This is a genomic window from Methanobrevibacter sp., assembly GCF_030539875.1.
Classification (GTDB): domain Archaea; phylum Methanobacteriota; class Methanobacteria; order Methanobacteriales; family Methanobacteriaceae; genus Methanocatella.
Map to the genome: position 1 here is coordinate 1 of NZ_JAUNXI010000007.1, position 57,171 is coordinate 57,171.

The following is a 57,171-nucleotide window of genomic DNA, read 5'->3' on the forward strand; positions in this document are numbered from 1 at the left end:
TAAGTCAAAAATTTTTCAGCACAAAATCAAAAAAATTAATTTTGGCGGACACCCATATAAAAAGAAAAAATTTTATAATATGCATCTTTTTGCATATTATAGTTTTAAAGATTGTTTATTTCGTCAAATTTCAAAATGTCATCACAGATAACATCAAGCAGCTCTTTATCATGGCTAACAGCCAATATTCCAATGTTGTTGGATTTGCAATGGCTGATGAGGGCTTCCCATATTTGCACCTGTGTTACGGCATCAAGCATGGTGCTTATTTCATCAGCGATGATAAATTTTGTTTTTGGATTAAGTGCTCTCAATATACTAAAACGCTGCAATTCCCCACCGGAAAGCTCGTTGGGCCATCGTTTTAACCAGGTGTCTTTAAGACCAAAAGTATCCTTTAACTCCTGTGAAGGAATCCATGATTCATTTAATACTTTTTCCATTTTCCATTTCGGATTCATTGTCTTTTCCGGATGCTGGAAGATTAACTGAACAGGATTGAAATTTTTTCCCTGAATTTTTTCACCATCAAGGGTTATTTCTCCCGAATAATTGGAAAGGTATCCTGACATTATTTTGCATAATGTACTTTTGCCGGTTCCGCTATCTCCCATCAGACCGATAATCTGATTGCTGTTTAAAGATAATGAAATGTCTTTTAATATCTGTTTTTTCTTAGAATATGAAAATGAAATATTATTTGCTTTAAGTTCCATCATTTCCCTCCTCACAGTTAAAACATCTAATCATGATTCCGTTATGTTCAACCAATTCAGGTACATTGTTTTCACATTTATCTAACCTTATTGGACAGTTTTCCCAATATGGGCATCCCGGAACTTCATCTAATGGTTGAACTCCTTCAGTTAATTTGAAACCGTTTTTAGGTAGTGAATTAATTAAAGCTTTAGTATATGGATGCAATACATTATCTGCATTTTGGAAGTTTTCCACTTTATTTATTTCAATAACATACCCTGAATAGAATATTGCAATTTTATCTGCGGTTTTTAATGCCACGTCTATTTCGTGAGTAATCAGCAATACTCCTTTTCCTTCCTGCTTTAAATTTTTGATATCTTCAATGGTCTCTTTAACACTTTTTGCATCAAGACCGGGGGTTGGCTCATCAGCAATTAATAAATCAGGATTATCAATTAATGCTGTAGATAACAATACTTTTCTGGCCATTCCTCCTGATAATTCAAAAGGATATAAGTTATCCACACTTTCGTCTAACCCATATCTGCTGAAGATTTCTCTTTGTATTATTTTTTTCTCTTCATATTCATCTTTATCTTTACACTCGCCAATTGCTTGCTTGGATACTTTCATGAGGGGATCTAAGAAATTAACGGATTGTGGAATTAGGCAAATTTCACTACCTCTTATCTTTTCTTTCAATTCCTGATTTAAAAGTTGTCCTTTGTATATAATTTCCCCACTTACATTTGAGTTATAAGGTAAAATACCTAAGATTGAATGGGCTAAAAGACTTTTACCTGAACCGCTAGAACCTAATATGGCAACAATTTCATTTTTATTAACATCTATTGACAAATCAGATATTACTTTTGAATCATGCCTATTCAATCCCCGTACATATTGCGTAAAAGATATTGATAAATTATTCACTTCTAATAATTTTTCCATTAAATCACCAACCAATCTATTTATTTGCTTCTGAAGGGTCGAGCAACCGTTTTAAATTATCTCCAATAATATCAAACAATAACACTACTATTAATAATGATATACCTGGGAAGAATGCTAGCCACCATGCGCCTATTGCAAGGTATGTCATCGATTCTGATAAAATTATACCAATTGCAGGTTCGTGTGGTGACAGACCAAATCCAAGGAATGTAATACTTGATTCGTGCATGATTGCATGAGGGAATACCAGTAATGTTCCCACAAATATCTGGGATAGTACTAAAGGGAAAATGTGTTCTTTTGCAATCCATAATTTGCTTTTTCCAAAGTTTTTAGATAAAGCAACATATTCGGAGGTATTGATTTGCAGCACTTCGGCTCTAAGCACTCTTGTTAAATTAATCCAATGTGAAAATGCCACTGCCACTATCACACCAAATGCACCTTTTCCTAATGCAATGGATATCATCATAATCAATAGTATGTGAGGCACTGATGCGAATAAATCAATTAACCAGGATACAAATTCATCACATTTGCTGTTCATACTTGCAAGAAACGCCAGTAATGTGGCAATAATGCTGGAAATTATTGAAGCACCTATTCCAATCATAATACTTAAGCTTAAACCTTTCACTGTTCTAATGAACATGTCTCTGCCCATCCAGTCAGTACCGAAAAGATGTTCAAAGGAAGGAGGCTGCATTCTTATAGCGAAATTAGTGGGCAGATTAGGATCAATCATATATCCACTAATAAAAATGATTGCTAAAACTAATCCTGTGAGTGCTATGGTTAATATTGTTTTTTGCCTTAGATTTAGGGAACCAAACAGTTCCTTATTATACCAGGGAGTTCTATTCATCATCTTCACCTCTTATTCTTGGATCGACATATTCATAAATTATATCAGCAATAAAATTTCCTACAAATACGAATACAGTACTGATGAGAACTATTCCAAGTAGTAATGGGACATCAGATCTCAATCCAGCAGCTACTGTTGCCTGACCAATGCCGGGGTATGCGAATACTTGTTCAACAAGAACGGTTCCTCCAAATAATTCATTAAATGAGAGGAATTGAATTGTAATTGCAGGGAGTAAAATATTTCTTATTCCATGATTTTTAATTATTCCCCAAAAGCTTTCACCTCTGGCTTGTGCAAATAAGAAATAATCACTTTTCTTAATACTTATAAGCTTATCCCGTGTATACATGGTTAAAGAAGCAATTCCCACAATACTTAATGTAAATGCAGGCAGTATTAATCTGTATAGCCATTGCCAAAATGTAACTGTGTCGGATAATTGTCCGATAGGAACTGAAAGCCCTATAGGGAACCAGCCTAAATATACTGAAAAGACCATTAAAAGGACGAGCCCTATCCAAAATGTTGGTGTGGACTGTAATATGTAACAATAAGTTTTAATTGCTTTATCGATTATGGTGCCTTCTTTTGCACCTGCAAGTACTCCTAATCCGAAACCTACGATTCCGGATATTACCCATGAAACTGCCATGAGCACAACTGAAGCGGTGAATTTTTGCATAATCACTTCAGTTACAGGTACCCTATAAATTAATGAGAAACCCATACTTCCGGAAGCTAATGTCTGAAGCCAGCCCATTACTCTTTCACCTAAAGACAAATTTGTTCCCCAATAATTTCCCATAATGGCAAGTTGTTCTTGACTAACAATTCTTTGGCCAAGATATGCTCTAACTGGATCAATCGGAGATAACTGTATCATTATAAAACTTATTGAGGCAATAACAATTAATAAAATTACTAATCTAATAATTTTGTATCCAAAAAATTTAGCTAATTTTTTGTTGTTAATTTTAATCATCCTCCGTGTAAATAAAAAAAAATTATTTTATCTAAAAAATAAGTAAAAAAAAATGATTTATTAAAAATAAATCATTTTATATTTTGTTAATCAAGCTTCTGCTGTTTCATTAATACGATTCCAATCATAGATGTTTCCCCATATGTCTCCTCCGTGAGGGAAAATGAGTTGTGTGCTATTGGATATGTTTAATGAATCACTTACGAAGTAGGTGTATGTCATAGTTCCAATCCAAAGATATGGATTATTTGTATTAGCTTGTTGAGATGCTTGAGACCATGTGCTGTATGAGCTATTTAAATCTAATTCGAGTGCTTTATCAACTAATGAATCTACAGCACTGTCATTAAGATATTCTGGATTGTCGTATCCCATACCTGCTAATCTGGAATCATATTGGTGTGCAATAGCATATGGGTCTGCTGAACCGAATCCCCATACAACTCCTTGGCTGTATGCGTTACGTTCGATATCATCCCAACTTCCACCTTGTGGAATAATTTCAATACCGAATTCTTTAGCTTGTTCTGCAACTGCTACTGCAATTGCCTGTCTTTCTTTTGCTGAGCTGTAATGTATGTTGAATGATGCTTTTTGACCATCTTTTTCAACTATTCCATCACCGTCAGTATCTTTCCATCCGGCAGCTGAAAGAATAGATTTTGCTTCTTCTATATTGCCGTCTTTAAATGTTGGTTCACTTGCCCATGCTAATTGATTAGCTACACCGTTGTAGGATACATTACCGAATCCGTTTAATGAGCCTTCAAATACTTGTTCTCTGTTAATACCAACGCTTAATGCTTGTCTTATAGCAGGGTCTCCAGTTACGTTATTACCGATTGAAACATTATTTGGAGATAATTTTCCTTCATCCATTTGTGTAGGTAATGAGATTCCACGCACATCGACTGAATCGAAGTATTCAAGATGGTATCCGTCTACTGTTTCATTTGCGTATGCAACCGGCACTTCTGCAATATCTACATCTCCATTTTTAACTGCCGCAAATGCTGCATCTTGATCAAGGAAAAGGTTAGTTATTTTTTCGAAGTATGGTTCTTTTCCATAGTAGTCATGATTTTTCTCTAAGATGTATTGTTGTCCTTTATCCCATTGAGCCAATTTATAAGGTCCAGATCCAATAGGGTTTTGTCCGTATGACTCTTCATTATAGCTAGCTTCTGGTACGATTCCAACATCAGTTAATTTGTTAATAAATGTTGAATCTTTTTTGTCAAGTGTAAATATTACTTTATTCCCATCAGATTTAACTTCTTTCATGGAACCTAAATCAGCACCTTCGCCTAATTCTTTTGCTTTAGTGTATGAGAATACTACATCGTCTGCGGTTAATTTGGAACCATCAGTAAAATTTACATCGTCACGTATAGTTACGGTGTATGTTTTCAAATCACTTGAAATCTCATAGTCGGTAGCCAAATCATTTACAAAATTGTTGTCTTTGTCTCTTTTAAGAAGTGTACTTTGTATGAGTGGTTCTGTTCCAGAGTCGTGGTATCCCCAACCGTGCATCGGATCAAAACCGTATTCTGGTTCTTCACCGTGAGCTGCAACACATGTTACTAATTCATTTTCAGCACGTTCTGTGTTTCCCCCATTTAAAGCAACTACAGCTATGCCCGCTATTGCAATAACAGCTACAACTGCATAGATAATATATTTTTTTTCCATTTTTTTTCCTCGAAAATTACATTTAATAAAACCTAAAGCAATATCTACTTTTTCAGTATTACTTTTTTATATAAATTCGATATATAAGTAATAATTATTTTGTAAAAGATACTACTTTCGTTATATTATGATATTTAAAGTATTTAAAAATTGCTATCGCTCTATTTAATCCATGTGATTTTTTAGTATTAACTTTAAAGAGATTAAGTTAAAATCTGAATAACTTTTAATTGCTGATAGTGTTAAGTGATTATTCAACAAGGGATATGATGCTTCAATCATAAAAAAAGAATTAATAAAATGTCTATGCCTTTGATTATTTCATTGATTATTGCCGGTTTTTACAATTTGCTCGACTCTATAGGAATGTCTGGGCTTGGTGGTGATGTTTTTTTGGGGTTTGATTTTTTACATAAATATCTGGCTTTGAAAATGGATTAGGGTCCTGACTATCTTTTGTATTATCATAATATTTGGGTGAGGATAATAAATTAAATGCAGATGATGTCTCATTTAATTATTTTTTTTTGATATTTTTGGTGTAATTTAGATTATAACATGAGTTATTAAATTTATTTAATTCATTTCAAACCCGTGACTGTTGGTTATATTCAACTTTTTTCAAGGTGTTGAAATGAATTACGTGCAGTGTTTCAAACAATTATTGGAGAATAGGTCTTACAATATTTTCTGCAATATTATTAGGTTAGGTTTTGGTGTATGGTGCATGGGGAGTATCTTGTTAGGTGGAAATAGTTTAATATTGTCCTGCTAAAAAATTAATAAGTATTAATGGTTAAACACCATTAATGTCTTTTAAATAGATTACTTCATCACAAATGGTTTCCACTAGTGGTTTATCGTGACTTACAATCAACATTCCCATTTTTCTTTTTTTAACAATATCAATAACTGAAGTTAGGATTTGTACTTGTGTTATGGCATCAAGCATGGTTGTCATTTCATCAGCTATTAAAAATTGTGTTTTTGGGTTTAACGCTCTTAGAACAGAAAACCTTTGAAGCTCTCCTCCTGAAAGTTCCTGTGGAAATCTATTAAACCAAGATTTTTGAATACCGAATTCTTTTAGCAATTCATCATCAGGCATCCAAGATTCTTCTAAAATATTATTCATTTTCCATTTTGGGTTCATTACTTTCTCAGGGTGCTGAAAAATTAATTGTACTGGGCAAAATTCCTTTTTAGGCAATTCTTTACTATCTAATGTTACTGTACCTTCAAAGTTATTTTCATATCCTGATAAAATTTTACACAATGTTGATTTTCCACTACCGCTATCTCCAACTAATGCAGTGATTTTAGTGTTATCTATGCATATGTCAACATCTTTTAAGATGTATTTGTTTGTGAAAGGGTATTTAAATGAAATATTGTTTCCTTTTAGTTCCATTTTCTAGCCATCCTCATATTTAAAACATCTGACTTTTTTATTTTCAAAATCGATTAATTCAGGGCGTTTTTCTCCACATATGTCCATGCGTATTTCACATCTATCATAATACGGGCAACCTTTGAGGATTTCTCCATGTAATGGTTGATGTCCTTTTGTTAGGTTAAATCCATTAGCTGGCAGGGCTTTGTATAATGATTTTGTATAGGGATGTAAGAGGTTTTCTCCATCTCCAGAAAAGTCTTTTTTTTCTGCGATTTCAATTACATATCCGGAATAAAATATTCCAATTCTATCTGCTATTTCTAATGCCGCATGGATGTCATGAGTAATTAAAAGCACTCCAACTCCAGCTTCTTTCATGTGTTTGAAGTGATTTAATGTTTCTTTTACAGTATTTTCATCAAGACCTGGTGTAGGTTCATCTGCTACAACTAATTTTGGATTAGAAAGTAATGCTGTTGATATAAGTACTCTTCTAGCCATTCCTCCAGAAAGTTGGAACGGATACATATCATCTACTTCAGGACCAAGATTATAATGTTCGAAGATTTTTCTCTGTTCGATTTTTTTAGCTTTCTTTTCTTCATCACTTTTAGTATTCCCAATTGCTTGACTGGAAATTTTCATTAAAGGATTTAAGAAATTCACTGATTGCGGAATGAGGGCTATGTCTTTTCCGCGAATTTCTTCTTTATCTTTTTGTGATAATTCTTTACCTTTGTATTTGATTTTCCCATTTAAGCTTGCATTTTCTGGAAGTATTCCTAAAATTGCATGTGCGAGTAAACTTTTTCCAGAGCCACTAGAACCTAATACTGCCAATATTTCTCCTTCAGATACATCTAAAGTTAAATCAGTGATAATTTGTAAATTTCGCTGATTTAAACCTTTGGTATATTGGATAAATGATATTGAAACATGTTCTACATCTAATAATTTTTCCATCAGATCACCTTTCGTGATTCATAATAATAACTTTTAAATACTTATTTGTACTTTATCAATATTAAAGTTATTTAAAATTAACTAAAAAGTATTACTATTAAAATAACTTTTTAAATAATGAGTAATACTTTTTTTCATCATTGGTGTTGAATATGAATGTTACAATTGAAAAATTAAGCAATAATCCAAATCAAATTAAAATGGTTCAAAAGTTTCTATTTCGTATGATAAAAAAAGAATTTGGTTATGGTTATGTTCCAGAATGGCATCAAGATATAATGAAACTGGATGAATATTATATTTCTCCCGAAAAAAATAACTTTTTTGTTGCATATCTGGAAACCGGTGAAATTATTGCAACAATTGGGATAAGGGCATATGATAAAGATTTTCCAGAATTTATGCATTTGTACTCAAAAGACACAACTTCCAGTATATGGAGGCTATTTGTTGATGAACGATACAGACGTTGCGGTTTAGCTTCTAAAATGTTTGCTATTGCTGAAGATTTTGCTAATGAAGTGGGTTATGATGATATTTATTTGCATACTCATAGAACTTTGAAAGGGGCTATGGAATTTTGGACAAAAATGGGATTTGTTGTTTCGTTAAATTCAGATGATGGACTTGAAACTGTCCATATGGACAAAAAAATACAAAGATTAAAAATTAATAAATTGGCAGATAGTTTTTCTTATGCAGTTGAATTATAATTTTATATATTTTTGAGTATGTGGGCATGCAAAAATGCATTTCCCGCATATTGTATCAGATTTTCCTAAATTTTCTTTCGATATTTTAAGAGCATATTCTTCACATTTTTTATAATCATAAAATTCATTTCTTTTTAATTTATAACTCCATTCTTTTCCGCTTATTGCACCTCCAAAACAAGCTTTTTTGCATTCCATACAAGTTCCACATTTTGATTTTAGTATTGGGGTTCCAATATCTAATGGGGCATTTGTTAAAACTGATGATAATCTTAATGCTGACCCGTATTTGTTTGTTGTAAGCAATGCTGATTTGCCAATCCAACCTAATCCTGCCCGTGTTGCTATTGTTTTATGCGGTAATTCAAAGGAGTTAAATTCGCCAAAATTATGCCCTAGTCTTTTTCTTGTTTGAGCATATGCTTTATATCCTCTATTCATCAAATATTCTTCACATTTCATTCCTATTGAGTCTAACATTATATTTAAACTTATTAATCCCTTTTGATATTCGGGTGTAGGTGCATTTTGCATATTTTTCATGATTTCTTTAGGATAATTAATATAAAAAACAACGCCGTTATTTAATCCTTTTTTTGGAGTAAATGGAGTTATATCTGCAAATCCTACTCCTTTTGCACCATTTTTTATCAGGTATTTTTCTAGTTCAAAAGATAAATTCATATCTGAATATTTTCTATAAGATATTATTAAAATTTTATGAAGTATTACTTTTTAAAATATCAATTTTTTTTATTTGTATCTATTTTAGATTAAATAATTGGGTATTGATTAATTTTATTATTTAAAAATTAAATTATCTTTATTATTTTTGTACTTATAATAAATATTTTTTATTTTTAAAGTTAAGTTTAAAAGTAATAAATAGTTTTTTATATTTCTTTGTTGAATATTATCAAATATTAAAATATTATTATTACTTATTAACATTATTGATAAAAAGTAATAATTTTTTTTAATATGTTTAATTTGGAGGTGAAATATTATGGATAATAAAACAAAAATGATTATGGCTGGTGTAGCTGTAGTGGCTATTGTTTTAATTGGTGCATTTGCATTTATGGGCGGTTCTAATGATGATGATCCTGCACATTTGAGAGTGGCTATGCACAGTAACATTGCTGAACCAAAAGCAGGTTTCAATCCGCTCACTGGTTGGGGATGTGGTCATCAGAATTATAATCCTTTGGTGCAAAGTTGTTTGTTTAAAACCGATGTAAATGGTTCAATTGTTCCTGATCTCGCAACTGGTTATTCAATTAGTGGCGATGGTAAAACTTGGGCCGTGGATGTAAGAGAGGATGTTAAATTTTCAGACAATTCTACTTTTGATGCAGAAGATGTAGCATTTACATTTAACACTGCTAAAAAAACAGAATCTGAGTTAGATTTAACTAATATTGAAAATGTTACAGCAATTAATAAAACTCGCGTTGAATTTAATTTAGTTGAACCAAGATCAACCTTTATTTATGATTTAAGATATGTAGGTATTGTACCATCTGACTCATATGATAATTCAACATATGGTGGAAATCCAATTGGTACCGGACCATATGTATTGGACCATTGGGATAAAGGCCAACAGGCTATATTTAAAATCAATGATAATTATTATGGTCATAAACCATACTTTACTCAAATCACACTATTATTCCCTGAAGAATCAACTTGGTTGGAATTAACTAAATCTGGTGAAGTGGATGTAGCACCTGTTGCAACTTCTGCATTAAACCAAACTGTTGATGGATACAAATTTGTTGAAAAATCAGCAGGCAGGGCACAAGGAGTATCTTTACCTTATCTTAATGATACTGGAATTGTTTATAATGGTACTATGAAAGTTGGTAACAATGTCACTGCTGATAAATCAATTAGAGAAGCATTAAATGTAGGTATTAATCGTCAAGTTATCTGTGATGATGTATTTGCAGGTCATGCTACTCCAGAATATACGGGTGTTGATACAAGAGATTTCGCTAATCCTGATGCTAAAGTAGCTGACAATGATGTTGAAAAAGCAAAACAAATCTTAAAAGATGGTGGTTGGGTTGACACTGATGGTGATGGAATTGTAGAAAAAGATGGTGTAAAAGCATCATTTAGTCTATATTATCCACCAGATTATCTTGATAGGCAATCAGTCTCAACTGTGTTTGCAGAACAAGCAAAACAATTGGGTATTGAAGTAAAACTTGTAGGTGCTGATTGGGATACAATTTATCAAAATTTATATAGTTCAGCAGCATTAATGCAACAAACTTCTCCTGATCCATATAAATCAGTTTATCAACAATACCATAGTAAAGAAATGGACGGATTTTATATGAATCCGAACTTATACAACAATTCTGCATCTGATAAATTAATGGATGATGCTATGCATGCTAATGATTTTAATCAAGCTAATTCATTGTGGTCACAATCTGCTCTTGTAAATGGTGGAGGTTGGGGACCTGCTGGAGATGCTCCATGGGTATGGATTGTAAACTATGATTATAATTATTTCATTAAAGATGGTATTGATATAGGTAACCAACCTGACGGCTTAGGAAATGATGTTTTAATTAATATTTGCGAGTGGACAAGAACTAATTCTACCGCTTAATTAAACATTTTTTCCTTTTTTTTTTAAAAATTGTTGTGGGGGCTTATTTTGAATAAAAATCAATTATTAAAATTTTTAAGTTATAAATTAATACGTTTTGTGCTGTTGATGATACTGGTTGCAATATTCAGTTTCGTATTATTAGATTTGTCTCCTATTGACCCTGTGAATGCTTATCTAAATCAAGCAGCCGTATCCGAGTCACAAAGAGCAATACTTTATGAATATTTTGGTACGGGTGTCCCTTTACATATTAAGATATTTCATTGGTTATCCGATTTGTTTCATGGTAATTTGGGGATTTCTTTAATATATCGTGCCCCAGTTATAAATATTATATTTGAAAAATCTTCTGCATCTATTGTATTGATGGCATTATCATGGTTATTCAGTGGAATTATTGGGTTCTTTTTGGGTGTTGTTGCTGGAAAAAATAAGGGGTCATGGATTGATAAAGCAGTTAAAGTTTATTGTTATACAATTCAATCTGCACCATCATTTTGGGTAGGTATGTTAGTTTTAATGGTATTTGCTGTGTATCTGGGATGGTTCCCAATAGGTTTTGGAGTTCCAATTGGTGTTAACAGCAGCGATGCTACATTTTTAGAATGGGCTTCAAGATTAGTACTTCCAACTCTAACATTAAGCCTTGTTGGTTTAGCGCCAATTGCAATGTATACTCGTAATGAGTTAATTCAGGTTTTATCATCTGATTTTGTATTATTTGCAAAATCTAGAGGTGAAAGCGGTTGGGATTTAATAAAAAATCATGGAATAAGAAATATATTATTGCCTGCCATAACTTTACAGTTTTTATCATTTAGTGAGTTATTTGGAGGGGCTGTTCTAGTCGAACAAGTATTTTCTTATCCAGGTATTGGTCAAACGGCAGTAGCAGCAGGTCTTCAAAGTGATGTTCCACTATTGCTGGGTATTGTATTATTCAGTGCAATATTTGTATTTGCAGGTAACTTACTTGCTGATCTTTCATATTATTTAATTGATCCAAGAATTAAGGAGAATGAAATCAATGATTAAGAAAACTGATGATAAAAAACAATGGTTTTTATATCCTGCAAATCTTAGAGTAAAGACTATAATTATTATTGTTCTTTCTTTATTTGTCATTTTAAGCATATTTGTCTCTAGTTACTTTATTGGTAATATCCCAACGAATTTTGTTAATGCTAATCAGATGCCTTCCATTAATCATTTATTCGGTACTGATTGGATGGGAAGGGATATGTTCCAAAGAACTGTTGCAGGTCTTGGATTAAGTTTGACTGTAGGGTTTATTGCATCAATTGTTAGTACTTTCATTTCTATTGTTCTGGGATTGTTTTCTAGCTTCAATAAATTTACAGATGAAACAGTTGCAGGAATAATTGATTTATTTGGCTCAATACCTCATATTCTTTTAATTATTCTTGTTTCAATAATGTTTGGTGGAGGTGTGTTGGGTGTTGTTATGGGTGTAGGTTTAACTCATTGGACGCCTCTTGCAAGAGTTTTAAGATCAGAAATTAAAGAAATTAAAACTAAAGAATATATTTCATTGTCTGAAAAACTAGGAAAAACAAAAATGTGGATAGCAATAAAACATATTCTGCCATTAGTCATATCGCAGATTATTGTTGGCGTAATTCTCATGTTTCCTCATGCAATCATGCACGAAGCTGCTATTACGTTTCTTGGATTTGGTTTACCTCCTCATGAACCTGCTATTGGTGTGATTTTATCTGAATCAATGAATTACTTATCATCTGGATATTGGTGGTTAGCATTTTATCCTGGTATGTCATTATTGCTAGTTGTATTATTGTTTGATTTAATCGGGGAAAATGTTGAGAAATTACTCAATCCTGAAACTGCACATAAATAAATTTGATGTCCTGTTGTTCTAATAAATGTTTATTTGTATCAACATTTTGGCATTGAGTTGTTAAAACATTTGACTAAGGATAATTGAAATGCTGCAAAAGATTTGAAGATATACCAACAGAATTTAACAGTTATGCATGTTTGATATTTGTGTATTCGGATATTTCGGAGTTTATTGTGCATAAATCATTTATGTTTAAATCATGCACATTGTCATGTCCGGTAATTCTTGCAAACTGTTTCAATTCCTCTGTTGAAACTTTTAAGTAGTTTTCAACTCTTTTTGCAGCTGCTTCTATTTTAAATCTTTCGCGATTTTCAGGATTTTGAGTAGCAACGCCTACAGGACAATATCCTGTGTGGCAAATCTTATATTGCTGGCATGCAGAGGCAATCAGTGCACCGGTTCCAACAGCTATTGCATCAGCACCCATAGCCAAAGCTTTAGCAAAATCTGATGAAATGCGCAAACCTCCTGTGATTGTTAATGCAATGTCGCTTCTGTTTTCATCCAAATATTTTCGGGCCCTGCTTAAAGCATAAATTGTAGGAACGGATGTTGAGTCACGAATAATTTTCGGACTGGCGCCGGTAGATCCGCCTCTGCCGTCAATGGTGATAAAATCCGGTTCGGCATAACAGGCATGCTCCAAATCATCTTCAATTCTTCCGGCAGCAAATTTTAATCCGATTGGCCTTCCTCCGGATTTTTTTCTTAAATGTAAAACAAGTTCTTTTAAGTCCTCTTTTGAGTTGATTTCGGGAATTGTAGCAGGGGAGTGGATATCATGGCCTGCAGGTTTATTTCTAATTTCAGCAATTTCGGAAGTTACCTTTTCGCCTTGCAGTTGACCACCTAAACCCGGTTTTGTAGATTGACCTATTTTTATTTCAATGGCATCAGAGTTTTTCAGGTTTTCATCATTTACAGAATACTTATTTGGAACATACTCAAAAATATATTTATAAGCGTTTTCCATTTCTTCAGGTAAAATTCCTCCTTCTCCACTGCACTGGGCTGTTTTAACACTGGCACTTCCCTTAGAAAGGGCAATTTTACTTTCTCTTGACAATGCTCCAAAGGACATGTGGGCGATATAAACAGGAGTTTCAATGACTAACGGTTTTTTGGCATTTTTTCCAATTATGGTTTTTGTTTTAACATCAATACTTGATTCTAAAGGTGGAGGATTTAGCTGACATCCTAAAATTAGAATATCCTCCCAGTCGGGCATTGATAATTCGGTATACATTGAAGACACTATGGATTCGCCTGAAATTGCCATCTGATGTATTGTATCCATGTGCCTAATACTTTCATCATTGCGGGCAAACTCTTCCGGATAATTCAAGTTCAATGTTTCTTTTTTAAAATCAGTGTCGGGCTTTGAATTTTCAAATTCAATAAAATTTGATATTTCTTGTTTGCATGTAGGGCATTTATCTAAATCTTTTAATAACACGCCGGTATCTTCTTCATTATGAATGTGGCCACAAATAAGACATTTATATATCATATTTTCCACCTCTTTAATTAAAATAGTGGATAAATTTTTATATAAACTTTTAGATTTGTCATGTTTGTAAAATTTTCATGGAATAATTTGATTTTTTTTTCTTAAACTTTATTTTATATGTTGTAAAATATTATATTGATGAAGAGAACAGCACTTAAAATTGGATATATTGGAACTAATTTCCACGGGTTTCAACGCCAGCCTGATTTGAGAACGGTCGAAGAGGAATTAATCTATCATTTGCGCAAACTTAATTATATTGACGATTTAAAAAAGTCCAGATTCAGAATTGCCGGAAGAACCGATGCAGGGGTTCACAGTTTAGGTAATGTAATCAGCTTTCAATCTGAAAAAGAGGTTAGAGTAAATGAAATTAACAATTCGCTACCTGATGATATACAAATCCTTGCCAGCGCTCCTGTTCGTTATGCTTTTAAACCGAGATACGCTCAAATGAGACAATACAGGTACATGCTGTTCCAGGATTTGGATGTTGATAAATTAAATGAATGTGCTGAATTGTTTAAAGGAACTCATAATTTCACTAATTTTACAAAAAGATTTCAAAAAACCACTACAAGAACTATTGAAGATATTAAAATCAATAGGGTGGACTTAAATGATTGTCATAAAAAGGAATTCCCAAATCTTCACGATACAATTTCTCCAATTTTTGTAGATATTTACGGAGAGTCATTTTTATGGAATATGGTAAGAAAAATGATGAGGGTTTTTGTTGACGTGGCTATTGGCAAGATGGATTTGGATGATGTTGAAAGATTGTTAAATCCTGATGGGGAGGAACCGAGAGCATATATTAAAGTTATGGAAGCGGAATATCTGATTTTAATGGATATTCAATATGATGGAATCAAATTCAAATATGATGATTATGCCTGCGAGAGATTTAGGCGGAATTTAGTTGATTCGCTATCTGATTTGCAAAAGAGATATGCAATCAGAGAATCAATGATAAAAAGTTTACAGGATTTGCATTAGGTTTTGGAATACCTTGCTGTGTGATATTAAAAACATGTTACCTTAACACCAAATTTTCCATTTGCCGCAAATGCAACTGGCAATGTGTGAAAAGTGTTGTTTTAACTCCATTGTCATTTTTTATATATTGTAATCTGGCAATGACTTTTATCACCATTGCTGGAAGTTTATATCAAATACAGGCATTTTCAATATTTTTATTAATTGGATTGTTGGCATTGCAGGTGGATGTGCTATTTTAAAAATCAAAAAATGTTTTAATGCTTATTTAATAAATATAATAATATTATGAAAATAGCAACTATTTTGGGAACAAGACCAGAAATTATTAAGATGGCTCCTATTATTGATGAAATCTCTCATAGAGATATTAATCAAATTATTTTACACACCGGCCAACATTATGATGAGGAAATGTCTGATAATTTCTTTAAAGACTTGGATATTTCAACTCCGGATTATAATATTCATGTTGGCTCTGGAACTCATGGAAAACAAACAGGTTTGATGATGAAAGGCATTGAGGAAGTTCTTCTTGAAGAAAAACCAGATATTGTCTTAGTTCAAGGCGATACTAATGCAGTTTTAGCAGGGGCTCTTGTTGCATCTAAACTGCACATTGCAATTGGTCATGTTGAGGCAGGACTCAGATCTTTTGACATGACAATGCCTGAAGAACTGAATCGCAGAGTTGCCGATGTTTGTTCTACACTGTATTTTGTCCCAACTGAAGAATCGGCCGTTAATCTTTTAGCTGAAGGGTTTTCAAGAAAAAATCTGTTTATCACAGGCAATACTGTTGTAGATGCTTGTTTTAGACATTTAAAAATTGCTGAAAAAAGAGGATTTGAAGACGAATCTCTTAAAAAGCTTAACATCAATAAAATGGACAATATTTTAACTTTAACAATGCACAGGGCCGAAAATGTTGACGACAGGGCAAGAGTGAGTGAAATAATTGGAGCTCTCAGAGAACTGGATGACATGAACATTATTTTTCCGATTCATCCAAGAACTAAAAACGCGCTTGAAAAGTTCGGTTTATTTGATGAATTGAATAATTTGGAGCACGTTCATATTATAAAGCCTTTAGGTTATTTGGATTTTCTGCTTTTAACTTCTCTTTCAACTTTGATTTTAACTGATTCTGGAGGTCTTCAGGAAGAAGCAATAATATTGAATATTCCTGCTTTGACTTTGAGATATAATACTGAAAGGCCGGAAACAGTAACTGCAGGAGGCAATATTCTCGTTGGCTGTGATAAAAAAGCCATAGTCGGCAATGCTTTAAAAATCATTAACGATAAAGGTTTTGCCGATAAAATGAAAAATGCAGTTAATCCTTATGGGCAGGGGGATTCTGCAAAATTAACCCTGGATGCAATAGAGAAATATTACTCAAGGGGCTTGTTAAATATTAGTGCTCCTGAAAACGTAATGCTTTCATTTTCAAGAAAAATGACAAAGATAGATGAAGGAATCTCTGTTGAAGAATTTGAAACTAAAGAGAATGCACTTGTTCACATGGTCTTTGACGGGGAAAGAATGATATTTCCGGATGACAAATTAAATTTAAACGGTATGATGGTTTATTATGATAAACGAGAATGATTCAATTTTGGTATTTGAGTATTTCACTGCTTCTGGCGAAAAGGATAAATGCATAATTTCTGAAGCTGAAGCATTGATATCTGCGCTTTTAGATGATTTGAAAGACTTTAATATTGATTTGGTGATTAACGAATCCTATAAAAATATCGCCTCTGATTACAATAATGTTAATCCGATTTTAATCAATCAGGACATTGTTTTCTGGCTTGAATCCAATGCGGAAAAATTTAATAAAGCCATTTTCATATCTGCTGAGAACAACAACAATCTTTATAATATTACTAAGATTTTAGAGGAAAACGATGTGAAAATATACAATTCCTCATCTGAAGCCTGCTTAAAGTCTTCTGATAAGTATGAAACTTATGAGGCGTTACCTAATTTCATTCCTCAACCGAGGTCATTTAGATTTAAAATAGATCTGAAAGGATATTGGAAAAGAGCAATTGAAAATTTACATAAAAAATGGCAGGCTGAAGACCCGTTGACACCTCTCAAATTAATTATAAAGCCAGTAATGGGTGTTGATTGTGAAAATATTGTTGTCATTGAAAAAATCGAGGATTTAACTCTTGATTTGGATAAAATTTTCAAACCGGGGTCCCGAATTATTGTTCAGGAATATATTGAAGGATTGGACATCAGCGTTAGTTTAATCTGCGATGGCAAAAAGGCCATTCCTATAAGTTTAAATGAACAATATGTGGAATTAAAAAATGATAAGGGAATATATATTGGTGGAAAACTGCCATTTGAAAGCGAACATAAAGAAGAAGCTTTTGATATAGCAACCAAGGCAGTTGAAGCCATTGGGGGAATGAAAGGTTTTGTTGGTGTTGATCTGTTAATCAATGCAGATGAAAAGGATGTTCACTCAGTTTATTTACTGGAAATAAATTCAAGATTTACAACCCCATATGTTGGCTTAAGTAAAATAGCTAATTTTAACATTGCTAAAACAATAGTTGATTTGGTAGATGATAATATTGATATTGATGATGTTGATATGTCATTAGACGGAGGGGTAGAGTTTAGGAAATCCGGAGATTCCTTAGAAATCAGGAGAATATAATATGAAAGTAGCAGGATTTGATATTGGTGGTGCAAACACCGATTTGGCAATCATTGACTTTGAGGGTGATGAAATTAAAAATATTGAAGTGGATTTCGCATATCTTCCAATGTGGAGCAACAATGATGATTTATCGGGGGTTTTAATAGAACTGATTGAAAAAATCTGTCCGGTATCTGAAATTGATGCGGTAGGCATTTCTATGACTGCGGAACTTGTTGACGCTTATGACACTAAAAAAGAGGGTGTTTTGGATATTGTTGGGAAATGTGGGGAAACATTTCTCTGTCCGGTAGCTTATGTGGGAATTGACGGAATGCTGTCTGAACAGGAAATTATTGAAACTCCCTTAAAAGCAGCAGCGGCCAACTGGGTTGCAACAGCACAAATTGCAACATTAATTTCCGATAACTGTATTTTTATTGACACTGGAAGTACAACAACAGACATTATACCTATTAAAGATGGAAATGAATGTGCAATCGGCAAATCTGACTTTGACAGATCCGCTACCGGTGAATTAGTCTACACCGGTACTTTAAGAACAAACCTTGCAAGTTTCCTTGATAAAGTAGAACTGAATGGAAAGGAATATCGTGTAGCCAGTGAATTATTTGCTCAAACTGCAGATGTATACAGGGTTTTGGAGTTGATCGGTGAAGAGGATTATGTCTGCGATACATTTGATGGTGAAGGCAAATCGAAAATTGATTGCGCTAAAAGAATTGCCCGTATCGTTTGTGCAGACCTGGAAATGTTAACTTTTGATGATGTCGTTGAACTGTCAAAATTCATTCATCAAAAACAGGTTGAACAAATTGCTGACGGATTAAAACAGGTTGTAGAGACTCAGGATTTGGATTTGATTGTTACGACTGGTCTTGGAAAAGATATTTTGGATAAGAAAGCAGCGGAATTTTTAGGTTTGGAAGTTAAATCAATGGGGGATTTTTTAACAGACGAAGAATGTGTTGTTGCGCCTGCTGTTGGAACTGCGGTGATGATGAATAAATATTTAAATTAAGGAGTATCTCTAAAATCAGTACCAGACATTTTTTATGCCAATCAAATAGGCGAAGGTATTGGCTATTAGATGAATAACCAAGGTCAATATAATTGCAAGCATTATAACAAACAAATCGACTTTCACAACAAATGAAACCAGAATGAATGCAACAATTAAGAAATCCAACTGGTCTAAAATCGGGGCGGACTTTCCGCGTTCGATTCCGATTCTTCTTTTTAAAAAACTGCCTATTGCATCACCTAAAAGGGCTCCAAAACCAAGTAAGAAACCTATTAGAATTCCGTCCGGAATGTTTGTTATTATTGGGGTGGTTATGTGCTGTCCGAACATGGCTGTTACTTGGGGTGCAATGAATCCTTGCACAATGCCGGTTATAATTCCGATTACTGTCCCGGCAATTAATCCTCTCCATGTTACTCCGTCTCCAATCCAACGAACACCATTTTTATCGGATTTTCCAAAATCAACAGGCAATCCTCCTCCGAACAATAATCCGGAACCATTTGAAAAATATGCTGGAAGTATAAAATAAATTGTTGTGATACATGTAATTAATAACGTCTGAATACTAATGGCCATTGAATATCTCCAAAATTTTATTATAAATATATAGAAACTACTATATATTAATTAAGTTTAAATATTACATTAATTTAAATATATAATGATATATAAGTTTGTGCTAATGACTTAAAAAGATTGTTAGTAAAGGGTGATTTTTTTGAAAATAAAAGATACTAAAAGTTTATGCCCAGATTGTGGTGAACCACTCAGTGCTGAGGTTTTCGATGAAAATGGTAAAGTTTTCATTAAAAAAACCTGCGAAGAGCACGGCGAGTTCATTAATACTTATTGGGGCGATGATGATTTATATTATCGTGCGGATAATTACATCCCATCAGTAGCTTCTGTTGAAAATCCTTGTGTTGAGGATAATGCCAGTTGTCCTGATAACTGCGGGTTATGTTCAAAACATGAAACTTCAACTGTTTTGGGATTAATAGATGTAACCAACAGGTGCAATTTAAGATGCCCTGTCTGTTTTGCTAATGCTGCAGCTGCAGGTTATCTGTGCGAACCTAGCCAAGATGAAATCAGACAAATGCTTAAAAACTTAAGGAATTTAAAACCTAGTCCGACTCCTGCAATTCAGTATGCCGGTGGAGAGCCTACTGTAAGAAAGGACATTGTAGAACTTATTGCAATGGCTAAGGGAGAAGGTTTTACACATGTTCAAATTGCTACCAATGGTATCAGATTGGCTAAAAGGGAACATTTGGCTAGAGATTTAAAAGAAGCGGGATTAAATACAGTTTATCTTGCTTTTGACGGAGTGACTCCTGAACCATATATCAATAATAGAGGTAAGGATTTGCTTCCATTTAAATTAGAAGCTATTGAAAATTGTAGAAAAGCGGGTTTGGGTATTGTCCTCGTTCCTACTTTGATTAAAGGTGTTAATGACCATCAGATTGGAGATATTATTAAGTTTGCATTTGACAATAATGATATTGTCTATGGTGTTAACTTCCAGCCTGTTTCATTTTCTGGAAGAACACCTGCCGATCAGGTTGAAGCTCAAAGAATTACAATTCCTGATTTTGTCCAAATCATAGAAGACCAGACCAACGGACAAGTTAAAACTACCGATTTTTACCCTCCGTCTGCAGTTGAGCCAGTTGCAAGATTCATATCTGCTTTGGATGGAGATGATAAACCTAAGGTTACCTTAAACTGCCACCAGCATTGCGGTGTAGGTACATATGTATTCAGGGAAAAAACCGAAGGGTCCGGTAGAGATAACTTAATTCCAATTACCCACTTTGTTGATGTTGAAGATTTATTTGAAAAATTAGATGGATATGCAGATAAACTTATTGAAGGTAAATTCGGAGCCCGCAAAAGAGTTTTAGCAAGTGCAACCAAAAGCCTTCCTAAACTGGTCCATACTGGCAGAGCTCCTGAAAATTTGGACATTGCTAAAATTTTATTAAATGTCTTTACTAAAAGGTCATATGATGCTTTAGGAGAATTTTCCAAAGATGCAATGCTCATCTCATGTATGCATTTCATGGACCCGTTCAACTTTGACACAGACAGAGTTAAAAAATGTGTTATTCATTATGCAACTCCTGACGGCAGAATCATTCCATTCTGTACTATGAATTCAATTTACCGTCAAAGTGTTGAAAAGAAATTCTCAAAACCTTTAAAAAAATAATAATTTAATCTTTAAATCACCTTAACTTAATTTTGTATTTGGATGAAATCCAAATACTCATTTTTTTTAAAATCAATTTTATTAGGGATATTCATGAATATTATAAAAGGAAAAACTTGGATTTTTGGGGAAAATATTGATACCGATGTAATTATTCCTGGAAGGTATCTAAGAACATTCAATCCTCAGGATTTGGCAGAACACGTTTTAGAAGGGGAAAGGCCGGATTTTACAAAAAATGTTCAGCAGGGAGATATCATTGTTGCTGATGAAAATTTTGGATGCGGATCTTCAAGAGAACAGGCTCCTGTAGCTATTAAAACTGCGGGTGTTAGTGCAATCGTTGCAAAATCTTTTGCAAGGATTTTTTACAGAAATGCAATTAATATTGGTCTTCCGGTCATTGTTAGCGATATTGAAGCTAAAGACGGGGATGAAATAAGTATTGATTTGTCACAGGGGATTTTAATTAACCAAACAACCGGTGATAAAAAAACTTTTGAACCATTTAAAGAATTCATGTTAGATATTTTGGAAGATGGTGGTCTGGTTAACCATTATTTAAATGAATCAGATTAAGGAGGCATAAAAATGGAATGTCCAATTTGCGGTTCTTATAATATTGAAATTTTAAATTCAAAACAAAAGTCTTCGAAGAAAAAACTCATGGAAGAATATTTATTGAAATGTGAGGATTGCAATCATGTTTTTAAGGATATTTTTTCTGCAAAAAAACCCAAATCATACAGGATGATCATTTCAGAGCAGGGCAAATCTCATAAAACCACTATTGATTTGTCTCCTAGTGATGAATTGAAAGTTGGAGATGTGCTGCTTTCAAATCTGGGTCAGGTTGAAGTAACAAGTATTGAAGTCGGAGATAAAAGAGTCAATAAATCAAAAATTGAGGATATCAATACTATCTGGGCTAATTCTACAGAAATTCCTGCACGTATCGGGTTTTCAGTAGATTTGCACGGTGAAGTTGATTCTTATAAATTGGATTTGGACAGGGATTTTGAAATAGCTCCAGGCGATGTTGTTAAAATCGACAAACACATCGTTAAGGTTCATGTTATCAAAACCCAAGATAGAAAATTAACATCCGGCTTTGCTAAAGCTGGAGTAATAAAAAGAGTCTATTCAAAACCTGTTAAATTCAACAATTTCGATTATGATTTAACTAAAGACATATTTAAAAAAACTTCCTAGTGAGAAAATACAATGAAAGTATATATTGAATCTTACGGCTGCACATTCAATAAAGCCGATGGGCAGATTATAGCAGGTATTTTGCAGGAAAATGAAATTGATATTGTGGATTCTATTGAGAAGGCAGATGTCATTATCGTAAATACATGTTATGTAAAGTTGCCTACCGAAAACAAAATCACTTACAGAATCCAGAAACTTCAAAAAGATTTTCCTGATAAAAAAATAATCATTGGAGGATGTATGGTTGAGATTGATGCTGAAAAATTAGATAAAATCGCTCCTGACTGTTCATGGATAGGTCCGCATCAATTAAATAAATCTGCAAAGATTGTTGAGGCCACTTATTGCGGAAATGTTGTTCGCGAATATGGTTTTTCAAAGGAATCTAAAGTGAATGTTCCTAAACTTGTTGACGATGGTCTGATTCATATCATTCAAATATGTGAAGGTTGTTTGGGCGTATGCACATTCTGCTGCACTCGTTTTGCCAGAGGTCCTTTAAACAGCTATCCTATTGCAGATATTAAAGAAGAAGCAAGAAAAGCTATTGAAAATGGTGCCTGTGAAATTCAGCTCACAGCTCAGGACACTGCAGCATTTGGCCGGGACAGCGGCGAGAAGCTATCTGATTTAATCAAAGAAGTGGCTAATTTAGATGGTGATTTCCGCATCCGTGTTGGAATGATGCATCCTAAAAATATTTTAAATGATGTTGACGAAATTATTGACGCGATGAAACATCCGAAGGTATATGATTTCATACATTTGCCCGTTCAAAGCGGAAGTGATAAGGTTTTGTCTGACATGAGGAGGGGCCATACTGTAAATCAGTATCTTGATGTTGTCTCTAAATTCAGAAAGGAAATTCCTGACTTGACATTGGCAGTAGACATTATTGTTGGTTATCCAACAGAAACTGATGATGATTTCAAATCAACCATTGAACTTCTTGAAAATATAAAACCGAGTCTGATTCATCTGTCAAAATATCAGCATAGAAAGGGTGCAGTTTCATCTTCACTTCCTGAAATTCCCCATGAGGTCATGAAGAAAAGATCAAAATTGCTATCAGAAATTAAATCTAAAATAACTGAAGAAGAAAACAAGGATCTGGTCGGTTCTGTTCAAAAGGTTCTTGTTGTTGAAAAAGGTTCTAAAGGAGGATTTATTGCTAAAACTGATTCTTATATTCCAGTGATTGTTGATGATGCTAAATTGGGAACTTGTGTTAAAGTAAAAATTACTGAAGCTACCTCCACTTACCTTAAAAGTCAGTTATTGGAATAATATTTTTTTATTTTTTTTATTTATCCTACTTTTTTTTATTATTGATATGTTTAACCTTAATTTTTTTATAATGCTTATATTATTTTTCTGATTTTAAAAGTATATTCTAATAAGTGATAAGTTATAATATGGGGCGAATATAGGCATTTTTACCGATACCTTTATATACTATTGTGTACTATCTTTTAATTGGAGGTGTCATTATGAGTGAATTACCAATCGCACCAGTCGGTCGTATCTTAAAAAATGCTGGCGCACAAAGAATTAGTGATGATGCAAAAATTGCATTAGCTGAAGCATTAGAAGAAAAAGGTGACGCAATTGCACAAAAAGCTGTAAATTTCGCACGCCACGCTGGTAGAAAAACTGTAAAAGCTGAAGATATCAAATTAGCAATCAAATAGATTTTCTAATTCGTTATTTTTATAGAGCTTTAAGTGATAAAAATCTATTGGCCATTTTCTTGGTCAATTTTTTTATTTTTTAATTATTTACTACTAGTTCTATTCAACTGAGAAAACTTTATATATTACTTTTAATAAATTATAATATGTTGTGTAGGACCGGTGGTCTAGGGGTATGATTCCTCTTTGACGTGGAGGAGATCACGAGTTCGAATCTCGTTCGGTCCATATGCCATGGTAGTTCAGATGGGAGAACGCTAGACTGAAGATCTAGATGTCGCTGGTTCAAGTCCGGCCCATGGCATTACCTTTTAACTATTTTTTCTGTTTTTAATTTTAACATTTGATTTTTAATGTTATTTTTTACCGTAGTGACTGAATAATATAAAAAAGATTCTAATTTCATTAAAAAAAGAGATTGGATGGTGATGTGGTTTTTTTAAAGTTATTTGGTTATTGTGATTGGTTTTGGTGTTACTTTCGTATTTTTTCTTAATTCCTTATATGCTTTAACGATTTCACAACCTTGGTCACTTCCAATTCTGTCTGCTCCTGCAGTTAAAATCTGGTTAGCGAATTTATAATTGTTGATTCCGCCGTCGACTTCAATTTTTATTTTAGGAGCATATTTTTGAATAATGTTGATGTCGTTGACATTTTCAAAAATGTGATTCGGAGAGACAAAACCGCTAGCTGTTTTTATATAATCTGCACCACTTTTTTCAGCCGCTTTAGACGCATTGGCTTTTTGATAATCTTCTAGGGCTTTGGTTTCAATAATCACCTTTAGGATTTTATCTCCAACGGCATCTTTTACTTGTCTGATTTCATCTTCAATCAGTTCATATTTTTCATCTTTCAAATGGCTTAAATTAAGAACCATTTCGAATTCCTCTGCGCCTTTGTCAAGTAGGGATTTTGCTTCAGCCACTTTGGCTTCAGTAGTTTCGAAACCTAAGGGGAATCCTATTACGCTTCCAACTTTAATGGATGTGTCTTTTAAAGTTTCTTTTGCAAGGGCAACGTAAGTCGGTGAGACAACTACTGCATTGAAGTTTGCCTCTTTTGCGTTTTCAAGAAATTCTTTCATTTCACTTTCAGTAATTATATTGTTTAAGTTAGTGTAATTTATTAAACTTGCCAGTTCCTTTGAATTTTTTATATTGTATACCATTGTATCACACTCTAATTAGTTAGTATTTATACGAACATTATATTTAAATATTTTCATATAATCTTTTTAGCCATATATGGTCCAAGCTTTTCATAACCGAATTTACGATAATAATTTCTGGTTCCGATTCCACTTATTATGGCTATATCTTCATATCCGTTATCGGCAGCTAAGTTTTCAGCTTCTTTTAAGAGTTTTTCACCAAATCCGGTGTGCTGACCGACTTTAGGATTCCTGCCTCCTATCTTAATCATATTTCCATAAACATGCAGTTCTCTTACAAGAGCGGTTTTCTCACCAATCTCTTCTCTAAAATGATTTTTTGATGGAAAACGCAATCTTAAAAATCCGGCAATGCTTTCTTCGTTAATGTCCTCAACAGATAAAAAGTTTTCAACACCTTCGCATGCAGCATAAGATTCCTTAAATAAATCGAAATCATCTAAAGAATATTCCTTGTTTGTTTTCTTGTGGCCGATTTCGCGACAGCGTATACATTTGCAATTAATGTTTTCTTCATCTAATTTATTGTATACGAGTTCCCCCAAATTGGATTTCTTAACTCCGGCTTCAATTAATGTTGACGGTATGTCTCTTTGAATCCTCATTGTTCTGACCCATTTTGGAAGAATTTTTTTGATTTTAACGATTAATTCAACTGCTTCCTCATCAGTATATGGAGCATATTTGCCTTCGGCCCATAAATCATACAATTCACTTCCCTTTGTAACGAGGCAGGGGTAAATCTTTAACATGTCCGGTTTAAAACTATCATCACTAAACAACCGTTTAAACATTTTCAGGTCCTGTTTTTCATCTGAAAACAAACCTGGCATCATGTGCATTGCAACTTTAATTGCAGAATCCCTTAAAAGCTGATTTGCTTCAATAACATCTGCTATTGTATGGCCTCTTTTTATCTTTTTATATAATTCGTCTGATAATGTTTGAACGCCAAGTTCAACTCTTGTCACTCCAAAATCAAGCATTCTGTTAATATGGTCTTTTTTACAATAGTCAGGACGTGTTTCAAAGGTCATTCCCACACATCTGACTTTTGAGTTTTCATTAGCGCTCTGAACATCGCTAATCAAAACATAGTCATTTGGAGGATAAGTTTTCAAAACTCCTGTTTCAAAAGATCGGATTTCATCGTAATCTAAGTTGTATTCATAGTTGGCAGGTTTATTTTCGATAATTAAACCGAAATCAGTCATTGCTTTTAGACATTGTGAAACAAACCATTCCTGATAACACAAATCTCTAGAAGGGAATGTCCCTCCCATGATTATCAGTTCCACCTTATCAATGGGATGTCCTATTTTTTTAAGCTGCTTTAATCTATTGAAGCATTGGATGTACGGGTGATATTCATACATTCTTCCTCTAAGTGCTGCCGGTTCCTCACCGGTATAACTTGGAGGAGCAATATCGCTTTCGGGACAGTAAAAGCATCTTCCATGAGGGCATTTGTGGGGATGACACATTACAGCGACAATTGCAACTCCAGACATTGTTCTAGTCGGTTTTTTCTTCAATATTCCGGAAACAATTTCTTTTTCCTCTGGTTTTGCAAATTCCAATATGTCTGCATTGCTCATAAATTTAGATAACTTTAAATCACGGCAGAGTTGTCTTTTTCCAACTTCAAGCTCGCGCCGGGTGGATATTTTGCCCTTAAGAATATCTTCAATTATGGTTCTGCATGCCTTTTCCATTATTTCTAACCTCATTAACTAATAGTTAATTTTATATTGTGGTTGTATTTAAATATTTAATGATTTATATATAATCATGTAGAAAAGTATCGTAGGTGATAAATATGCAAATTAAAGAATTTTTAGGATCCGTTGTTTTGGATAAAAACGCATACGAAGTTGGTAAAGTAAGCAATATGGATTTTGATGTTGCATCTGGTAAAATTGAAACCGTTACTTTGACTTTACAAAATAACATCTTCTCTAAAGATGAACTTGAAATTAATTTCGACGATATTGAGACTATCGGTGCTTATGTTATCTTAAACAAGGAGATCCCTAAAGAAGAAGAAACAGAAGAATCCAGTGAAACTGTTGAAATAGAAATTGACGATGAAGATTAAACACAAGGTGTTTTAAATGGCTTTAGATGCAAGAAATATGCAAATATCTCTTGATTCTCATGTAAGGTATGTTGATACCGGAACATTGGGCCAAGTTATTGATGAAAAGATAACTGACGGTGTTGAATGGGTTAAACTAGATAAAACTGGTTTGTGGTATCAGTCAAATCGTGTTGAGTTATTGGGAGAAAAGGATATTAAAAAAGGCTCTTGGGCTGACGGTAAGAAAGTAGATGTTGAAGACTTAAAAGACAAAGCCTTGAACTTCGAAGAACTGGAATTATCCAGCGATGCTTGTAATGGTGGAGGTTAAAATCCTCCATTTTTTAATTTTTTACAAATAAACTTATTTTTTCGGCAAGCTTAGGACCGATGCCTTCAACCTTTTGCAGTTCATTTTCTGAAACATTGCTTAAATCATTTCCAAAAATATTTACAAGATTCCTTGCTCTTTTTCTACCGAGTCTTTTAACGCCAACGACCAGAGGAATGATGTCTGTTTTAACTCCGTAATACAGTCTTGCAGACAGTAAATCATAGTCTTTTAAATTGGAATAATTTCCAAGAACTTCTGAAGTGTTTTTTGCAAATTTCACAAGCCGTGATGCTTCATAAGCTGATCTTCTTGTGGAGGCGGAATAAACATTGTACTTATTTTCTATTTCATATTCGCTTCTTTCATTAATCCATTCAATTAATGAAACAGTAGTTGCTTCAGGGTTTCCAATGTCAACGGCAAATAAACCTGATTCTGATAGTTTGTCACGTACTGGATCTTTTGATTTTCTTCCCTTAAAGCTTATTAATGGCAGGTCAGGTGTTTCGGAGAGTGCATAAATAAACTCTTCAACATTAATTTCATCAATGCCTGAAATGTATTCCTTAATTTTAACTGCAGTTTCAACAGCATAATTGGATTTGGCAATTAAATTACCAAAATCAGTGGTTTTAAATCCTTCTGGTGTGGCTCTGATAATTCCGTTCTGAAGTAAAAATTCCAATGCGCTTTCAAGTTCATATACTAAACTATACTCTGCAAATGTTCCCATTGAAGGATTATTGCTCATTTGATAACCATAAAAAGTCTTTTTAAAGAAATCTGTAAGCTCATCTAAATTTTTAGATAAGGAAGAAGCAATTTGGGCAATAATCTGTTTGTAAATTGCATCTTTATTGTCAACTAATTTTGAGTTTGTCTGTTCAACATCTCCTTCAACATAATACTCTTCTAAGTTTTGAGCTTCTTCCATTGTTTTTGCAATGATATAAGAATACCCCACGTCGTCATATTGGGGCCTTCCGGCTCTTCCTGACATCTGTTCATAATCAAAAACAGGTATCGGCTGAGGTCCGTTATTGGTCCAGCGGGTGTGATCTCTGATTACAACAGTTTTTGATGGCAAATTAACTCCATACATCAAACTTGGAGTTGCAGTAATCATTAAAATGTTTCCTTTTCTAAATTCATCTTCAATTATTTCCTTTTGTTCATTAAAAAGACCTGCGTGGTGGAATGCAACGCCAAGTTCAGCGGCTTCCGCCAGTTTCAAACATGTGCTTGTTGGAAGTGATCCTTTTTTCTTTGGAACTTCCAATAGCTTATCGGAAACTTCCTTAAATCTTTTTCTCTGTTTTTTGTTTATTTTTTTATTGATTTTCTTTGCAACATATGTTGCTAAGCTTTCAGTAAACCTTCTTGTTGAAACAAACGCCAGTGCCTGTGATTTGTCTTTAATTGCTTTTTCAACAATCTTGACTATTACGTCATTTTTATTTTTTGTATTAAACATTTCCGCATCTAATACTTCCTTGTGTAATGGAACCGGCCTGTAATCATGCTCCACGCAGGTTCCTTCAAGCCAAGATTCAATTTCTTCGATATTTTTCAAAGTGGCCGAAAGAGCGATAATTCTCATTTTCGGATTTATTATCTTTGCTCTTGTTATTGCGGCTTCAAGTGTCGGACCTCTTGTATATTCACCGATCATGTGGAATTCGTCAATAATCAAGGTATCCACATCTCTTAGAGTATTCCAGGAAAATCTTGTAAGGGCATCAAATGACTCAAAAACCATAACTGATAAATCTGCGCTGGAAGGATGTTTTCCCACATTAATTCCATTTTCTTCAAATGCTTTAAATTCTTTAATTTTTTCATTTTGAATCGAAAGAAGAGGAGCTGCATAAACCGCTTTCCCATTATTTAATATTGTTTTTAAAGCAGGCAATATTCCTAAAATGGTTTTTCCACTTGCAGTGGGTATTGAAATTATGTAATTTGAATCATCCTCCAAATATCCTGATTCAATCACTGCTTTTTGAGCAGGATTAAAGTCTTTAATATATGGATAAGCGCTATTGATTATTTTTTTAATATCAGTATCTAAATTTTCCATTTTAATCATTTATTCTTATTTTTTTTATTTATATTAAATATTTGTAGAGAGCATTTGAAACCATTTTTTAAAAGTAACAATTATATATTACTAATTATTAAAATAGTTACAAATTAATGTAAAATAGGAGAATTTATAATGACAATTAAAGTAGAAGTATTTTCAACCAATTCATGTCCACATTGCCCTGTCGCTATTGAAGTCGCTGAGAAGGCTAAAGATAAATTTGGCGATGCAATTGATGTGGAATCAGTAAAAATCGATGAAAGTATGGAAAATAGACAAAGGGCTATTGATTATCAAATCATGGCCGTACCCACTATTATAATTGATGGTGAGGTTGCCTTTGTCGGCGCACCGACCGAATCCCAACTTATCGAAAAATTAGAATCTATGTTATAGATTCTCTCTTTTTTTTATTCTTTTTAATTAAAATGACAAATGATAATTATACTGGTGTAACCACCGGCACTATAGCAACTGCATGTTCTCTTGCAGCATTAGATGCAATTTTAGGCGCTCCCGACATTGTCTGTGTTAGAGTTGAAACTCCAAAAGATGTGCTGGACATCTTAATTGACGAGTGCAAAACTATTTCTCAAAATAAGGCTTATGCAGTAGCTCATAAAAATCCGTATAACGATCCGGATGTAACTGTCAATTTGGACATTGTTGCCGCTGTTGAATTATTTGACAGAACTGGTGAAAAATCCAATGTTGTCATTACCGGAGGGGAGGGCGTTGGAATAATTACAAAGCCGGGTCTTCAGATTCCCATTGGAGATTATGCAATCAATCCTGTGCCTCAAAGTATGATTGTCAAAAACCTGTCAGATAAAGTCCCTGAAGGAAAAGTTGCTAAAATCTCAATTTCTATTCCTAAGGGAAAGGAAATAGCTAAAAAAACCATGAATCCCAAACTGGGAATTGTCGGGGGAATTTCTATTCTTGGAACTACTGGAATTGCAAGGTCAATGTCCAGTGAAGCATATAAAAATTCAATCGTTACACAAATTGACGTTGCAATCGCTTCAAACATTTCCGATTTGGTATTTGTCCCTGGTAATATCGGAGAAAAGTTAGCATTAAAGCAATTGAACATTACAGGAGAGCAGGTTATTCAAACAGGTAATTTTGTTGGTTTCATGTTTGAGGAAGCCGTCAAACGGGGAATCACTAAATTCATTTATTTCGGCCATATAGGCAAGCTAATCAAAGTTGCCGGAGGCATTTTCGATACCAAGCATGCTGTTGCTGACGGCAGACGTGAAATAATGGTTACTCATGCCGCTTTATGCGGTGTCGATAAGCAAAATCTTCAAAAATTATTTGATTCAAAAACCACTGATGATATGATGTCTATTTTAGATGAACTTGGAGTTTCTCTTGAAGTTTCAAATAGTATTGCTCTTGCTATTCATGATAGATGCATGCAACGCTTTGATTTGGATTTGACTGTTATCTTAGTGGATATGGAAGGTAATTATTTAAACAATAATTTTATTATATAATATTATATAGTAATCAATTTGGAGTTTAATTTTATGAAAATAGCTATGGTAGGCCAATTCCCTCCTCATGTAGGTGGTGTTGGAGTTCATATTCATACCTTGTCAAAAAAATTAGTTGAAGAAGGTCATGAAGTTTACGTAATCACCTATCCTCACAAAGATATTAAGGACATTGACGGAATTCATGTTATAGGAACTAAAGGAATAAATCTTCCAGGTATTCGGGGGCTGATGTTTAAGAATAATGCAAAAAAAGCTTTAGAAAATCTTTTAGAAAAAGAGGATATTGATATTATTCATGGGCATTATTTGTTTCCCGCAGGTGCAGCGGCTGTTGAAGTTGGAAAGAAACACGGAATCAAAACATATGTTACTGCACATGGTTCTGACATGTTTGAAGTATATAAAAAACAGCCGTTACTCAGATTTTTACTTAAAAAAGTTCTAAGAGATGCAGACGGTGTTTTTGTTGTAAGCAATGCCTTGAAACATGAAGTTATTGCAACAGGAGTTGCTGGAATCGCAAATAAAACTAAAATTTCCTGGAACTCTGTTGATATCGATAAATTTTCGCCAAAAGAAAATGATTCCTTTAAAAAAGAAAATAAACTGGATGATAAACCAATCGTTCTTTTTGTAGGTAATTTAATTAAAAGAAAAAATGCAGAGTCTCTATTGGAAGCAAAAAAGGTATCTGAAAGTGATTATTATTTGGTTATTGTTGGTGATGGGCCGCTATTTAAGAGATTAAACAAAAAAGTGCAAGAGGAAAACATTCATGATGTGATTTTCACAGGTTCTAGAGATGATATTGAAAATATTATTCCGAGCTGTGACGTGCTGATTTTGCCGTCATTTTCAGAAAGCTTCGGGTTGGTTTTAATCGAAGCATTAGCATGTGGAAAACCTGTCATTGGAAGTGATGTTGGGGGAATTAGTGAAATAATTAATGATGATGTGGGTCTGCTTGTTAATCCAAATAAAATTTCTTCTATATCAAAAGCAATCGATACCATTATTGATGATGATGAACTTAGATTGGCTTTATCACTTAATGCTCGAAATAGGGCAATTGATTTTTCTGAAGTTACAATTCCTTATGATGAGGTTGATTAATGAAAAAAATTGTTAGATCCCCAGGTTCCGCCACAATAATTAACGCTATTGCAACAGGTTTTGGTTCCGCATTCGGCATAGGTCTTGATATTGAATGCGTTGCTAAAACAACAAATGAATCTATAAAATGTTCAAATGATGTCGGTGCAGACACTGGATTAATGGAAATCTGCGTTAAAGATGTTTTTAACCATTATGGCATTGATGAATCCGAATTTGGAATCGATTTAAAAACAAAATCAAAGCTGCCAATGGCATCAGGTTTATCCAGCAGCAGCGCATCATCCAATGCCATTGTTAAAGCCACGTCTTCAATCATATCTGAAGAATTCAATCTGAAACCTTTAGATGATTTGGATATTATTAATATGGCAATTGATGCATCATTAAAAGCAGGAGTCACTATAACCGGTTCATTTGACGATGCTACTGCTTCTTACTTTGGGGGAGTTGTGGTAACTGATAATGTTAATAGAAAATTCATCATTAAAGAAAAGATGGGGGAATACTCCATTTTAGTTTACATGCCTGATTATTGCTCAAAATCAGGAGATTCGAATAAAAATAGGATGAAATTATTGGCACCATTAGTAGAAACAGCCTTTGAGTTTGCACGCAATAAGGATTATTTTAAAGCATTAACTTTAAACGGACTGATATATTCGGCAGCTCTGGGATTTAATTCATCAATAGCTATTGATGCAATTGAATCTGGAGCTATTGCATCAGGTTTATCCGGAACAGGTTCTTCTTTTGTAGCTGTTGCAGGTGATGATTCAATCGATAATATTAAATATGCATGGAATAAATATGAAGGTATGGTAATAGAGACAAAAACTGATAACGTAGGATGTAAGATATTATGAAAAAAAGATATTTTATATTGCTGTTACTTTTTGGCTTAATATGTAGCTTGTCAGTTGTTTCAGCATCTGAAAACATATCCCTTTCCAATACAACCGGAACTGGTGATATGGGTGTATTGCAGGATAATACTCCTGTAGTGGTAGCAAACAATAACACTTCATCTTCAGATAATTCTACAACTGATGATAATGGCGCTTCTTTTAAAAATGACACTTCGGACAATTCAACTCCAACAGTTAATGACAGTCCTAGGGTGGATAAAGTTATTACAAAACATGTCACTTCGACTTATGGAACTGTTGCCAAATATACTGTTAAAGTTCTTGATCAATTCGGAAAGCCGATGCCCGGAAAGGCTGTAGCCGTCACTCTCAATAAAAAGACTATTGAAAGATTAACAGATGAGAATGGTATGGTTACTTTCACCCTTAATTGTCAGGCTGGAAATTATATAATCAATTATCAAGTTGATAATGTAAGCGGAAACAACTCTTATAAAGTTAAAAATAAGATTTCACTTTCTATTTTAAAGTGGGGTCTTAAAGGGGATGTTTCTAAAGTTGCGCTGATTAAAAAGAACATGCCTAATAATGTTTGGGTAAAAAAAGCTGTTGCAGCAACTAAAAACGGTATTCCATTATTGACGTTTACCGGTGGAAAAGGAAAAGTTGTTTTTATGACTGCAGGTGTTCACGGCAATGAATTGTCTTCTATTGTTGCGGCAATGAAGATGATTAGTCATTTAACTGATAATCCGATTAAGGGAACTGTCTACATAATGCCATTCGTCAATGTCAAAGCAATTTCTAAAAAAGTTAGATTCACAGACAAGGATTATAATCGTATAGCTTCTAAATCGGGCACTATACCTAATAAAATTGTTAATTTGGTTGTTAAATATAAATGTGACTCATATGGTGATTTTCACACTACAAAACCTGGTGGTGTTCCTGGAAAGAATATTGTGATGGGATCTAAAGGTCCTGCATCAAAAAGTGCAACACTTACAAATTACATTGCCAAATCCTGTAAGGTGAATCAGAAAGTTTACAAATATGCCGGTGAGAAATACCCAGGGTCATTATTTGAAATGGTTAATAAGAAAAAAATTACATCAGTTATCTGCGAAGTAATGATTAAACACAATACTGTATCTGCAAAAACAATTAATACTTCGTATAATATGATGAAATATTTTTTAAAATTTAATTCAATAATATGAATAAATTTTTTCATATTTCTTTTATTTTTAATTTCTAATGGCAGTGCAGGATTTTGGACCATTAATGATAAAATCATACATATTTTTGAAAGAGTCCAAAGTCAATTAATCATATAGTTTATATACTAGGTTAATCATAACTTATATTATTATCATTATTATCAATTTGGTGATTTTTTGGATAGAAGTTATGAAATTAAATCTTTTAAAAGTAAAAAAGAAGCTGAAGAACTTCTACTAAAATCAAGAAAATCTATTGATGAAATTGATAGTCAATTATTCGATTTGATTTCTCAGAGAACTGCTCTTGCAAAAAATATAGCTCTTTCTAAAGATTATCTTGGAATGCCTATTTTTGATGAATCTAGAGAAAAAGCTGTTCATGAAAAGATTAAGCGATTGTCTGAAGAAAAAAATCTTGATGTTGATATTATTGATCAAATAGTTACCATGTTGACTATTTTAAATAAAAATGAGCAAAAAGGAATTTTAAGGAGGAATGTTGATGGGCAATATTAGAACTTCATTTGTTAAACGTTTAGCAAAAGAACTTATTGAAACTCACAAAGGTGTTTTCACTACTGATTTTGAAGAAAACAAAAAATTAGTACAAGAATACTCTACTGTAAGTACTAAACATTTAAGAAATAAAATTGCAGGATATGTAACTAGGCTTGTAAGGTTAGAACAAACCAGAGACTAAGCTTTTTTTCATATTTTCTATTACTCTTTTTTTATTTAATTATTTTTTAATTTTAAACTTTTTTTGGATTTTTTTCTAAAATATTTCTTTTAAAATAAGTTGAGGGTTTATAAAAAACAAAAAAGAAAAAAATCACACAATTTTCTGACAGTCCCGTTTATTTTATAAAGTTTATTAATATGGTTAGATAAAAATATATATGGATATTTTATAATTGATATTTTGACATAATTTCAATGAATTTTTTAAGAAATAGGTGAACTTAATGGATTTGATAGTAGTAAAATTTGGTGGAACCTCGGTAGGTGATGGTTCCAGGATTAAAAAAGCGGCACAGTCCGTTGTAAATGAGTATATGAAAGGCAATCAAGTAGTAGTTGTAGTTTCAGCTGTTAACAAGACCACTGATGAGCTCATTGGATTATCCAATGATGCTATTGGAGGAAGCATGACTGATAAGCAGAAGGCAGAAATTATGGCTATGGGAGAATTAACTAGTGCTAGATTGTTTTCAGCAACTATTGAATCTTTAGGTGTAAAGTCTGAATTTGTTGATCCTTATAATGAATTATGGCCAATCATAACTGATTCCAATTCTTTAGATGCAAAAATAGATTTGAATACCACTCACAAGAAAACTGATGGAATTAAACGTCTTGTTAATCAGGGTGTTGTACCGGTTATCTGCGGATTTTTAGGAAAAGGTCCTAGTGGGGAAATTACAACTTTGGGAAGAGGCGGAAGTGATATCACCGCATTTTTAATGGGGCATTGTTTAGATGCAAATGAAGTTGTCATTGTCACTGATGTTGATGGAGTAATGTCAACTGATCCTAATAAAATTGAGGATGCCGAATTACTGGATGACATATCTGTTGAGGAATTAAGGGACTTGGCCACTCATGGAGCACAGGTTTTACATCCTCATGCATTAAAATATAAAGATCCATTAATAAGTGCAAAAATTATTAATTTTGAAAACGGGGATTTGACCTCAAAGGGAACTCGTATTGTGGGGCCTTTTGAAGGTGAAATGCTAAAATGCGTTACCCTTTATAAGGAACCTATTTCACTTATAGCTATTGTGGGAGAAGCAATGCTTAAAAAAGTTGGTTTGATGGCTAGTTTAACTACTGCCCTCGCCAATGAAGGCATTAATATTTTCGGTATATCTGCAGGTCAAAATTCAATTACTGTATTTGTAAATAAATCCGATTCTAATAAAGCATATTACTTATTGCATCAGCTGGTAGTTGATACGGATGTTTTAAGTTCTTTATCACTTGGAAGAGATACAGCCATGATAACTTTTGTCAGTCCGGACATTATCGAAACTCCAGGCATCATATCTGATGTTACCGAACCGCTTAGAAAAAATAACATCAATATTTTAGAAATCACTTCATCACAAACAGCGATTGTTGTATTTGTTGATTGGGAAGATGGTGAAAAAGCTCATGAATTAATTAAAGAGGTTTTAGAATGAATTTTGAAGGAACATATGTTGCAATGGTCACTCCATTTACGAAAGAGGGAACTTTTGATGAAGAAGGTTTTAGATCAAATATCAATTATTTGATTGATTTGGGAGTAAATGGTTTAGTTGGTGCAGGAACTACCGGTGAATCCGCTACTATGGGTCACGATGAACATCAGAAAGTCATCGAAGTTTTAGTAGATGAAGTTGATGGCAGGGTTGATGCTATTGCAGGAACAGGAAGTAATTCCACATCCGAAGCTTTATCTCTCACTAAACATGCTTGTGATGTCGGTGCTGACGGTGCTTTGTTGATTACTCCATATTATAATAAACCGCAGCAGCACGCTTTAATAAAACATTATGGGGATATTGCGAATTCTTGCGATATTCCAATTATCGTATATAATGTTCCGTCACGTACCGGATGCAATATTGAAGTGGATACTGCTGTTGAACTTGCTAAAATTGACGGTATAGATGCTATTAAAGAAGCAAGTGGAAGTGTTGATAAAGTGTCAGATATTTACAGGGCTCTTTGTCATGAAGGTCTTGAAGACAAATTCAATATTCTCTCAGGTGAAGACTCTTTAACTTTGCCGATTATGGCAGTTGGAGGTACAGGTGTAATTAGTGCATCAGCAAATATTGATGCTAAAAGAATGGTTTTAATGGTTGACAGCATCTTAAATGATGATTATACAAGAGCATTGGAACTTCACTATGAAATGTTGGAATTGATAAGGGCTCTTTTCATTGAAAGCAATCCTGTTCCTGTAAAAACAGCAATGGGTTTAATGGGTCTTCCTTCAGGACCGTTAAGACAGCCATTATGTGATATGAAAGAAGAAAACTTAGAAATTCTTAAAAAAGCATTAAAAGATTCTAATTTAATTTAAATGGGTAATAATATGATTAAAGTAGCAGTAACTGGGGCTGCTGGAAGAATGGGCTCTGGTATTATTAAAAGAATTACTGAACAAGATGATATGGAAGTAGTTGCAGCTATTGAGAGACCAGAAACTCCTTTTGCAGGCAAAGATGCAGGTCTTCAGGCAGGTATTGACGAACTTGGTGTTGAAATAGTCGGGTCTGAAAACTTGGAAAAAGCATTAAAGGATTCTGGTGCTGAAGTATTGGTTGATTTTACTATTGCTCCGGCTGCTGTTGAAACAATTAAGGTAGCTACTTCTTGTGGAGTAAATATTGTTGTGGGAACTACCGGTTTTAGTGATGAACAGATGGCTTTGAACATTAAAAATGTCGAAGATAACAATGTGGGTGCTGTTATCTCATCAAACATGGCTATAGGGGTTAATGTGTTTTTCAATACATTAAAAAGACTTGCTCCTCTATTATATGATTATGATATTGAAATTATTGAAGCCCATCACAATCAAAAAGCTGATGCTCCTTCAGGAACAGCGATGACTGCATTTGAAGTAATTGCAAAAGAATTAGATAGGGATCCTGAAGAAGTTGGAATTTTTGGAAGAAACGGATTGGTTGGAAAAAGAACTCCTGAAGAAATTGGAGTTCATGCTATTCGTGGCGGAGATATTGTCGGAGACCACACAGTAATGTTTGTGGGCGAAGGTGAAAGATTGGAAGTTAAACATCAGGCTCATACCAGGGAAGTATTTATTGCAGGCGTAATTAGGGCTATAAGATATGTGCCTACTGCACAAAAAGGTACTGTGAGCAGTATGAATGATGTATTAGGTTTGGAATAGGTGAATTATATGGTAAATGTAGGTGTACTTGGTGCAACCGGGATGGTTGGTCAAAGATTTATTCAACTGCTTGAAAATCATCCTGATTTTGAAATTACAGCATTAGCAGCATCTTCCCGTTCTGCAGGTAAAAGATATGAGGATGCTACTACCTGGTATTTGGATAATGAAATGCCTGAATCTGTTAAAGACATTGTTGTTTGTGAAACTAATCCTGATGATATGGATAATGATGTGGATATTGTATTTTCATCTCTTCCAACAGAATTTGCAGCTAAAGTCGAAAAAGACTTTGCTCATGACTATGTTGTTGCAAGTAATGCTAGCGCACACAGAATGAAAAAAAATATTCCTTTGGTAATTCCTGAAGTAAATCCGGAGTATTTGGACATGATCGATGCTCAACAAAAGGAGAATAACTGGGACGGGTTTATTGTAACTAATCCTAATTGTTCAACTATTGCATTGACTTTAACATTAAAACCGATTGTTGATAATTTTAATGTAAATTCAATCAGGGTATCAACCATGCAGGCAGTATCCGGTGCAGGATACAACGGGGTCCCATCAATGGCTATTGTTGATAATCTTGTTCCCTATATTGGCGGTGAAGAAGAAAAAATGGAAATTGAAACACTTCACCTGTTAGGTTCTTATGACGGTGCGGAAGTTACTAATGCAAATTTCAAATTAAGCGCTTCTTGTCATAGGGTTCCGGTTGTTGATGGTCATACTGAAGCAGTATTTGTTGAATTGGATGATGAGTTTGACATTGATGATGTTAAAAGTAAAATGGCAAACTTCAAGGCATTGCCACAAAAACTTAATTTGTTTTCAGCTCCTGAAAATCCTGTCGTTGTTAAAGATGAAAATGACAGACCACAACCACGTATGGATAGAAATGCCAGCAATGGTATGGCAGTTACTGTTGGCAGATTAAGAAAAGACCAAGCATTTGACAATAGCTTTAAATATGTTCTTGTTGGACATAATACTGTTCGCGGTGCTGCCGGTGCATCTATATTAAATGCGGAATTGATTAATGATAAAATACTTTAATTTTATCATTTTATTTTTTCTTTTTTTTTTAAAATTTTTTATTTTTCCGTTCTGTTTTCTTATTTGTTTTAGTTTTATTTTTAAGTTAATTTAAGGGTTTAATTTAAATAGTATAAAATTAATAATTATCATTAAGGAATTATATTGTGCAATATATAACAGTTTTCAAATTCATAAAAAATTATTAATTTGAATTTGATATTGGGATAAAATTTAAACTAAGGGATAGAATGGAACAAGGAATTGATGATGAGAAAGATATCTTACAATCTTTAATTCGATTTTCCTTATTGGAGATTAATGAGTTAAAATATGATTTAACTAGGCTTGAAGTGGAAAGGGCTAATGACAACACTCCGCAAAGGATTAGGGAACTCGAAAAAAGCATTGTTGATAAAGAAAAGGAAGTTTCTGTTATAAAATTTAAAGCGGAAGATGAAATAAATCTTTTGAAAAAACAGCTTGACGAAAAAGATATTTTAATTAAAAATCAGGAGGACAGAATTTATGAATTAGATTATGTCAACAATTCTCTTGATGAAATTAAAGAATATTTTGCTGAACAGTTATGGGATTATAAGAAAAAAGAGTTAGCTGAAGTAAATGAAAGATTAACAGAGTCTTATAAAACTATTGCTGAGAAAGAAGCTACAATCAATTCCCTTTCAAGAGTTATTGACGAGTATAAAATTAAAGTTATTAAACTTGAAAATAATGTTGAATCTCAAACTCAAATTTTGGAACTTGAAAAGCAGCTTGAACTTAAAAGCAACGAGGTTCTAATAAAAGATAGTGAAATTAATAAAAGAGATTCAGAGTTAGATGTTCTAAAACAACAAACTATCCCTAAAGACGAGTACATGTCTCTTCAAACTCAGTTTGAATCCGAAATCAATGCAATGGATGCAGAAATTATCAGTTTAAAACAAGATTCAATTCCCAAAAAAGATTATGATGACCTTAAATTCAAGTTCGACTCTGAAATTAAAAATTTAAATAATCTGATTAACAGCCTAAAAGAAAATACTATCCCTAAAGACGAGTATATTAATCTTGAAACAAGACTTAAAAATGAAATTTCAGCCCGTAATAGCGAATTGGAGTTTTTAAAAGAAAGATCAATTCCTAAAGAAGATTATGTTGCTCTTCAATCTCAATTCGAATCAGAAATTAATGCAAGGGACAATGAACTTCGCCATTTAAAAGAACAAACAGTTCCTCGTGAAGACTATCTTACTCTTAAAAATGAGCTTGCAAGAACCGGCGATAAAATTAAAAGATTGGAAGAGATTAACGCATTCTTTAATGAGCTTCAAGAAGAACAAGATGCTTATGAAACTCAAGAAACAACTCCTCCTTTCAGGCTAGAGAAAAAGCAAGGTAGATAATTATCTATTTTTTCTTTTTTTATTTCAATTTTCTGTTTGCAAATTCCAATTAAATTTCCCTATTGTATTTGTGTTTTTTACCTATGCTGGGGGGATTATCTTTTTCTTACCTTAATTTATTTTATACCATAAAGTATTTATATAACCTTAAACTCATTTATTATGTAGAAAGGTTTTGTCAACACTATAACTTATTCTCATATGTTGATTATTAAACTGATCTAATTATTTATAAATAGAAAAAAGGTGATTATTAATGGCACAAGGACAACCAATTTTTATTTTACCTGAAGGTACTAACAGGTCTGTCGGCAGAGATGCACAAAGAAATAACATTTTAGCTGGTAAAGTATTAGCTGAAACAGTAAGAACTACTTTAGGTCCAAAAGGAATGGACAAAATGTTAGTCGACGGACTCGGAGATATTGTAGTAACCAACGACGGTGTTACAATCTTAAAAGAAATGGATATTGAACATCCTGCAGCAAAAATGCTTGTAGAAGTAGCAAAAACTCAAGAAGATGAAGTTGGAGACGGAACTACTACTGCAGTAATCATTGCTGGTGAATTATTAAAAAAATCCGAAACTTTACTTGACTCTGACATTCACCCAACTATCATAGCTATGGGATACAGAAAAGCTGCTGAAAAAGCACAAGAAATTTTAGACCAAATCGCAATTGATGATGTGGACTCTGAAATTTTAATTAAAGTGGCTATGACTGCTATGACTGGTAAAGGAACTGAAGCAGCACGTGAACCATTAGCAAAATTAATCGTTGATGCAGTAGAAGCTGTTGCTGAAGATGGTGAAGTTGACACTGATAACATCAAAATCGAGAAAAAAGATGGAGCTGTTGTTGAAGAATCCAACTTAGTTGAAGGTGTAATTGTAGATAAGGAAAGAGTACACCCTGGAATGCCAGCTAAAATCAACGATGCAAAAATCGCATTAGTTAACGCTCCTTTAGAAGTTAAAGAAACTGAAGTTGATGCTGAAATCAGAATCACTGATCCTGCTCAAATGCAAGCTTTCATTGAACAAGAAGAAAAAATGGTTAAAGATATGGTAGATAAAATCGTTGCTGCTGGTGCAAATGTATTATTCGCACAAAAAGGTATTGACGACTTAGCACAACACTACTTGTCTAAAGCAGGCGTATTAGCTGTAAGAAGAGTTAAAAAATCAGACATTGAAAAATTATCCAGAGCAACTGGTGCTAATGTTATCACCAACTTAGATGACTTAACCGCTGATGACTTAGGTGTAGCAGGCCTTGTTGAAGAAAGAAAAATCTCTGGTGAAGAAATGATCTTTGTCGAAGAATGCAGCGGAGCTAAATCTGTAACCTTATTCGTAAGAGGAAGTACCAAACATATTGTTGATGAAATTGTAAGAGCAATTGAAGATGCTATTGGTGTTGTAGCTGCTACTTTAGAAGATGATGAAGTTGTAGCTGGTGGAGGAGCTCCTGAAATCGCAATGGCTAAAAAACTTAAAGACTACGCAGAATCCATTTCTGGAAGAGAACAATTGGCTGTAAACGCATTTGCAGAAGCTTTAGAAGTTGTACCAAAAACCTTAGCTGAAAACGCAGGTTTAGACAGCATTGACTCTTTAGTAGATTTAAGAGCAGCTCAAGAATCCTCTCACTACATGGGATTAGATGTATTCTCTGGTGAAGTTGCTGATATGAAAGAAGCTGGTGTAATTGAACCAAAACGTGTCAAAAAACAAGCTATCCAATCTGCATCTGAAGCAGCTGAAATGATTTTAAGAATCGATGATGTAATTGCGTCCACTAAAGGCCCTGAAGATATGGGTATGGATCCTTCCGCAATGGGCGGAATGCCTCCAATGATGTAAGTTTAAAGAAATTTATATAATTTCTTTTCTTTTTTTATTTTTTTTATAATTATTTTGATAGATTTATTTTTAATTCATCTCTAAAATTCAGATGTGAATTAATTAATTTTCAACATCGGGATTTTTCATGATAAACCTAAAAATCCATGATGCAGGTAACTGCATAATTGATGAATGCAGCTCACTTCAAATTGATTTAAAATTTTCAACTTGTTGTTTACGATATCATGATTTAATAATCTGGCAATGGTATTAATATCCTTTAGAATTTGGATGTAATGGCATATATCAACATCATACAATACTGCACTTATTTTAAATTATCTAAAAGAGCAGAAAAAAATTAATAATTAATCCGGTTGGATTAACAATTTTATTCGCAAGGGTTGAAATCTAAAATTTCCCCGTTTTCTTTAACTATTTTGGCAATTGATTCTTCTGCAACCTGTAATTTTTCATTACAAATATTTACTAATTTCATAGCTTTGTTAAATTCATCAATTGCATTATCCAATGGTACATCACCAGTTTCTAGTTTATCAACAATTTCTTCTAATTTTTCCAGACTTTCTTCAAAACTTAAATTTTCCATTATATCACCTTTGTATTTACTGTTCCGTCATTAAATTCAACATCAAGCTTGTCTCCTTTTTTAACATCTTTTGCAGAAGAGACAACTTTATCATTGCTTTTTGCTAACGTATAACCTCTTTTCAATGTCAGAAGAGGGTTTAAAATTTCTAATTTTTCAATATTTCTTAAACATGCTTCCCTTTTTGATTTTGTTATTTCGATGGGATTTTTCATTATAATTGAGTTTTCCAAATTGGATAATTTTGTTTTATTGTCCTTGATTATGCTTTTTGATACATAGTTCAATTTGCTGACTAAATTGTCCAAACTCATGCTCTTGATTTCATAAATCGATTCGGGATTTTTAAAGATTTGTTTTTTGGAAATGTGCTTTAACTTAGTTTTATTTTGCACAATCTCATTGTTCATATTCTTGATTAACCTGTTTGAAAGTTGGATTACATTATTTTTAACACTGTTTATGTCTGGAACAGCAATCATCGCAGCTCCTGTTGGTGTGGGGGCTCTTTTATCAGCTACAAAATCAGATATTGTAAAGTCGATTTCATGGCCTACCGCACTTATCACTGGAACTTTACAGTTATAAATCGCATATGCAACAATTTCTTCATTAAACGGCCATAAATCCTCAATGCTGCCTCCTCCTCTGCCAACAATTAATGTATCGATATCAGAGATTTGAGCATGATTGATCTGCTTTACGATTTGAGGGGCGGCCAGGTCTCCTTGAACTAATGTTGGAAAAATCAATATTTCACAAATCGGATATCTTTTCTTTATGGTTGTAATAATGTCCCTAATTGCAGCGCCTGTCTGTGCTGTAACAACTCCGATTCTTTTGGGATATTTGGGTATTTCTTTTTTATGGGAATCATCAAATAATCCTTTTCGTGAAAGTTCTTTTTTCAGCTGTTCAAAAGCAAGGTGCAAATTTCCTTCTCCGTCCTCTGTCATTTTAGTGGCATATAATTGATAGTTTCCGTTTTTTTCATAAACTTCAATTTTGCCCTTTATTATCACTTTCATTCCGTTTTCAGGTTTAAACTTAAGGAATCTGTCTTTATTGCCTTTAAACATCACTGCATCGATTTTTGATTTTTCGTCCTTTAGTGTGAAATAGCTATGTCCGCTGGGATATTCTTTATAGTTGGAAATTTCACCTTTAATAAGAATATTTTTCAGATTTGAATCAAATTTCAATTTTTTGTTAATGTAGGCGTTAATCTGAGATACAGTATAAGTTTCTTTTTCCATTTCTTCACCTTAAAATCAATAGTGTTAGTATGTTGTTTATAATTAATACAATTTTCTTATGAGTGGTCTATTTTTACTATTAGAAATATGAGAAATATATTTTAAATTGAAAATACATATTAAAAAATAGGTGTTTTTTTATGAGAATCAAAGAAGATTTATTTGGTAAAGAAGTTCTCGATGCAGAAATTCAAATTGTTGGAAAAGTTTCAGATGTTCTTTTTGACAAGAACACTTTTGAACTTACAGATTTAGTAATTAAAAAAACAGGATTGTCAGAACAAATCAAAGCCAGTGAAAATATTGTTCCGGTGGAATTGGTAAAAGTAATTGGTGATAAAATTTTACTTAAAGGTGAAGATGATATATAAATGATTTATATGGCTTCAAAAGAATATTTAATTGATTTATTAAAAGAGAACAAGGTATTTCTTGAAGGCGATTTCACATTATCTTCCGGAAAGAAAAGTAATTATTATATTAACATGAAAAAGGCTATTACTGAACCTGAAATTCTTTCCACCATTTCAAAATTGATTACTGAAAAAATTAATTTGGATGAAATTGATAAGGTTGCAGGACCTGCTTTGGGTGCAGTTCCGATTGCCACTGCTGTTTCTTTGGAATCTAAACTTCCATTATTAATGATTCGTAAAGAAAAGAAAGGTTATGGTACTTCTAAACTCATTGAAGGCGAATTGAATGAAGGTGACAATGTTATTGTTGTTGAAGATGTTTCAACAACCGGAGGTTCACTTTTAAAAGCCATTAAAGCTATTAAAGAGAATGGAGGTAATGTAAAAAGAGCTTTTGTAGTGGTTGATCGCCAGGAAGGGGCAATTGAAGAATTTGAAAAAGAAAATATTGTATTGGAACCTTTAATAAGTGTTAATGAATTTTTTGACTAAAAAAAATAAATAATGATGAAAAATTAATTTCATCATTTTTTAACATGATGAACAAAATGGGGAAGTTCATCGATAATTATGCTGAATGCGGTTTTAACGGCATTAGGAGAGCCGGGCATGGAAAAAATAACTGTTTTTTTATATATTCCTGCTGTAGCTCTTGAAAGTAATGCTCCAGGACCGATTTCATCATAAGATTTTGCTCTAAACATCTCACCAAAGCCATCAAGTTTTTTTTCGAAAAGTGCTTCAACCGTTTCAACTGTGATATCGCGGGAATCAAGACCTGTTCCTCCAGTTGTTAGAATAACATCAATATCATCATCAATCATATTTTCGATAGATTTAATCAAATCGTCTTTTTCATCAGGAATTATAATTCTAGATTTTAATGTGTATCTGGAGTTAATTTCCTCAGCCATGTATTGGCCGGACAAATCAGCTTTTTGTGATTTTCTGCTATCGCTTAGAGTGATTATGCCACAAGCAATATCATTTGATGACATTTTTTGATGTTCAAAGGTTGTTTTACTTTTCATCTTTTTTACCTTTTAATTCAATTTTAAGAAATTTTCTAATTAGACTATATTCTTCTATGCAATTATATAACTTTCTGCTCGGATAATATAAATAGCTATTTGAAAATTTTTCTTTTTCCAGATATTTATAATCAATCATGATGTCTAAGTGATAGGTTATTGTTTTATAGTCTAATTTCAACACTTTTGATAACTGATTTGCATTGCTTGGATGATGCAATATTTCATCAGTTATTATGACGGTAGTTATACCGCCTTTTCTACCTATTAATAAATTAGCAAGTTCTTTGTCCTTGAATTTTTCCATTTTCAAAAGTAATTTATTATTTGACATGATTAACCTCTTTTTTTATTCAATTGGAAAAAATTGAATTAGATTCAACGCCCATCTCAATGCATTTTCATCTTTTCCAATCAATATCTGGGAATCATCATAATGTCCATCTTTTAAAAATAATGTCAGTGACATAAAATTCTTAGAATATGTTAAAAATAATTTTAAATCGTGTTTAATGCATTTCACCCTCACTTTTTCGTGTTTAATCAAATTTTCTTCTAAATCAGGATTTTCTTTAATTGAAGTTAGGATTTTATTGTTAACTATCAACTCTAGGCTTTGTAGCCGATTTTCATTTAAAAGATTAATCATGTGTTTAAAGTGATTTTCGGAGTATATCGGCAGTATTATGTGCAGTTCTTTCGATTCTGAAATCAAATCAATGTATTTATTGAATGCGTTTGATAAATCACTTGTAGTTGATGTTTCATATTCCGCATCTTTTAAAAGATAAATGTTATTTAGAAGACTTTCAGGAATATCGGATAAATCGTGGTTATTCCAAAATTTTTCACTTTTATTAATTGAATACCAGTTTTCAATTAATTTTATCATGTTTGTTGTTAGAAGATATCCGTTTGATGTCAGTTCGTAGTGTTTTTGAACTTTTTGAATCAGATTTATATTTTCCAATTCTTTAAGCCCGTGCAGTATTGTTGCTGAAGGCTTTTTTAGTTCATTTCTTAGTTGTTCCAGATTTTTTGATTCTTCGTAAATTGACAATAGTAATCTTGTTCGCATGCCTGATGTTAAAATGTATTTTACATTTTGATATTCATCACTTAGTTCTTTTTTGGTTTGAACGTTGGTCATTCAATCACGTCCTGTTTGATATTTTCAAATAGATTTCTAGCCCATTTCTGTGATTTTTTGCTTTGTGAAATTAATATTCTGTTTTGATCGAAGCTTTCATCTTCCTTGAATAATCCGAAACTCATGGTTTCATCACAAAGTGTTAAATATACTTTCAAATCATCTTCAAAGAGATGAATTGCTAATCTTTTTTCTTTAATTGACTTTTTCCTGATTTCAGCATCAATTCTTGATGTTATTGGATTGAGTATGCTTTTTGGAATTATCAGTTCAACATTTCCATTGTCTTTTAATATGTTCTCAATTAACTGAGGATATTCCGGATGCAGATATGGAAAAATTGCTTTAACGGATTTTGAGTTCATCATTTGACTTTTGATGGTGTTGTGGGTTTTATAAATGTCAAGCGGTGTTGTTTTTATCAGTTCACAATCATTTAAATCAGTGAGGTTTTTCATACACTCAATACTTAGCTGATTTAGGTCATGTTTGTCCCAAAATTCCGTATAGTCTTGGATTATTTCCACGCTTTCTTTAAAGTCCATTAAGGTCTGGTAATATATTTTTGCTTTATGGTTTAGGTAGTATTTTGTTTTTATTTTTTTAATGTAGTTTTTCTGCTCTAATTTTGATATATTGCTTGATACGGAACTGTAGGTTATTTTTGTTTTTTTAACAAGTTCCTGTATGCTGTTAGGTCCGCTTTTCAATTCACTTAAAATTTTCAGCCGAATTTCCGACTTTGCAAGAAATTTGATATCATTGTTGATTTCGTTGTGAAAATCCATATCGGTGTTCCTCCAATTTTTTTATAATATCAAATTTTTTCATTTAAATTTAAATAGATTTTTCCAAAACTCTCCCAGAAGTGTCCCAAATCTATTTCATGTTTTTATCATACTTAGTTTAATGTTCTCAATCGTATGTAATATTTTTATGTCTAAATATCAATTTTGCCGTTGTCTTTTTAATTACTAAAATTTATTAATTTATAAAATTTAATATATCAATATGGAAATTTGTTATATATTGGATGCATCAGCTTTCATTAATGGATTTAAATTGGATTTTGATAATAATTACACAGTTCCAGAAATTACTGCTGAAATTAAAGATTTTGAATCTAGACTGACATTTGACATGGCCATTGATGAAGGCAAACTTCTCATACAGGATGTCCCGGACAGGTATATATCTTGTGTTAATGATATCATATCTGATTCCGGTGATATTTTAAGGTTGTCTTTGCCTGATAAAAAATTAATATCCCTTGCTTATATGTTTTTAAAAGAAGGAAGGAATGTTAAGGTTATTAGTGATGATTACACTATTCAAAATACACTTAAAATAATGAATATTCCTTATTCCGGAATTATAACCGGAGGAATTAAAGAAATTTACAACTGGAAAAAAGTTTGTGAAGGCTGTAAAAAGCAGTACGGTGAAGATTATCCTTTTGATGATTGTGAAATTTGCGGATCAAAAATATTTAAAAAAAGAATTAAGGTGAACAGATGAGAATAGGTATAGTTGTTCATGGCCCAAATATTATTGATTCGGGATATGCTTTAAAGTTGATTAACTTGCTTAAAAATTATGGGGATGTTTCAGTAAGGCTTGGGGGAACAATAGGCCGTACGGCGGTTATTGATGCGAGTTTGGAAAATATTATTGATATTTCCCGCAAATTGGTTCCGAGCGATTCCCTAAAAATCTTTCACGATGAGGATGTTGATGTAATTTTTTTAATTAATTACGGCAAATCCGACGTTACAGGTCAGGTTTTCGGATATAAGGTTTATAACCATTATGTAAATAAAATATCCGATAATAATATTCCAGTAATTCAAATTGAAAGGCCTGGTGAACATGACGGCAGCATAATTCCATGGAATAATGATTCAGATATTGCTGGAGATTTGTCTGAAAAATTAGGTTTGGATATTGTTTCTCCGGAAGAGGTCTATAAAAACCACATCAAAAGTGATGATGAGGGGGTTAATCAGCGAATTGTTCATGGAGTAAGTCCTGGTGAAAATATAATGGTGAATAGTGTCATCATCGGCAGGACAAATTCGGATAAGCTTACATTAATATCCCGGAATAATCGTATTGTTGATATTGTCGGCGGCGAACTTAAACAACATGGCCTTGAAAAATTAGGTGAGGTTGATTTGGATAATGCAATTATAAAAACAGGGCTTTTAAGGCATGCAAAAGTCACACCAAGAGTTATTTCAAATGATAAATCTGATGAGTTTAAAATAACCTTTTTAGACCATGCCGGTGAAGATGTTTATGAATTTGTAGATTCGTCGTTGGTTGTCACAATTGGTGATGATACGACTTTAATATCTTCCGATATTTTATATAGATTTGACATACCTATTATTGGAATAACTGATGGGGATCTGGATAAAGTTGTGGAAGATGGATTCAAGGTTAAAAATTCTGTTATTTTCGAAGTTGAAAGCGGTTTTGACGATATTGTTGGTCGGGATATTAAAAGAATAGTCTTTGAGGGTAAGCTGGAATCATATGACTATTCAAACATCAGTGAAGTTAAAGACAAAATTGTTGAAATAATAAATAATATTAATTGCAAATACAATATTAGTTATATTGATTAAGTAGGAAGTGTGATCTTTGGATTTTAAAAATCTTGTTAGTGAAATTCAAGAATTTAAAGGAGTGTCCCGTAAAAGTTCAATAAATAATGTGATTTCTACTCTAAAGGAGGCATATAGTGTTTCCGGAGATGTTGTTATTGATATTGGAGATGATGCCTCAGCTATAGATATAGGAAACAATCAGGTAATACTCATGGCTGCCGATGGTATTTGGGGAGATATTATGAATGTAAATCCCTACTGGGCAGGATATTGTTCTGTTTTAGTAAATGTAAACGATATTGCTGCAATGGGGGGGAAACCTTTAGCCATGGTTAATATAATGTCAGTTTGTGAAGAGGGCATTTATGAAGATTTGCTTAAAGGCCTTAAAGACGGATGCTTGAAATTTGGCGTCCCTATGGTTGGCGGGCATTTACATCCCGATGCAGAAGTCGATTCAATCGGAGTGGCTATTGTAGGTATTGCCCAAAAAAATAAACTTATAACCAGTTTTGGAGCCGAAGTTGGAGATAAAATAATTGTAGCTATTGACCTTGATGGAAAACCTCATGAAATGTTTAACTTGAATTGGGATACAACTTATGATAAAGATGCACAGCTTGTCAGGGATCAGATTACAGCAGTTCAGTACCTGGCAGAAAATGATTGTATAAAATCCGGAAAGGATATTTCAAATCCTGGAATTTTGGGAACTTTGGAAATGCTTTTGGAGACTTCTAAAAAAGGAGCTGTTGTCAATTTGGAAGATATTCCTAAAAATGAAAATATCGAATGGGCGGATTGGCTCAAATCATATCCAGGTTCAGGATTTGTTTTTACGGCAAATGAAGACAAATGTGAATTTATTAAGGAATATCTGAAAAAATATTCTATTGAAGCAGCAGTTGTTGGTGAGATAACTGATTCAAGCAGCCTTTATTTAAATTATGGTGATGAACAGGCTGAAGTTTTCAATCAGGAGAAAAACCCTGTCTTTCTTTTTAGATAATTTTGGATTTGCATAACTTATAATTTTAATTTAATTTTATGTTATGGTTTTTTTTAATAACTAAAAAAATAATTAAGGATTGCACATTCTGCAAGAAGTGTATCCCTGATTAATTGCATCGTTTCTGTTTGAGAAAAATACTTTATTGTACTCGGCCATGCGGCTAACTCCTCTGCAGTTAGGAGTGTGGAATTTTCCAGAATTTGCATTTCCGATGTATTTGGCAGAACCTGATGAGCTTGTAGATTTTGTGCTTGTAGGGCTACTTGATGATGAGCTGTGGGTTGTATCTACATGAGTGCCATTAGTTCCCCATTCAAATGGATTGAATTCACTTGGAGGCATGTACATGATTTCGGCAAGACCTTCTTTTAAAAGCATTTCATTTACATTTTTTCCGTCAACAATCACTACTGCTAATGTTCGTCCATAACGGTCAAAGCCTTTTGAATCATCAATATCGATACCTACTTTTTTATTTAAACATAATTTTTGAACAAAGTTTTTAGAGGTGATGTAACCTTCAACACCACGTTCAGGAGTGTTTACTCCAACGAAACGTATTTTTTTACCATTGTCCAGATAAATGGTATCTCCATCAACCACTTTTGTACAAACTCCAACTTCTTCAACATGGCAGTCCGTTTTATTGTATTTTCCTAAAATATCTGAAGCCGAAAGGTCCTGGTATTTTGAAGCGGGAATGTCATGTGAAAAACCGGTTCCCACATAGGCACTAGCTATCGAAACTGTTCCAAGTGCAATAACAAGAATGATTAGTAAAGAAAAAAGATGTTTTCTATTAATTGTCATTTTTTCCCTCCTTAAGATAATGTTATCATTTTGTGTTAATATAACTTTTGTAAATATAATAGTTTTAATATATGATAATGATAATAAATATATATGTTATAAATTCTTAAATTAGGGGATTACATGTTAATAAAAATTAATGGAGAAGAAATTGATGTTGCCGAGTCTTCAACAATTCATGATGTAATTGACAAGACCAATGCACCATATGCTCCTGGCAGTATTGTTTGTTTAATTAAAGGTAAACAAGAACTGGAAAAAAATGTTAGTAAATATAAAATTAAAACTAATAAAGGTTCTATTATTATCCAATTAGATGAATCTGATGAAGCCAAACCTCTTGTTGACGTTTGGAAAAATCAATATGGTGAATTCAATGATTTAAACATTAGATGGTCTACTTCTATTGAAGTTGCTGTCGGTCCTATTGTAACTGATTTAGAACCTACTTCTGAGGAATACAAATATTATGAAGGAGATGTGGTTTTAAGTTTATCTAGTTTTAGTAACGAGTCTACTCATTTGATAATGCTTAAAGAGAACACCACTAATGTTTATAGTGTACCGCAATATAATAAAGGTATTTTTGCACATATTATAGGCGGTAAAAAAACTTTAGAAAACTTAACAGATGATGATAAGGTAATAGGCATCGAACCGATTATTGAAAGAAGCATATCAACAGACAGAGTTTCAATTTCTGATTTAAGCACCGTATTGCAAGAAGGCAATGAGTTATACACATATATCTCATTTGAAATTGATGAGGATTCTCCAATCTGTGTTGAACACTTGTTTTCTTATATTAAAGATGACAAACTTAAAGTTTCATATGATTGTGAATCGTTTTTAGGTTTTTATGACTTGGAGGGTATTGATAAGCCAAAAGAACATAATACTCAAAGAACTAGAGGAACAATCACTGTAAGAAATGAAGGTGTTGGTGTTGGTAAGTTATTCATTTATCGTGAAAACAGAGTTTTATATCCGAACCACACTACTGTTGGAAGAGTTTTAAACGGTATGGAACTGATTGACATTGCAAAAGAAAATGATTTTATCACTGTTAAATCACAGCAAAAGCAGTTAATGCTATTGAATAAAACTCAAAGTGAAGCTACCGATATCTTGTCTGCAGCATGTGTTGAGCATGTAATGGAGGGACTTGTTGATGATGATGCAATTATTGTTGAACAAAGCCCCCAATACACTGTTGATATCCTAAAGGAAGGTAAAGTCATAACCAAATCAATTAAAAAAGATGACTTGTGCACAATTAAGTTTGTAGATAATGCACCAAGGTCTGTAAGATACTTTAAATTGCTGTCAGGACTTTTAGAAAATCCTGTAGGGCAAATTAAAATCCACTTTTCAGTTCCGGGGATGCATATTGTTATTTTTGAAGGGGACAAAAAGGCAGCTAAAGGTTTAATACCTGAAAATAATCCTGTTGATAAGGTAATAAGGGGTCAAATAGGAATTACTAATATGGCTTCAAAAAGTGCCGGTTTAATCGGTATCCGATTTGAGGACAATTCAGAATTCGGTCCAACAGCGGAAAACTTTGAAGCGACTAATATAATTGGGGATATCACTTCTGATTATGATTATCTTGAAAAATTAAAAGAGGGAGTTGTAGTGTATGTTACAGAATCTAACAATGAGTCCTGATTTAGGTACTGAAGATTGGGATCCTGATGTAATTACTCGTATGATTTTTATTGGGCCGGGAGCTCATGTAAGTGAACAGCAGATTGTCAATGAGTTTCACATGCTTGACTTGCCACTTACTATTAAAAATACTTGTTATGGGTCCATGATTAGTGGAAAAAGTAAGGATGTTTATAAGGCTATCGAAGAAATTAGAAAACTGGATCCAAATCACATTTTTACAAAAGAAAGAGGTTTTGCTCCAGGTGACCCTAGAAGATGCAGAGGGCACAGGTTTGGTCCAAGAGAAGGTTTCCACCAAATGGAAAAAGAATACCGGATACTCGGTTTTGTTTCTGAAGCTTTAGAAAACCCTAAAGAAGTCGAAGTTGAAGATAAAAAACCAATTAAAGTTGACGAATTTAAAAAAATCATGAATAAATGTTTAGAAAATAAAGAATAGGTGAAAAACATGGTTAAAATAGCTATTTATCCTCCAAATTCATTAATCTTAGCAGATTTACTTGAAAGAAAAGGACATACTCCTTTAGTTCTTCAAAAACAAATCAGGCAAAAAATTAAAGACCCGGAGATTGATTCTCCTCCAATGAATCTTACAAGTGATGATCCGATTAAAGGGCTTAAATACGCGGCAATTGAGGTTCCTTCAGGTGTTCGCGGAAGGATGTCAATTATTGGCCCTCTTATTGATGAGGCTGAAGCAGCCATTCTTGTCGACGGAGCTCCATACGGCTTTGGCTGTGTTGGATGTGAAAGAACTAATGAATTGTCAATTTTTCTACTTAGGAATAAAGGCATTCCTGTATTGGAACTTGATTATCCTACTAATCAGGATGAAACATATGTGATGGTAAATAAAATTAATGAATTTGCAGATTCTTTACAAGAAAACAGTGGGGAGGAATAATAATGGTAAAGATTGCTTTGGTTTCATGCGGAACCGAATATAGTGGAGTTCAAAAGGAAATTGAAAAAGCAGCAAATAAGTTTGGTGCTGAGATTATTCTTCCTGAAATTGATTTGGATTATATTGATGAATCTTATGAGAAATTTGGATTTTCAGCTCAAAGTTCAAGTTTAAAGCTAATGATTGCAAGGGCTATGGCTATTGTTGAAGGCAGGTCTAAACCTGATGCAGTATTTATTGCAACCTGTTTTAGATGTGCAGAAGCAGCACTGGTTAGAAATGAAGTAAGAAGATTCATACAAAACAATACTCGTATTCCTGTAGTTACCTATTCATTTACTGAGAGAACAAAAGCAGATGAGTTATTCATCCGTATGGAAGCACTGGCTACTACTGTAACTCGTAGAAACATTTTGGCCCGTGAAAAACAAGAAGGCCTCACTCTCGGTTTGGATTCCGGTTCAACTACTACAAAGGCAGTGCTTATGGAAAACAATAAGGTTATTGGAACTGGTTGGACATCCACAAAAGATATTGTTGAGTCTGCAAAAATAGCTGCTGCTGAAGCATTTGGCGAAACTGACTATAAATGGGATGATGTTGATGGTATTGGAACTACAGGTTATGGCAGATTCACTATGGGTAAGGAATTTGGTGCTGAACTTATTCAGGAAGAATTATCAGTTAATGCAAAAGGTGCAGTATACCTTGCTGATTGTCAAAAGGGTGAAGCTACTGTTTTAGATATTGGTGGTATGGACAATAAGGTAATTACTGTAAATAATGGTATTCCTGATAATTTTACTATGGGAGGTATTTGTGCAGGAGCATCCGGAAGATTTTTAGACATGACCTCACGCAGACTTGATGTTGATATTACTCAGTTAGGTCCTCTTGCTGTTCAGGGGGATTGGAGAAATGCCATGTTGAACTCTTACTGTATTGTATTTGGTATTCAGGACCTTGTTACTACATTGGCGGCAGGAGGTTCCAAAGCGGACGTGGCTGCAGCGGCATGTCACTCCGTATCTGAACAGGTTTATGAACAGCAACTTCAGGAAATTGATATTCGTGAACCTTTAATTCAGGTAGGTGGAACAAGTTTAATTTCAGGTCTTGTTGAAGCAGTAAGTGATACTTTAGGAGGAATTGATGTTATTGTGCCGGAATATTCCCAGCATATCGGTGCTGTAGGTGCTGCTCTTTTAGTATCCGGTATGGGACGCAGACAAGATGACAAATAAATAATATTAAAGAGGGTTGGTTTGATGTTAGTTGAATGTTATGATGAGAGAGGCGCAGAAGTTTATGAAATCATCATTAAACAGATTTTTCAAGATTTAGTTTTAAGTTCATCTGTTGATGATTTAAAGGCGTATGTAAATCCTGATGACCCCGTATTTGTTTTAGCTATTAAGATGAGGAAAACTTCCAATGCTATTAAATTTGAGGATGTGGCTAATCTAATCTATGATAAGCAAAATGATGTCACAAGAATTTTAATTGATAATGAGAATTATCTTCCCCATATCCTAAAAGAACTGTGGAAACAATTTTCAAGAGAGGAAATATATCAGCCAAATAGATATCAACTTGAAATAGGTGGGGATCACACAGATTTAAAAACAATCATTGTTGATGACCCTCATTCTAACTTACAAAGGCGCATTTACGATGCAATCTTTAGAATATTGCCTGAAGGATTTAAAATTATTAAGGATTTATCTACTGAGAATATTGTGACTGTTGTAGCTACTGATGAACTAATTAAAGATGCATGGATTGAAAAAGCCAATGAGTTTATTGATGAGTTGAATAAAGGAATGTAGAAAAATTTATATATTTGTTCGTATCAATACAAAATAACAGTAGTTATATTTTAGAGGAGTAGTGGTATTATGAATGGACATAACGGTTCAAGATTTGCACATATTACAAGAGCACATCCATGTTTTAATGAAAAAATGCACGATAAAGTCGGAAGAGCACATGTACCTGTTGCACCGAAATGTAATATCTTTTGCAACTTCTGTACAAGAGATATTAACAATGAAGAAGACAGGCCGGGTGTAACAAGTTGTATTATGAAACCGGATGATGCAATTACTCATATTAATGATGTTACTGCAGATGGACCTATTGCTGTTGTAGGGGTAGCAGGACCTGGAGATTCACTTGCTAATGATGAAACATTCGAATTTTTTGAAAAATTAGCAGCTGAACAACCGGATTTAATTAAATGTATGAGTACTAACGGACTTTTACTTCCAAAATATGCAGATAAACTTGCAGAAATTGGAGTAAACTCTGTCACTGTTACAATCAATGCAATTGACCCTGAAATTGCTGAGAAGATTTATTCTTTCATAAAATACGGTGGAAAAGTTTATAAAGGCCGTGAAGCAGTTGAAATTTTAATTAAAAATCAGCTGGAAGGTATTGAGAGGGCAGCTGCTAACGGGCTTGTTGTTAAAGTAAATTCCGTTTTAATTCCTGGAGTAAATGATGAACATATTGTTGAAATTGCCCGTGAAGTTGAAAAACGCGGTGCGGCTTTAATGAATGTTTTGCCTTTAATCCCATTGGGAAAAATGAAAGATCTGCAGAGGCCTGACTGTTCTATGATGGAAAAAGTCAGAGAAGAAGTCGAAGAGATTATACCTGTATTCAGAGCATGCACTCAATGTAGGGCGGATGCTTACGGAATTCCCGGTAAAAAAAGCGAAGACCATCATTTAGGAATGACTCCACAAAGTCATTACTAAACTTTTTTTTTTATTTTCAGCTGTTATCACTGTTAACCGCATATTTTTTTAAACATTAGTTTTATAGCAATATTAAATATGGATAAAATACATATTTATTAATTGATATTTATTTTATTTTTATCAATGAGGAAAAGATATTATGGTTAAAACTTATGTTTTTGGACATAAAAGTCCAGATAGTGATTCAATTACT

Annotated in this window: 62 protein-coding genes and 2 tRNA genes (1 of these 64 only partly in view); 43 read left to right on the forward strand and 21 right to left on the reverse strand. The window is 33.3% G+C overall.

Going from position 1 to position 57,171, the window contains the following annotated elements:
* Positions 1–104 precede the first annotated feature (104 nt).
* From Q4Q16_RS03670 to Q4Q16_RS03690, 5 genes are all read right to left on the reverse strand, one after another.
* Complete coding sequence (locus Q4Q16_RS03670; protein WP_303346367.1) at positions 105–716, reverse strand: ABC transporter ATP-binding protein; 612 nt, start codon at positions 714–716, stop codon at positions 105–107.
* Positions 706–1,653, reverse strand: a complete 948-nt coding sequence (locus Q4Q16_RS03675; protein ID WP_303346368.1) for an ABC transporter ATP-binding protein — start codon at positions 1,651–1,653, stop codon at positions 706–708. Before Q4Q16_RS03675 ends, Q4Q16_RS03670 begins: the two co-directional genes overlap by 11 nt.
* A gap of 16 nt (positions 1,654–1,669) precedes the next feature.
* The gene (locus Q4Q16_RS03680; RefSeq protein ID WP_303346369.1) at positions 1,670–2,524 is read right to left on the reverse strand and encodes an ABC transporter permease; all 855 of its coding nucleotides are present in this window, start codon (positions 2,522–2,524) and stop codon (positions 1,670–1,672) included.
* Entirely contained in the window at positions 2,514–3,509 is a 996-nt protein-coding gene (locus tag Q4Q16_RS03685; protein WP_303346370.1) for an ABC transporter permease, read from the reverse strand. Before Q4Q16_RS03685 ends, Q4Q16_RS03680 begins: the two co-directional genes overlap by 11 nt.
* A gap of 90 nt (positions 3,510–3,599) precedes the next feature.
* Positions 3,600–5,204, reverse strand: coding sequence for an ABC transporter substrate-binding protein (locus Q4Q16_RS03690; protein ID WP_303346371.1), 1,605 nt, complete (start codon positions 5,202–5,204; stop codon positions 3,600–3,602).
* A 300-nt stretch (positions 5,205–5,504) separates the two neighbouring features.
* Between Q4Q16_RS03690 and Q4Q16_RS03695 the strand changes: the two genes are divergently transcribed.
* Entirely contained in the window at positions 5,505–5,645 is a 141-nt protein-coding gene (locus tag Q4Q16_RS03695) for a hypothetical protein (protein ID WP_303346372.1), read from the forward strand.
* Between the two features lie 355 nt (positions 5,646–6,000).
* Here Q4Q16_RS03695 and Q4Q16_RS03700 read toward each other — a convergent pair whose 3' ends face one another.
* Together Q4Q16_RS03700 and Q4Q16_RS03705 are read right to left on the reverse strand one after the other, a co-directional pair.
* Entirely contained in the window at positions 6,001–6,615 is a 615-nt protein-coding gene (locus tag Q4Q16_RS03700; protein WP_303346373.1) for an ABC transporter ATP-binding protein, read from the reverse strand.
* 3 nt (positions 6,616–6,618) lie between these two features.
* The gene (locus Q4Q16_RS03705; RefSeq protein WP_303346374.1) at positions 6,619–7,563 is read right to left on the reverse strand and encodes an ABC transporter ATP-binding protein; all 945 of its coding nucleotides are present in this window, start codon (positions 7,561–7,563) and stop codon (positions 6,619–6,621) included.
* 152 nt (positions 7,564–7,715) lie between these two features.
* On the opposite strand from Q4Q16_RS03705, the gene Q4Q16_RS03710 reads away from it, so the two are divergent.
* Positions 7,716–8,276 carry a GNAT family N-acetyltransferase gene (locus Q4Q16_RS03710; RefSeq protein WP_303346375.1) on the forward strand — a complete coding sequence of 187 codons (561 nt, stop codon included), beginning with the start codon at positions 7,716–7,718 and terminating at the stop codon, positions 8,274–8,276.
* On the opposite strand, the gene Q4Q16_RS03715 is transcribed toward Q4Q16_RS03710, so the two are convergent.
* Positions 8,271–8,960, reverse strand: coding sequence for a 4Fe-4S double cluster binding domain-containing protein (locus Q4Q16_RS03715; protein WP_303346376.1), 690 nt, complete (start codon positions 8,958–8,960; stop codon positions 8,271–8,273). The genes Q4Q16_RS03710 and Q4Q16_RS03715 overlap by 6 nt on opposite strands.
* A 322-nt stretch (positions 8,961–9,282) precedes the next feature.
* On the opposite strand from Q4Q16_RS03715, the gene Q4Q16_RS03720 reads away from it, so the two are divergent.
* Genes Q4Q16_RS03720 through Q4Q16_RS03730 form a run of 3 tightly spaced genes read left to right on the forward strand, consistent with a single transcriptional unit; the run spans position 9,283 to position 12,787 of the window.
* Positions 9,283–10,905, forward strand: coding sequence for an ABC transporter substrate-binding protein (locus Q4Q16_RS03720; protein ID WP_303346377.1), 1,623 nt, complete (start codon positions 9,283–9,285; stop codon positions 10,903–10,905).
* Between the two features lie 45 nt (positions 10,906–10,950).
* A complete protein-coding gene (locus Q4Q16_RS03725; protein ID WP_303346470.1) occupies positions 10,951–11,943 on the forward strand; it encodes an ABC transporter permease in 993 nt (330 codons plus the stop codon).
* Entirely contained in the window at positions 11,936–12,787 is an 852-nt protein-coding gene (locus tag Q4Q16_RS03730) for an ABC transporter permease (RefSeq protein WP_303346378.1), read from the forward strand. Before Q4Q16_RS03725 ends, Q4Q16_RS03730 begins: the two co-directional genes overlap by 8 nt.
* A gap of 130 nt (positions 12,788–12,917) precedes the next feature.
* Here Q4Q16_RS03730 and Q4Q16_RS03735 read toward each other — a convergent pair whose 3' ends face one another.
* Positions 12,918–14,303: a glutamate synthase-related protein gene (locus tag Q4Q16_RS03735; RefSeq protein WP_303346379.1), complete on the reverse strand. Its 1,386-nt coding sequence runs from the start codon at positions 14,301–14,303 to the stop codon at positions 12,918–12,920.
* 138 nt (positions 14,304–14,441) lie between these two features.
* Between Q4Q16_RS03735 and truA the strand changes: the two genes are divergently transcribed.
* From truA to Q4Q16_RS03755, 4 genes are all read left to right on the forward strand, one after another.
* Positions 14,442–15,302, forward strand: a complete 861-nt coding sequence (gene truA / locus Q4Q16_RS03740; RefSeq protein WP_303346380.1) for a tRNA pseudouridine(38-40) synthase TruA — start codon at positions 14,442–14,444, stop codon at positions 15,300–15,302.
* Positions 15,303–15,590: 288 nt separating this feature from the next.
* Positions 15,591–16,913, forward strand: coding sequence for a non-hydrolyzing UDP-N-acetylglucosamine 2-epimerase (wecB, locus tag Q4Q16_RS03745; protein ID WP_303346381.1), 1,323 nt, complete (start codon positions 15,591–15,593; stop codon positions 16,911–16,913).
* Positions 16,897–17,985, forward strand: a complete 1,089-nt coding sequence (locus Q4Q16_RS03750) for an ATP-grasp domain-containing protein (protein ID WP_303346382.1) — start codon at positions 16,897–16,899, stop codon at positions 17,983–17,985. The genes wecB and Q4Q16_RS03750 overlap by 17 nt, the downstream gene beginning before the upstream one ends.
* 1 nt (position 17,986) lies before the next feature.
* A complete protein-coding gene (locus Q4Q16_RS03755; RefSeq protein ID WP_303346383.1) occupies positions 17,987–19,009 on the forward strand; it encodes a hydantoinase/oxoprolinase family protein in 1,023 nt (340 codons plus the stop codon).
* 15 nt (positions 19,010–19,024) lie between these two features.
* On the opposite strand, the gene Q4Q16_RS03760 is transcribed toward Q4Q16_RS03755, so the two are convergent.
* Positions 19,025–19,591: a CDP-2,3-bis-(O-geranylgeranyl)-sn-glycerol synthase gene (locus Q4Q16_RS03760; RefSeq protein ID WP_303346384.1), complete on the reverse strand. Its 567-nt coding sequence runs from the start codon at positions 19,589–19,591 to the stop codon at positions 19,025–19,027.
* A gap of 142 nt (positions 19,592–19,733) precedes the next feature.
* Between Q4Q16_RS03760 and tes the strand changes: the two genes are divergently transcribed.
* The 7 genes from tes to Q4Q16_RS03795 all read left to right on the forward strand — a co-directional run bounded on the left by tes (position 19,734) and on the right by Q4Q16_RS03795 (position 24,443).
* Entirely contained in the window at positions 19,734–21,233 is a 1,500-nt protein-coding gene (gene tes, locus Q4Q16_RS03765; protein ID WP_303346385.1) for a tetraether lipid synthase Tes, read from the forward strand.
* Positions 21,234–21,326: 93 nt separating this feature from the next.
* Positions 21,327–21,812: a homoaconitase small subunit gene (gene hacB / locus Q4Q16_RS03770; protein ID WP_303346386.1), complete on the forward strand. Its 486-nt coding sequence runs from the start codon at positions 21,327–21,329 to the stop codon at positions 21,810–21,812.
* 12 nt (positions 21,813–21,824) lie between these two features.
* Positions 21,825–22,445 carry an HVO_0476 family zinc finger protein gene (locus tag Q4Q16_RS03775; protein ID WP_303346387.1) on the forward strand — a complete coding sequence of 207 codons (621 nt, stop codon included), beginning with the start codon at positions 21,825–21,827 and terminating at the stop codon, positions 22,443–22,445.
* Positions 22,446–22,457: 12 nt separating this feature from the next.
* On the forward strand, positions 22,458–23,735 hold the full coding sequence (locus tag Q4Q16_RS03780) for a tRNA (N(6)-L-threonylcarbamoyladenosine(37)-C(2))-methylthiotransferase (protein ID WP_303346388.1): 1,278 nt from the start codon (positions 22,458–22,460) through the stop codon (positions 23,733–23,735).
* Between the two features lie 203 nt (positions 23,736–23,938).
* On the forward strand, positions 23,939–24,139 hold the full coding sequence (locus Q4Q16_RS03785; RefSeq protein WP_004033084.1) for a histone family protein: 201 nt from the start codon (positions 23,939–23,941) through the stop codon (positions 24,137–24,139).
* A gap of 156 nt (positions 24,140–24,295) precedes the next feature.
* Positions 24,296–24,367 (forward strand) — tRNA-Val (locus Q4Q16_RS03790).
* A 3-nt stretch (positions 24,368–24,370) separates the two neighbouring features.
* A tRNA-Phe gene (locus Q4Q16_RS03795) sits at positions 24,371–24,443 on the forward strand.
* Positions 24,444–24,584: 141 nt separating this feature from the next.
* Here the strand turns inward: Q4Q16_RS03795 and deoC are convergent.
* Positions 24,585–25,313, reverse strand: coding sequence for a deoxyribose-phosphate aldolase (deoC, locus tag Q4Q16_RS03800; protein WP_303346389.1), 729 nt, complete (start codon positions 25,311–25,313; stop codon positions 24,585–24,587).
* Between the two features lie 53 nt (positions 25,314–25,366).
* Positions 25,367–27,031 (reverse strand): tRNA uridine(34) 5-carboxymethylaminomethyl modification radical SAM/GNAT enzyme Elp3, encoded by a 1,665-nt coding sequence (locus tag Q4Q16_RS03805; protein WP_303346390.1) that lies wholly within the window; start codon positions 27,029–27,031, stop codon positions 25,367–25,369.
* Between the two features lie 104 nt (positions 27,032–27,135).
* Between Q4Q16_RS03805 and Q4Q16_RS03810 the strand changes: the two genes are divergently transcribed.
* Both Q4Q16_RS03810 and Q4Q16_RS03815 read left to right on the forward strand, forming a co-directional pair.
* Positions 27,136–27,414 carry a PRC-barrel domain-containing protein gene (locus Q4Q16_RS03810; protein WP_303346391.1) on the forward strand — a complete coding sequence of 93 codons (279 nt, stop codon included), beginning with the start codon at positions 27,136–27,138 and terminating at the stop codon, positions 27,412–27,414.
* Between the two features lie 16 nt (positions 27,415–27,430).
* Positions 27,431–27,727 (forward strand): DUF2098 domain-containing protein, encoded by a 297-nt coding sequence (locus tag Q4Q16_RS03815; RefSeq protein WP_303346392.1) that lies wholly within the window; start codon positions 27,431–27,433, stop codon positions 27,725–27,727.
* Between the two features lie 13 nt (positions 27,728–27,740).
* Here Q4Q16_RS03815 and Q4Q16_RS03820 read toward each other — a convergent pair whose 3' ends face one another.
* Complete coding sequence (locus Q4Q16_RS03820) at positions 27,741–29,819, reverse strand: DEAD/DEAH box helicase (protein WP_303346393.1); 2,079 nt, start codon at positions 29,817–29,819, stop codon at positions 27,741–27,743.
* Positions 29,820–29,948: 129 nt separating this feature from the next.
* On the opposite strand from Q4Q16_RS03820, the gene Q4Q16_RS03825 reads away from it, so the two are divergent.
* The 13 genes from Q4Q16_RS03825 to thsA all read left to right on the forward strand — a co-directional run bounded on the left by Q4Q16_RS03825 (position 29,949) and on the right by thsA (position 42,753).
* Positions 29,949–30,212 carry an MJ0307 family thioredoxin gene (locus Q4Q16_RS03825; RefSeq protein ID WP_303346394.1) on the forward strand — a complete coding sequence of 88 codons (264 nt, stop codon included), beginning with the start codon at positions 29,949–29,951 and terminating at the stop codon, positions 30,210–30,212.
* 32 nt (positions 30,213–30,244) lie between these two features.
* Entirely contained in the window at positions 30,245–31,321 is a 1,077-nt protein-coding gene (cbiD, locus tag Q4Q16_RS03830) for a cobalt-precorrin-5B (C(1))-methyltransferase CbiD (RefSeq protein ID WP_303346395.1), read from the forward strand.
* A gap of 33 nt (positions 31,322–31,354) precedes the next feature.
* Positions 31,355–32,437, forward strand: a complete 1,083-nt coding sequence (locus Q4Q16_RS03835; RefSeq protein ID WP_303346396.1) for a glycosyltransferase family 4 protein — start codon at positions 31,355–31,357, stop codon at positions 32,435–32,437.
* Positions 32,437–33,303, forward strand: coding sequence for a shikimate kinase (locus tag Q4Q16_RS03840; protein WP_303346397.1), 867 nt, complete (start codon positions 32,437–32,439; stop codon positions 33,301–33,303). Before Q4Q16_RS03835 ends, Q4Q16_RS03840 begins: the two co-directional genes overlap by 1 nt.
* 47 nt (positions 33,304–33,350) lie before the next feature.
* Positions 33,351–34,526, forward strand: coding sequence for a succinylglutamate desuccinylase/aspartoacylase family protein (locus Q4Q16_RS03845; RefSeq protein ID WP_303346398.1), 1,176 nt, complete (start codon positions 33,351–33,353; stop codon positions 34,524–34,526).
* 177 nt (positions 34,527–34,703) lie between these two features.
* Entirely contained in the window at positions 34,704–35,045 is a 342-nt protein-coding gene (locus Q4Q16_RS03850) for a chorismate mutase (RefSeq protein ID WP_303346399.1), read from the forward strand.
* The gene (locus Q4Q16_RS03855) at positions 35,032–35,229 is read left to right on the forward strand and encodes a 30S ribosomal protein S17e (RefSeq protein WP_292825300.1); all 198 of its coding nucleotides are present in this window, start codon (positions 35,032–35,034) and stop codon (positions 35,227–35,229) included. Before Q4Q16_RS03850 ends, Q4Q16_RS03855 begins: the two co-directional genes overlap by 14 nt.
* A gap of 265 nt (positions 35,230–35,494) precedes the next feature.
* Positions 35,495–36,715: an aspartate kinase gene (locus Q4Q16_RS03860; protein WP_303346400.1), complete on the forward strand. Its 1,221-nt coding sequence runs from the start codon at positions 35,495–35,497 to the stop codon at positions 36,713–36,715.
* The gene (gene dapA, locus Q4Q16_RS03865; protein ID WP_303346401.1) at positions 36,712–37,605 is read left to right on the forward strand and encodes a 4-hydroxy-tetrahydrodipicolinate synthase; all 894 of its coding nucleotides are present in this window, start codon (positions 36,712–36,714) and stop codon (positions 37,603–37,605) included. The genes Q4Q16_RS03860 and dapA overlap by 4 nt, the downstream gene beginning before the upstream one ends.
* A gap of 12 nt (positions 37,606–37,617) precedes the next feature.
* Positions 37,618–38,439 (forward strand): 4-hydroxy-tetrahydrodipicolinate reductase, encoded by an 822-nt coding sequence (gene dapB / locus Q4Q16_RS03870; protein WP_303346402.1) that lies wholly within the window; start codon positions 37,618–37,620, stop codon positions 38,437–38,439.
* Between the two features lie 9 nt (positions 38,440–38,448).
* Complete coding sequence (gene asd, locus Q4Q16_RS03875) at positions 38,449–39,498, forward strand: aspartate-semialdehyde dehydrogenase (protein WP_303346403.1); 1,050 nt, start codon at positions 38,449–38,451, stop codon at positions 39,496–39,498.
* Between the two features lie 230 nt (positions 39,499–39,728).
* On the forward strand, positions 39,729–40,886 hold the full coding sequence (locus tag Q4Q16_RS03880) for a hypothetical protein (RefSeq protein WP_303346404.1): 1,158 nt from the start codon (positions 39,729–39,731) through the stop codon (positions 40,884–40,886).
* Positions 40,887–41,142: 256 nt separating this feature from the next.
* Positions 41,143–42,753 carry a thermosome subunit alpha gene (gene thsA, locus Q4Q16_RS03885; RefSeq protein WP_303346405.1) on the forward strand — a complete coding sequence of 537 codons (1,611 nt, stop codon included), beginning with the start codon at positions 41,143–41,145 and terminating at the stop codon, positions 42,751–42,753.
* A gap of 125 nt (positions 42,754–42,878) precedes the next feature.
* Here thsA and Q4Q16_RS03890 read toward each other — a convergent pair whose 3' ends face one another.
* The 3 genes from Q4Q16_RS03890 to xseA form a co-directional block, all read right to left on the reverse strand.
* Positions 42,879–43,055, reverse strand: coding sequence for a hypothetical protein (locus tag Q4Q16_RS03890; protein WP_303346406.1), 177 nt, complete (start codon positions 43,053–43,055; stop codon positions 42,879–42,881).
* 71 nt (positions 43,056–43,126) lie between these two features.
* Positions 43,127–43,345, reverse strand: a complete 219-nt coding sequence (xseB, locus tag Q4Q16_RS03895; RefSeq protein WP_303346407.1) for an exodeoxyribonuclease VII small subunit — start codon at positions 43,343–43,345, stop codon at positions 43,127–43,129.
* Positions 43,345–44,601 (reverse strand): exodeoxyribonuclease VII large subunit, encoded by a 1,257-nt coding sequence (xseA, locus tag Q4Q16_RS03900; RefSeq protein WP_303346408.1) that lies wholly within the window; start codon positions 44,599–44,601, stop codon positions 43,345–43,347. The genes xseB and xseA overlap by 1 nt, the downstream gene beginning before the upstream one ends.
* 140 nt (positions 44,602–44,741) lie before the next feature.
* Here xseA and Q4Q16_RS03905 point away from each other — a divergent pair, with 140 nt between their 5' ends.
* Together Q4Q16_RS03905 and pyrE are read left to right on the forward strand one after the other, a co-directional pair.
* On the forward strand, positions 44,742–44,972 hold the full coding sequence (locus Q4Q16_RS03905) for a PRC-barrel domain-containing protein (RefSeq protein ID WP_303346409.1): 231 nt from the start codon (positions 44,742–44,744) through the stop codon (positions 44,970–44,972).
* Positions 44,973–44,981: 9 nt separating this feature from the next.
* Positions 44,982–45,509, forward strand: coding sequence for an orotate phosphoribosyltransferase (gene pyrE, locus Q4Q16_RS03910; RefSeq protein WP_303346471.1), 528 nt, complete (start codon positions 44,982–44,984; stop codon positions 45,507–45,509).
* A gap of 32 nt (positions 45,510–45,541) precedes the next feature.
* Here pyrE and Q4Q16_RS03915 read toward each other — a convergent pair whose 3' ends face one another.
* From Q4Q16_RS03915 to Q4Q16_RS03930, 4 genes are read right to left on the reverse strand one after another with little or no spacing between them, the layout of a single operon-like run.
* Complete coding sequence (locus Q4Q16_RS03915; RefSeq protein ID WP_303346410.1) at positions 45,542–46,048, reverse strand: molybdenum cofactor biosynthesis protein B; 507 nt, start codon at positions 46,046–46,048, stop codon at positions 45,542–45,544.
* Positions 46,038–46,382, reverse strand: coding sequence for an ArsR family transcriptional regulator (locus Q4Q16_RS03920; protein ID WP_303346411.1), 345 nt, complete (start codon positions 46,380–46,382; stop codon positions 46,038–46,040). Before Q4Q16_RS03920 ends, Q4Q16_RS03915 begins: the two co-directional genes overlap by 11 nt.
* Before the next feature lie 15 nt (positions 46,383–46,397).
* The gene (locus Q4Q16_RS03925; protein WP_303346412.1) at positions 46,398–47,198 is read right to left on the reverse strand and encodes a winged helix-turn-helix domain-containing protein; all 801 of its coding nucleotides are present in this window, start codon (positions 47,196–47,198) and stop codon (positions 46,398–46,400) included.
* The gene (locus Q4Q16_RS03930) at positions 47,195–47,986 is read right to left on the reverse strand and encodes a winged helix-turn-helix domain-containing protein (protein ID WP_303346413.1); all 792 of its coding nucleotides are present in this window, start codon (positions 47,984–47,986) and stop codon (positions 47,195–47,197) included. The genes Q4Q16_RS03925 and Q4Q16_RS03930 overlap by 4 nt, the downstream gene beginning before the upstream one ends.
* A 223-nt stretch (positions 47,987–48,209) precedes the next feature.
* Here Q4Q16_RS03930 and Q4Q16_RS03935 point away from each other — a divergent pair, with 223 nt between their 5' ends.
* Genes Q4Q16_RS03935 through Q4Q16_RS03945 form a run of 3 tightly spaced genes read left to right on the forward strand, consistent with a single transcriptional unit; the run spans position 48,210 to position 50,819 of the window.
* Entirely contained in the window at positions 48,210–48,716 is a 507-nt protein-coding gene (locus Q4Q16_RS03935; protein WP_303346414.1) for a ribonuclease VapC, read from the forward strand.
* A complete protein-coding gene (locus Q4Q16_RS03940) occupies positions 48,713–49,828 on the forward strand; it encodes a DUF2117 domain-containing protein (RefSeq protein ID WP_303346415.1) in 1,116 nt (371 codons plus the stop codon). The genes Q4Q16_RS03935 and Q4Q16_RS03940 overlap by 4 nt, the downstream gene beginning before the upstream one ends.
* Positions 49,829–49,844: 16 nt before the next feature.
* Positions 49,845–50,819 (forward strand): methanogenesis marker 2 protein, encoded by a 975-nt coding sequence (locus tag Q4Q16_RS03945; RefSeq protein ID WP_303346416.1) that lies wholly within the window; start codon positions 49,845–49,847, stop codon positions 50,817–50,819.
* A 72-nt stretch (positions 50,820–50,891) separates the two neighbouring features.
* Here Q4Q16_RS03945 and Q4Q16_RS03950 read toward each other — a convergent pair whose 3' ends face one another.
* Positions 50,892–51,632 carry a thermonuclease family protein gene (locus Q4Q16_RS03950; RefSeq protein WP_303346417.1) on the reverse strand — a complete coding sequence of 247 codons (741 nt, stop codon included), beginning with the start codon at positions 51,630–51,632 and terminating at the stop codon, positions 50,892–50,894.
* Positions 51,633–51,755: 123 nt separating this feature from the next.
* On the opposite strand from Q4Q16_RS03950, the gene Q4Q16_RS03955 reads away from it, so the two are divergent.
* The 7 genes from Q4Q16_RS03955 to Q4Q16_RS03985 form a co-directional block, all read left to right on the forward strand.
* On the forward strand, positions 51,756–53,303 hold the full coding sequence (locus Q4Q16_RS03955; RefSeq protein WP_303346418.1) for a methanogenesis marker 3 protein: 1,548 nt from the start codon (positions 51,756–51,758) through the stop codon (positions 53,301–53,303).
* Complete coding sequence (locus Q4Q16_RS03960; protein WP_303346419.1) at positions 53,275–53,745, forward strand: methanogenesis marker 6 protein; 471 nt, start codon at positions 53,275–53,277, stop codon at positions 53,743–53,745. Before Q4Q16_RS03955 ends, Q4Q16_RS03960 begins: the two co-directional genes overlap by 29 nt.
* A 9-nt stretch (positions 53,746–53,754) precedes the next feature.
* The gene (locus Q4Q16_RS03965) at positions 53,755–54,210 is read left to right on the forward strand and encodes a methanogenesis marker 5 protein (protein WP_303346420.1); all 456 of its coding nucleotides are present in this window, start codon (positions 53,755–53,757) and stop codon (positions 54,208–54,210) included.
* A gap of 2 nt (positions 54,211–54,212) precedes the next feature.
* Positions 54,213–55,454 (forward strand): methanogenesis marker 15 protein, encoded by a 1,242-nt coding sequence (locus tag Q4Q16_RS03970; RefSeq protein WP_303346421.1) that lies wholly within the window; start codon positions 54,213–54,215, stop codon positions 55,452–55,454.
* Positions 55,455–55,478: 24 nt separating this feature from the next.
* Positions 55,479–56,039 carry a methanogenesis marker 17 protein gene (locus tag Q4Q16_RS03975; RefSeq protein WP_303346422.1) on the forward strand — a complete coding sequence of 187 codons (561 nt, stop codon included), beginning with the start codon at positions 55,479–55,481 and terminating at the stop codon, positions 56,037–56,039.
* 69 nt (positions 56,040–56,108) lie between these two features.
* A complete protein-coding gene (locus Q4Q16_RS03980; RefSeq protein ID WP_303346423.1) occupies positions 56,109–56,975 on the forward strand; it encodes a radical SAM protein in 867 nt (288 codons plus the stop codon).
* Between the two features lie 142 nt (positions 56,976–57,117).
* A protein-coding gene (locus tag Q4Q16_RS03985) for a manganese-dependent inorganic pyrophosphatase (RefSeq protein WP_303346424.1) crosses the window boundary here: on the forward strand, positions 57,118–57,171 show its start. 867 nt of this gene lie beyond the right edge of the window; only the first 54 of its 921 coding nucleotides appear in the window; its start codon is at positions 57,118–57,120; its stop codon lies off the right edge, out of view.

Bases quoted from the DNA above. Each gene is read 5' to 3' on its own strand.
- Q4Q16_RS03670 (WP_303346367.1), bottom strand. From the start codon at position 716: ATGGAACTTAAAGCAAATAATATTTCATTTTCATATTCTAAGAAAAAA.
- Q4Q16_RS03675 (WP_303346368.1), bottom strand. From the start codon at position 1,653: ATGGAAAAATTATTAGAAGTGAATAATTTATCAATATCTTTTACGCAA.
- Q4Q16_RS03680 (WP_303346369.1), bottom strand. From the start codon at position 2,524: ATGATGAATAGAACTCCCTGGTATAATAAGGAACTGTTTGGTTCCCTA.
- Q4Q16_RS03685 (WP_303346370.1), bottom strand. From the start codon at position 3,509: ATGATTAAAATTAACAACAAAAAATTAGCTAAATTTTTTGGATACAAA.
- Q4Q16_RS03690 (WP_303346371.1), bottom strand. From the start codon at position 5,204: ATGGAAAAAAAATATATTATCTATGCAGTTGTAGCTGTTATTGCAATA.
- Q4Q16_RS03695 (WP_303346372.1), top strand. From the start codon at position 5,505: ATGTCTATGCCTTTGATTATTTCATTGATTATTGCCGGTTTTTACAAT.
- Q4Q16_RS03700 (WP_303346373.1), bottom strand. From the start codon at position 6,615: ATGGAACTAAAAGGAAACAATATTTCATTTAAATACCCTTTCACAAAC.
- Q4Q16_RS03705 (WP_303346374.1), bottom strand. From the start codon at position 7,563: ATGGAAAAATTATTAGATGTAGAACATGTTTCAATATCATTTATCCAA.
- Q4Q16_RS03710 (WP_303346375.1), top strand. From the start codon at position 7,716: ATGAATGTTACAATTGAAAAATTAAGCAATAATCCAAATCAAATTAAA.
- Q4Q16_RS03715 (WP_303346376.1), bottom strand. From the start codon at position 8,960: ATGAATTTATCTTTTGAACTAGAAAAATACCTGATAAAAAATGGTGCA.
- Q4Q16_RS03720 (WP_303346377.1), top strand. From the start codon at position 9,283: ATGGATAATAAAACAAAAATGATTATGGCTGGTGTAGCTGTAGTGGCT.
- Q4Q16_RS03730 (WP_303346378.1), top strand. From the start codon at position 11,936: ATGATTAAGAAAACTGATGATAAAAAACAATGGTTTTTATATCCTGCA.
- Q4Q16_RS03735 (WP_303346379.1), bottom strand. From the start codon at position 14,303: ATGATATATAAATGTCTTATTTGTGGCCACATTCATAATGAAGAAGAT.
- truA (WP_303346380.1), top strand. From the start codon at position 14,442: ATGAAGAGAACAGCACTTAAAATTGGATATATTGGAACTAATTTCCAC.
- wecB (WP_303346381.1), top strand. From the start codon at position 15,591: ATGAAAATAGCAACTATTTTGGGAACAAGACCAGAAATTATTAAGATG.
- Q4Q16_RS03750 (WP_303346382.1), top strand. From the start codon at position 16,897: ATGATAAACGAGAATGATTCAATTTTGGTATTTGAGTATTTCACTGCT.
- Q4Q16_RS03755 (WP_303346383.1), top strand. From the start codon at position 17,987: ATGAAAGTAGCAGGATTTGATATTGGTGGTGCAAACACCGATTTGGCA.
- Q4Q16_RS03760 (WP_303346384.1), bottom strand. From the start codon at position 19,591: ATGGCCATTAGTATTCAGACGTTATTAATTACATGTATCACAACAATT.
- hacB (WP_303346386.1), top strand. From the start codon at position 21,327: ATGAATATTATAAAAGGAAAAACTTGGATTTTTGGGGAAAATATTGAT.
- Q4Q16_RS03775 (WP_303346387.1), top strand. From the start codon at position 21,825: ATGGAATGTCCAATTTGCGGTTCTTATAATATTGAAATTTTAAATTCA.
- Q4Q16_RS03780 (WP_303346388.1), top strand. From the start codon at position 22,458: ATGAAAGTATATATTGAATCTTACGGCTGCACATTCAATAAAGCCGAT.
- Q4Q16_RS03785 (WP_004033084.1), top strand. From the start codon at position 23,939: ATGAGTGAATTACCAATCGCACCAGTCGGTCGTATCTTAAAAAATGCT.
- deoC (WP_303346389.1), bottom strand. From the start codon at position 25,313: ATGGTATACAATATAAAAAATTCAAAGGAACTGGCAAGTTTAATAAAT.
- Q4Q16_RS03805 (WP_303346390.1), bottom strand. From the start codon at position 27,031: ATGGAAAAGGCATGCAGAACCATAATTGAAGATATTCTTAAGGGCAAA.
- Q4Q16_RS03810 (WP_303346391.1), top strand. From the start codon at position 27,136: ATGCAAATTAAAGAATTTTTAGGATCCGTTGTTTTGGATAAAAACGCA.
- Q4Q16_RS03815 (WP_303346392.1), top strand. From the start codon at position 27,431: ATGGCTTTAGATGCAAGAAATATGCAAATATCTCTTGATTCTCATGTA.
- Q4Q16_RS03820 (WP_303346393.1), bottom strand. From the start codon at position 29,819: ATGATTAAAATGGAAAATTTAGATACTGATATTAAAAAAATAATCAAT.
- Q4Q16_RS03825 (WP_303346394.1), top strand. From the start codon at position 29,949: ATGACAATTAAAGTAGAAGTATTTTCAACCAATTCATGTCCACATTGC.
- cbiD (WP_303346395.1), top strand. From the start codon at position 30,245: ATGACAAATGATAATTATACTGGTGTAACCACCGGCACTATAGCAACT.
- Q4Q16_RS03835 (WP_303346396.1), top strand. From the start codon at position 31,355: ATGAAAATAGCTATGGTAGGCCAATTCCCTCCTCATGTAGGTGGTGTT.
- Q4Q16_RS03840 (WP_303346397.1), top strand. From the start codon at position 32,437: ATGAAAAAAATTGTTAGATCCCCAGGTTCCGCCACAATAATTAACGCT.
- Q4Q16_RS03855 (WP_292825300.1), top strand. From the start codon at position 35,032: ATGGGCAATATTAGAACTTCATTTGTTAAACGTTTAGCAAAAGAACTT.
- Q4Q16_RS03860 (WP_303346400.1), top strand. From the start codon at position 35,495: ATGGATTTGATAGTAGTAAAATTTGGTGGAACCTCGGTAGGTGATGGT.
- dapA (WP_303346401.1), top strand. From the start codon at position 36,712: ATGAATTTTGAAGGAACATATGTTGCAATGGTCACTCCATTTACGAAA.
- dapB (WP_303346402.1), top strand. From the start codon at position 37,618: ATGATTAAAGTAGCAGTAACTGGGGCTGCTGGAAGAATGGGCTCTGGT.
- asd (WP_303346403.1), top strand. From the start codon at position 38,449: ATGGTAAATGTAGGTGTACTTGGTGCAACCGGGATGGTTGGTCAAAGA.
- Q4Q16_RS03880 (WP_303346404.1), top strand. From the start codon at position 39,729: ATGGAACAAGGAATTGATGATGAGAAAGATATCTTACAATCTTTAATT.
- thsA (WP_303346405.1), top strand. From the start codon at position 41,143: ATGGCACAAGGACAACCAATTTTTATTTTACCTGAAGGTACTAACAGG.
- xseB (WP_303346407.1), bottom strand. From the start codon at position 43,345: ATGGAAAATTTAAGTTTTGAAGAAAGTCTGGAAAAATTAGAAGAAATT.
- xseA (WP_303346408.1), bottom strand. From the start codon at position 44,601: ATGGAAAAAGAAACTTATACTGTATCTCAGATTAACGCCTACATTAAC.
- Q4Q16_RS03905 (WP_303346409.1), top strand. From the start codon at position 44,742: ATGAGAATCAAAGAAGATTTATTTGGTAAAGAAGTTCTCGATGCAGAA.
- pyrE (WP_303346471.1), top strand. From the start codon at position 44,982: ATGGCTTCAAAAGAATATTTAATTGATTTATTAAAAGAGAACAAGGTA.
- Q4Q16_RS03915 (WP_303346410.1), bottom strand. From the start codon at position 46,048: ATGAAAAGTAAAACAACCTTTGAACATCAAAAAATGTCATCAAATGAT.
- Q4Q16_RS03920 (WP_303346411.1), bottom strand. From the start codon at position 46,382: ATGTCAAATAATAAATTACTTTTGAAAATGGAAAAATTCAAGGACAAA.
- Q4Q16_RS03925 (WP_303346412.1), bottom strand. From the start codon at position 47,198: ATGACCAACGTTCAAACCAAAAAAGAACTAAGTGATGAATATCAAAAT.
- Q4Q16_RS03930 (WP_303346413.1), bottom strand. From the start codon at position 47,986: ATGGATTTTCACAACGAAATCAACAATGATATCAAATTTCTTGCAAAG.
- Q4Q16_RS03935 (WP_303346414.1), top strand. From the start codon at position 48,210: ATGGAAATTTGTTATATATTGGATGCATCAGCTTTCATTAATGGATTT.
- Q4Q16_RS03940 (WP_303346415.1), top strand. From the start codon at position 48,713: ATGAGAATAGGTATAGTTGTTCATGGCCCAAATATTATTGATTCGGGA.
- Q4Q16_RS03950 (WP_303346417.1), bottom strand. From the start codon at position 51,632: ATGACAATTAATAGAAAACATCTTTTTTCTTTACTAATCATTCTTGTT.
- Q4Q16_RS03955 (WP_303346418.1), top strand. From the start codon at position 51,756: ATGTTAATAAAAATTAATGGAGAAGAAATTGATGTTGCCGAGTCTTCA.
- Q4Q16_RS03960 (WP_303346419.1), top strand. From the start codon at position 53,275: ATGTTACAGAATCTAACAATGAGTCCTGATTTAGGTACTGAAGATTGG.
- Q4Q16_RS03965 (WP_303346420.1), top strand. From the start codon at position 53,755: ATGGTTAAAATAGCTATTTATCCTCCAAATTCATTAATCTTAGCAGAT.
- Q4Q16_RS03970 (WP_303346421.1), top strand. From the start codon at position 54,213: ATGGTAAAGATTGCTTTGGTTTCATGCGGAACCGAATATAGTGGAGTT.
- Q4Q16_RS03975 (WP_303346422.1), top strand. From the start codon at position 55,479: ATGTTAGTTGAATGTTATGATGAGAGAGGCGCAGAAGTTTATGAAATC.
- Q4Q16_RS03980 (WP_303346423.1), top strand. From the start codon at position 56,109: ATGAATGGACATAACGGTTCAAGATTTGCACATATTACAAGAGCACAT.